Here is a 56,736-nt window from a genome sequence, read left to right as displayed (position 1 = left end):
AGGAAAGCCCCCGCCTGGCCTGCACTTCGTGTTCGTTCAACCGAAATACCGCCACCACCTGCTCCAGGTGTTGAGCCTGGCCCTCAAGAGAAGCGGCCGCGGCAGCCGCTTGCTTGACCAGTGCGGCGTTCCTCTGCGTAACCCCGTCCATCTGGCCCACTGCCTGATTGACCTGGTCGATGCCAGCGCTCTGCTCCTGAGACGCGGAGGAAATCTCATCCATGATGTCGGTGACACGTTTGACCGCCATGACGACCTCTCGCATGGTCTTGCCGGCGTCCTCCACCAGCGCGGAACCTCGACTGACCTGCCCGACGGAGTGTTCGATCAACTCCTTGATCTCATTGGCGGCCGTTGCCGAACGCCCGGCGAGGTTACGGACCTCTCCCGCCACCACGGCGAAGCCTCGCCCTTGTTCTCCGGCCCGGGCGGCTTCCACGGAAGCATTGAGCGCCAGGATGTTGGTTTGAAAGGCAATGGAGTCGATCAAGCCGGTGATGTCGGCAACTTTCCGCGAACCCTCGGAAATGTCGCGCATGGTGGTGATCACTTGCTGCACCACCTCGCCACCATGCTCGGCAGTGCTCGTGGCCTCCTGGGCCAGCCCACTGGCTTGCAGGGCATTGTCGGCATTCTGCTCCACGGTGGCGGTCAACTGCTCCATGCTCGCCGCCGTCTCCTCGAGCGCTGCCGCTTGCTGGTCGGTGCGAGAGGACAAGTCGGCATTGCCACTGGCGATTTCCTGACTCCCCACCAGGATCGCACCACTGCCCTCTCGCACCGTGCCGATCATGTCGACCAACCGCAGTCGCATCTGGCACAAGGCGTTGAGCAACTTGCCGATTTCGTTCTCGCTGGTGGTGACGATCTTGTGTGACAGTTCGCCTTCGGCCATGCGATTCACCACAGCGACCGCTTGGGCGACCGGCTGGATGACGACCCTTCTCAGTCCTACGTAGAATAGAGCCAATACCAGCGCCGCCAACAAGATCATGCCGAGGTCTATCCAGGCGTAAAGATCGCCCTCTGCATCGTATTGATCGATCATTATCTCGGACAACGAGTTCAAATATTCCGAGAAGTCTGTGGCGCTTACGGCAAGGGCATCCGTCACCCCAGTCAATTCGTTGCGCAAGACCCTGAAGGTTGGTATGTCACGCTGCTCCAGCGCTTCACGCATGCGCGGCATCAGCGACTGCGTTGCTGCATAATCAGCCGCCATCTCCTGCCTCAGGGACTCACCTCGTTCCGCCTCCAGGGGGGCGGCCATCAGGCCGTCCAAGAGTGTTTTTACCTGCTCCGCGGCGTTCGCGACGATCTCCAGTTGCCGGTCCGCCTCTACTGTGCGCCCCTGCTCGATGTAATCGGCAGCGATTTCGAGGCGCACCCGAGCATCCAGCCAGATGACCCCCGCCATGGAATTATCCGTTCGCAGCCGGTCGTAGAAGTGAGTACGCTCCAGCGCTGCATTGGCATGCCGGTCACTGATGGCTGCCAGGATGGAAATGGTGCCTACGAACAGGGCGAAACAGGCAAGAGCCGCGATCACGGCCGTGTGGAGACTTATTCGGCGCAACATGTAGCATGTCCCTATGTATGTGTGAATCGAACCACACATAGGTTGTCGGCCGTGGAGGATGCTTCTTTAGCGTTATAGAGAGAAGCCATCGCGGAATGGATAGTTTCACCCACCCCACAACGGAAATTGGATAGTGCTTTCACAAAGGCCTTGAGGCGGGGAGGTGTTCGGTTTGCAAGACAAGCCAGAACGTCATGCCCAAGCCGGTTGGGCACGACGCATCTGCGGATCGTCAATGCCTCCCGCAACCTGCTTCAACGTGCCGATGGCGCGGGATGATGCTCGGCCCAGTGGCGGGCGATGTCCACGCGACGCGTGACCCACACCCGGTCATGAGCCTCGATGTGATCGAGAAAGCGCTGCAAGGCACGGAAACGACCGGGGCGGCCGAGTAGCCGGCAGTGCATGCCCACCGAGAGCATCTTGGGTGTCTCTTCACCCTCCGCATAGAGCACGTCGAAGGCGTCGCGCAGGTAGTTGAAGAAATGGTCCGCGGTGTTGAAACCCTGAGGGGCGGCGAAGCGCATGTCGTTACTGTCCAGGGTATAGGGCACGATCAGGTGGTCGTGCAGTTCGCCCTGGCTGTCCGCCGCGCGAGTCCAGAACGGCAGGTCGTCGCCGTAATAGTCGCTGTCATAGAGGAAGGAACCCTCGTCGAGCACCAGCCGGCGGGTATTGGGACTGTCGCGACCCGTGTACCAGCCCAGCGGCTTTTCCCCGTAGAGGTTCTGGAAGATTTCCATGGCACGTCGCATGTGCTCGCGTTCGATGTGCTCCGGCACTTCCTGATAGTGGATCCAGCGGTAGCCATGACAGGCGATCTCGTGACCCAACTCCTTGAAGGCGTGGGCCACCTCGGGATGACGCTCTAGGGCCATGGCCACGCCGAATACCGTTAGTGGCAAGCCACGACGTTCGAACTCGCGCAGGATACGCCACACGCCGGCTCGGGAGCCGTACTCGTAGATCGACTCCATGCTCAAATGACGGTCGGGGTAGGAGGCTGCGCCGATGATCTCGGAGAGAAACTGCTCGGACCCGGCATCGCCATGCAACACGCAGTTCTCGCCGCCCTCTTCGTAGTTAAGGACGAACTGCACGGCGATACGCGCCTGACCCGGCCAGTTGGCCTGAGGAGGGGTACGGCTGTAACCGATCAGATCGCGAGGATAGGCATCATTGGATATCGAGCTCATGGCGGTTTCCTTCTTGTTTTCTTGTGGCTGAACAATCATCACTATGTATACAAAGAAAAGATAGGATGTATCCACTCCCCTTGCAAGCCGGGTTGGAGAAAACCAGGGCAGCCAGCGCCCCAACCTTTGCCATGACCTCACCACGACCCTCTCGGCCACGGGCTTGGGCCGTGATGATGAGGCTCAACCCCGCCAGCGCTTTCCGCTCAGAAAAGGCATGACACACAAACTGTATACAAAAATAAATATGAAATGGTGACAAAACTAGAGAAAAACTAGCGACAATTGGTTGGCACATAGGGGCAAATTCTACACGACACCTAAAAATATCGCATATCATCTTGATTTTATAGAACAAAACATAGATCTCACTAAACGCCACTTTCCCCTTGCACTGGTAAAAGCCATCGCCTATTTTGTGTACAAAGACAAATTCTTTTGTCCACAACAATGAATCGGCACATCAGGAGCACGACAGGCGATGCATATTCGCGTCATCAATCCCAATACCACCGCCGACATGACGGCGACGATCGGCGAGGCGGCTCGCGATATCGCCGCGCCCGGCACACGTATCACCGCCACACAACCAGCGCATGGCCCCGTTTCCATCGAGAGTCACTTCGACGAGGCCATCAGCGCCGTAGGCGTCCTGGAAGAAGTCTTGGCCGGAGAACGCGAGCGAGTCGATGCCTATGTCATCGCCTGCTTCGGTGATCCTGGGCTACAGGCGGCGCGTGAGCTGACGCGCGCGCCGGTAGTCGGTATCGCCGAAGCGGCCTTCCACATGGCCAGCCTGATCAGCACACGCTTTTCGATCGTTACGACCCTGGGGCGCACCGGGATCATCGCCGAGCACCTGCTGGACCAGTACGGTTTCCGCCATCACTGCCGGCGAGTACGTGCCGCGGAGATCCCGGTGCTCGATCTGGAGGAGAACGCCGATGCAGCGCTGGATCGCGTGATCGCCGAATGCCGTCGCGCCAAAGAGGAGGACAACATCGGCGCTATCGTGCTGGGTTGTGGCGGCATGGCCAAGCTGACCGGCCAGATTCGCGACGCCGTGGGACTGCCCGTGGTCGAGGGTGTCACCGCCGCCGTCAAGCTGGCCGAGGCGCTAGCTGGACTGGGCCTTGAGACCAGCAAGTATGGCGACCTGGCCTTTCCTCGACCGAAACCCTTCAGCGGACGTTACGAGCACCTGTCACACCTCGACCTCCAGGACGGGAGTAAAGGATAACGATACTCAGGAAACCAACGACACCAACAACACGAGCACGCCGCAAGAGCCACCTTCCGGCCATCAGGCCGGACAGACAACAACAATTCATTCAACCCTTGCGAGGAAAGCATCATGAGTCATGAGCCACTCCAGGCCCAAGCCACCCTGGCCGGCCAACCCGACAACACCATATCCAAGGCTCCCGGGGACGAATCCCTGGCGCCCCAGCAGACCCGCATCATGGGCCGGGCCTCCTACTTCCTGGCCTGGTTCGGCGGCTGCGTCTCGATCGGCACCTTCGCCATGGGCTCCAGCGTGGTCGGCACGCTGAACCTGATCCAGGCGACCCTGGCGATCGCCATCGGCTGCTTCGTGATCGGTATCGCGCTCGCCATCAATGGTGCCGCCGGCTACAAGTACGGCATCCCCTTCATGGTCCAGGCGCGCAGCGCCTTCGGCTTCGCAGGTACCCGCGTCCCGGGACTGGTACGCGCCGTGCCGGCCATCGTGTGGTACGGCTTCCAGAGTTGGATCGGTGCCGGCGCCCTGAACATGGTCTCGGCCACCCTGTTCGGCTTCGATAACCTGGTGTTCTACTTCATCACCTTCCAGTTCCTGCAGATCGGCCTGTCGGTGATGGGCTTCCAGGGCATCAAGTGGCTGGAGAACATCGGCAGCGCTTTCATCCTCGCCTCGCTGACCTACATGTTCTATGCCACGGTGCAGCGCTACGGCGACGAGCTGTCGGCCAGCCTGCTGACCATGGAAGGCTCCTGGGGCCTGCCCTTCTGGGGCGCCACCATGCTGTTCCTGGGTATCTACAGCACCATGATGCTCAACGTCAGCGACTACTCCCGTGAGCACAAGCACGGCACCGGACCGGGCATCCTGACCACCATCTACGCCATGTCGATCCTGCCCTGCACCCTGTTCATGGGCCTGATCGGTTTCATGGTCTCCGAGGCCACCGGCACCGCCGACCCCATCCAGGTATTCGCCAACGCCGTCGACAACACCCCGCTGCTGATGACCACCCTGCTGTTCATCGCCTTCGCCCAGGTCACCACCAACGTGCTCAACAACGTGGTACCGCCGACCTACGTGCTGATGGACGTGTTCAAGATGAAGTTCCCGATCGCCACCGTGATCGTCGGCCTGCTGGCCTTCGCCACCTTCCCCTGGAAGCTGGTCCAGCCCGAGTCCGCCGCCGGCCTGCAGCTCTTCGTGCAGACCTACTCGGCGTTCCTGGGTCCGATCTTCGCCATCCTGGTGGTCGACTACTACATCATTCGTCGCCGTACCCTGGACCTTGCCAAGCTGTATGACGAGCAAGGGCCCTACCGCGGCGTCAACTACGCCGCCTTGATCGCCACTGCCATCGGCATCGTCGCCGCACTGAGCTTCTCCGCGGTGTCCTGGTACGCCAGCCTGATCCCGGCCGGTGTCACCTACTATCTGCTGATGCAGCACTGGGCCCCCTGCCAGCGCTTCCGTAGCTGATCGACTCGGCCTGCCTGGTCTCGCCGGGCAGGCCAGGCCCACCACAACAAGCACAATGGTGAACCCGATGAAAGATAGCGACCTGGATATCCAGAGCATCGACACAACGCTCTATAATGAGGACCTGGCCCCGATACCGCACAGCAAGCGCTCCTGGGGCTGGTTCGAGATCTTCAACGTGTGGTCGAACGACATTCAAAGCCTGTTCGGCTATACCCTGGCAGCATCGCTGTTCCTGACCTACGGCCTGAACGGCTGGGCGGTGATGGCGGCCATCATCCTGGCCGGCGTCATCGTGATGTACCTGGTCAACCTGACCGGCAAGCCCAGCGTCAAGTACGGCATTCCCTTCCCGGTGATGATCCGCGCCAGCATGGGGGTGCGCGGCGCCAACTTTCCCGCCATGCTGCGCGCGATCATCGGCATCTTCTGGTACGGGGTGCAGACCTACTTCGCCTCCACCGCGGTCGCGCTATTGATCACGGCCTTGTTCGGCGCCGGCGACGGCAGCACGTTCCTGGGGCTGTCGGGCGTGGCCTGGGTATCGTTCGTGATCGTATGGGTGTTCCAGATCGCGATCTTCTGGCAAGGCATCGACCGCATCAAGCACTTCCTCAACTGGGCCGGCCCCTTGGTCTACCTGGTGATGGTGGCGTTGATGATTGTGGTGTGGGTCCAGGCCGGTGATGAGCTGCTGCCCGCCGTCGCCACCATATTCAGCGCCTCGGGCGAGCACTCCGGCAGTTCCATTGCCGCCTTCCTGGCCATCGTCGGTACCATGGTCGCCTACTTCGCCGCGGTGGTGATCAATTTCGGCGACTTCACCCGCTTCGTGCGCAGCGAACGCGAGATGAAGCTCGGCAACCTGCTCGGCCTGCCGCTCAACGTGGCCTTCTTCTCCTTTATCGCGCTGATCATTACCGCCGGCACTCTGGTGCTATTCGGCGAGGCTCTGACCAATCCGGCGGATATCGTCGAGCGCGTCGATTCACTGCCGCTGACCATCGTCGCGGCGCTGACCTTCTTCGCTGCCACCGTGGGCATCAACCTGGTCGCCAACTTCATTCCGCCGGCCTACGACTTGGCCAACCTCTTCCCCAGCAAGATCAGCTTCAAGATGGGGGGGCTGATCACGGCGATCATTGCCTTCTTCGTCGGCGCGCTGTGGGTCTCGGTGATCAGCCAGATCGGCGTGCCCGGCTTCGTCAATGCTCTGGGGGCCATCGTCGCGCCCTTCTACGGCATCATCGTGGTCGACTACTATCTGGTGAAGCGTCAACACCTGGACATGGAGCAGTTGTTCTCTTCCGATCCGGCTGGCGCCTACCACTATGTCAAAGGCTGGAATAGCAAGGCCCTGGCGGCTTTCGGCATGGCGGCGCTGTTCTCCATCTCCACCGTGCTGATCCCCACCCTCAGTGACCTGAATGGGTACGGCTGGCTGATCGGCGCCGGGCTTGGCGGCCTGTTCTACCATTTCCTGATGCGCAGCCATAAGGTGGCGATTGCCTCAACCCAGCCGTAGGACAATCCCCTCCATATCCTGAACACGATTCCCCGGGCCAATGGCCCGGGGAATCGTGTCGGTCGACATCTTTCGCGACACAATCTTCATCGCAGGCAGATTTACCCTAGCTATCTTATGCTGAAACAGCGGCACAACTTTTCAGCACAGGAAGCGCTTCAGTATGGACGGCGAACTGGAAATCAAGAGCATCGACACAACGCTCTATAACGAGGACCTGGCCCCGATACCGCACAGCAAGCGCTCCTGGGGCTGGTTCGAGATCTTCAACGTGTGGTCGAACGACATTCAAAGCCTGTTCGGCTATACCCTGGCGGCCTCGCTGTTCCTGACTTACGGCCTGAACGGCTGGGCGGTGATGGCCGCCATCATCCTGGCCGGCGTCATCGTGATGTACCTGGTCAACCTGACCGGCAAGCCCAGCGTCAAATATGGGGTTCCCTTTCCGGTGATGATCCGCGCCAGCATGGGGGTGCGCGGGGCCAACCTGCCGGCCATGCTGCGCGCGATCATCGGTATCTTCTGGTACGGCGTGCAGACCTACTTCGCCTCCACCGCGGTCGCGCTATTGATCACGGCCTTGTTCGGCGCCGGCGACGGCAGCACGTTCCTGGGGCTGTCGGGCGTGGCCTGGGTGTCCTTCGTGATCGTGTGGGTGTTCCAGATCGCGATCTTCTGGCAGGGCATCGACCGCATCAAGCACTTCCTCAACTGGGCCGGCCCCTTGGTCTATCTGGTGATGGTGGCCTTGATGATCGTCGTCTGGGTCCAGGCCGGCAGCGAGCTGATTCCCGCCGTCGCCACCATCTTCAGCGCCTCGGGCGAGCACTCCGGCAGTTCCATCGCCGCCTTCCTGGCCATTGTCGGCACCATGGTCGCCTACTTCGCCGCGGTGGTGATCAACTTCGGTGACTTCTCGCGCTTCGTGCGCAGCGAACGCGAGATGAAGCTCGGCAACCTGCTCGGCCTGCCGCTCAACGTGGCCTTCTTCTCCTTTATCGCGCTGATCATCACCGCCGGCACCCTGGTGCTGTTCGGCGATGCCCTGACCAATCCGGCGGATATCGTCGAGCGCGTCGATTCACTGCCGCTGACCATCGTCGCGGCGCTGACCTTCTTCGCCGCCACCGTGGGCATCAACCTGGTCGCCAATTTCATCCCACCCTCCTACGACCTGGCCAACCTGTTCCCCAGCAAGATCAGTTTCCGGATCGGCGGCCTGATCACGGCCATTGTCGCCTTCTTCATCGGTGCGCTGTGGGTCTCGGTGATCAGCCAGATCGGCGTGCCCGGCTTCGTCAATGCCTTGGGGGCCATCATTGCCCCCTTCTACGGCATCATCGTGGTCGACTATTACCTGGTGAGGCACCAGCGGCTGGATATCCAACAGATGTTTTCCTCGTCACCCGACAGTGCCTATTACTACGCCAAGGGCTGGAACCAGAAAGCCCTGATGGCGTTTGGATTGGCGGCGCTGTTCTCGATCTCCTCGGTGTGGGTCCCGACGCTGGCGGCGCTGACTGGCTATGCCTGGCTGATCGGCGCCGGGCTGGGCGGCCTGTTCTACTATTTCCTGATGCGCAACCATAAGGTGGCGGCGGTATCCACCCGCCCATGACACGATCGCTGATGTCCAAGAATGTTAGCGTTCAAGCGAGTTCAGAACCCGAAACGCACAGCGAGCATGCAGGCCAAGCAACACCCCGGCGGTCGGCAGGTAGACGAATAGCCAACCGGCATAACCCTGCAGATAAAGGATGATCGACGGAAACACCACCACCAGCAGATAGAAGACACCCCAAAACCCATTGGCCACAGGGGCATGATGGCGGCGAAACCAGTCCGGCCAACCGCCAGCGAGATGAAACAACTCACCCTCGCCGCCAGTGGCACGGTTGAGCACTCGCTCCAACTCGCGCATACGCTGCAGATGAAAGAAGAAGATCGACTGCTTGAGCAGGTCGAAGAACATTACCAGCACGATCACCAGCAGCAAGATCAGGAAACCGACGGGGGTCACTGGCTGCTGAAGGCGGGCGTCCAGTTCGAACAGCCGCGACAGGGGATCCCATGCCAGCAGGGCGCCAATGGAGCCGAACAGCCGGATATCGCCAAGCGACTTGTGGATATAGTCGTTGCACACCCCACTGATCCGCACGTACTCCTCGTAGACCCTATCCAGGGAAATCTCGTCTGGTGCGTTCTCTGGTGGTATCGACACTGGCAAATATCCACCCGCAAGGCCGACCGTTAGCCTTCAGTATGGCGTGCCTGGAGGGGGCTGCAATGTTCGCCCATGAGGGAAAGCCGGGCTTCCGGGGTCAGGCGGAAAAGATGCTATGCAGGTCCGGGACCTCGTCGGCTTCCTCGACGATCGACAGCGATGACTCGATGGTCTTGAGGTGACGACTCATGAAGGCCTTGGCACGTTCGCCGTTGCCCTCCTCGAGAAAACGGATCAACTCGTCGTGGTCATGCGACTCGCAGCCCAGATGGCCAGCACTGCCATAGACGGCCAGGATCAGCGAAGAGCGCGAACACAACCGAGCGACGAACTCAGCCAGCGTGGCGTTGCCTGAGAGCTTGGCCAGGCGCTCGTGAAAGGCCGCCGACAGCTTGATCGCGACACTCTGCTCGCCAGCGCGCAACGCCCGGCGTTCGCGGCTGGCCATATCGCGCAGCTCACGGACGTCGGCCGCGGTGATGCGCCGTGCCACCTCCGGCATCAAACCGCACTCCACCATCTGACGCGCCTCGAAGACATCCTTGGCTTCATCGGCGGTGGGCCGCGTCACGCTGGCGCCACGGCGTGGTGTCAACGTGACCAATTGCTCCAGCGCCAGACGCTGCAGGATCTTGCGAATCCCGGTGCGGCTGACGCCGAACACCTCGGATAGCGCGTCTTCGCGCAGGCGCGCACCGGGCTTCAGACGGTGTTCGATGATGGCATCGCTGATCGAGCGGTAGATCGCATCATGGCGCTCGGCGCCGTCGCCATTCTTGCCCCGCCGTGCGGGTCGGTCATGCGCCTTGTCGGCTTGAGCCGGCAATGGGGGCGACGCTGGTTTTCGCTCGGTCATGATCGGCACTGCTCCACGACTATCCATCAAGGAATATCCTCAGGAAACACTGAATAAATGCCTGCGCAGATCAATCGCTGCGTTGCGCGGTGCGCGGAAGCCTCACATATACCCCATATGCTCCGGTTCCTGTGCTCCGGGCGCCTTGCGCTTGACCATGCTCGTCGGTTTATTCAGCGCTTCCCTCATTGTATACGCTTTCCGCGTATCGATACGACCACGACCCGCCAGTCCCATCATTCCGACCATGCAGCGATGACATCACGCTCTTCATCGGTCATGTTGGTCATGTTGCCCAACGGCATGTAGCCACTATCCACTACCTGCTTGGTCTTGGTGATCTGCCGCAACAGTTGTTCCTGTGTGTCATACACCACACCGGCAGGCGCGGAAGAAAAGCCGGGCTGCGACGGTTGTTGTGAATGGCATGCCACACAGCGCTCGGTGACGATGGCATGCACGTCTCCCAGCGTCGGTCCTTCGGTGGCGGCCATGGCATCCGAGGCCGGCCTGCTGGAAGGTGCCGCCAGCCAGACGCTGAGCAGAATCAACGCCACCCCCGCGGCCGGGTATGCCGGTTGGATCTTGCCGGTGTGCATCACGACGAAGAACTGGCGGATCAACGCGCCGGCGAAGATGAACAGCGACATGATGACCCACGACAGTTCATGGCTGTACATGAACGAGTAGTGATTGCTCAGCATCAGCAACACCACCGGCAGGGTGAAGTAGGTGTTGTGCACGGAACGCTGCTTGCCGCGCTTGCCATCCAATGGATTGGGCTCTTCACCGGCTTCCATTGCCTTGACCATGCGCCGCTGGCCGGGAATGATCCAGAAGAACACGTTGGCCGACATGGCAGTGGCCATCACCGCGCCGGTGAGCAGGAAGGCGGCGCGCCCCGAGAAGAGCTGCGTACTCAAGAAGGCGACCACTACCATCAGCACCGCAACGGCCAGGCTCAGGATACCGTCACGATCCATGTTGGGGCTGATGCGCTTGCACAGCTCGTTGTAGACGACCCAGCCCAGCAGCAGGAACACCAGTGCCACGATGTTGGCTTGCCAGCCCGTCATGTTGGCGGCCCATTCCCAGCTACTGTTTGGATTGACCAGATAGACCTCGGGGCTGGTCATGTACAGCAGGGCGAACAGGGCGAAGCCCGACAGCCAGGTGGTGTATGACTTCCAGAACGACCAATGCAGATCGGCAGGCAGTTTTCCCGGGCTGGTGGCATATTTTTGATTGTGGTAGAAGCCGCCGCCATGCACGGCCCACATTTCACCGAACACACCCTTCTTACGGGCACTTTCGTCCTGGGGTGTTTTCAGGCTGTTATCCAGCATCACGAAATAGATCGACTCACCGATCCAGGCGATCGCTGCGATGACGTGCAGCCATCGCAGCAACATGTTGGTGAAATCGAGGAGGTAGGCTTCCATAACTGGGCTCTCGTCTTGTGCGGTTATTGTCTGTCGTCAAGGTGGCTAGGGCCGGAGATCACGTTTGAGAGCTCCTAGCTGCCCCGGTAGGTGGAATAGCCATAGGGCGAGAGCAGCAGCGGCACATGATAATGCTCGCTGGCATCAGCCACCCCGAAACGCAGTGGGATGCGGTCCAGGAAGCGCGGATCGTGCCCCGGCACCCCCAGGCGCCCCAGGTATTCGCCAACGTGGAACAGCAATTCATATTCGCCAGGGGCAAAGGCCTCTCCTTCGAGAATTGGTGCATCGCAGCGGCCATCCTCATTGGTCATGACCTCACCCAGGCGCGCACGGTGTTCGTCTTCCACGCGGAAGACCTCGATCCGAATGCCCTGGCCCGGGCACCCTCGGGCGGTATCCAGTACGTGTGTCGTCAAGCGTCCCATAGGGTCTCTCCTGTTGTTATGGTGTAGGCTATATCACATCCTATTGAAGACAGTTTTAGCTCGAAAAAGAGTACATTTCAAAATTTTTTTGTATACAGTTAGTGTGTCCATACATAGACATCTCAATCGATCACGCCAGGAGGCTCACGCCATGAACAACAAGATCCTGACTCCCCCACCGCGCACCCTGGACCGCGACGCCTTCGTCGCGTGCTTCGGCGATATCTACGAGCACTCCCCTTGGGTCGCCGAATACACCTGGTACGAGGGGCTGACGACTGCCCAGGACACCCCCGCAGGGCTCGCCGATGCCATGGGGCGGGTACTGGCCTCGGCGAGCCCCGAGCGACAGCTCGAGGTGATTCGTGCCCACCCCGACCTCGCGGGCAAGGCCGCCCTGGCCGGCAGTCTCACCGATGACTCCACTCGCGAGCAGGCGGGCGCAGGGCTCGACCAATGCACCCCCGAGGAACTGGCCCGTTTCGAACGATTGAACGAGGCTTACAAGGCCCGTTTCGGCTTTCCTTTCGTGATGGCGGTTAAGGGCAACGATCGCCATGCCATCCTGGCAGCCTTCGAACGACGTCTGAACAATTCACCGGACGAGGAGCGGCGCACCGCCATCGAGCAGATCAACCGTATCGCCCGTTTGCGGCTGGAGGAACGTGCCGAAACATAAAATGGAAGCGTTTTCCGTTACCACGACAGCGCGATCATGAGCGTGTATGCTATGGCCCTGAAAACGAACGCATGTTGGCATCATGAGCGTGACGGAGACGAAGGCGTGACGACGGAGACCAAACGCAAGCCGGTGGGGCGTCCCGCCGGGCCAGGCAAAAGCAGTGGCGGACACAGCCAATCGCTGGTTCGCGGGCTCAACATTCTCGAAGGACTGGCCGCGGCTCCCGGCGGTCTGGGCCTATCGGATATCGCCCAGATCGTCGGCTTGGCGCCTTCCACGACCCACCGCTTGTTGCAGGCCCTGCACAAGCAAGGGTTCATTTCCCAGGATGCCGAACTCGGCCTGTGGAAGATCGGTGTCAAGACGTTCCAGATCGGCAACACATTCCTGGAAGCGCGTGACTTCGTGGCCACTGCCCGGCCCTTCCTGCGCCGGCTGACCAATGAAACCGGCGAGTCGGCCAACCTCGGCATCCGCGACGATGGTATGGCGGTGTTCCTGGCCCAGAGCGAATCCCCACAAATGATGCGCATGATCACTAGGCTAGGCTCACGCGCCCCGATGCATGCCTCCGGCGTCGGCAAGGCTCTGCTGGCCTGGCTGCCGGACAAGGAGGTCGAACGTATCCTCCAGGCGCGCGGCCTGCCACGGGTCACCGACAACACCATCGACACCCCGGCACGCCTGCGCGAGGGGCTGGCCGAGATTCGCCGCCAGGGCTATGCCTGCGATCGCGAAGAGCATGCTGTGGGGCTGCACTGCGTAGCGGCCTCGATCCACGATGAACAGGGTCTCCCGCTGGCTGCGATTTCGGTCTCCGGCCCAGTGGCGCGGATTCCCGAATCACGCCTGGCCGAACTCGGCGGCCTGGTCGGCCGTGCGGCACGCGAGATCACCATTCAACTCGGTGGCCGGATGCCGTCCCTGGACGACTATTGAACCGTGGCGATTTGCCTATAGGGTCCGTGATGCGCAAGGCATTGGCGGTTACACTAACGCCAATTTCACTGCCGCACTACGAGGCCCTCGATGACTCCCCATCTGCTGTCCGTCGATTCGCTGTCCCGTGACCAGGTCGATCACCTGCTGCGCGTCGCTTCCCGCATGGAACCGATCGCCCAGCGACGCAAGGTCACGCGGGTGCTGGAAGGCGCCGTGCTCGGCAACCTGTTCTTCGAGGCCAGCACACGCACCCGGGTCAGCTTCAATGCCGCTTTCTGCCGACTGGGCGGCAGCGTCTGCGATACCACCGGCTTCACCTTTTCATCGATGGCCAAGGGCGAGTCGCTCTACGATACCAGCAGGGTGATGAGTGGCTACTGCGACGCCATCGTGATGCGCCATCCGGAGCAGGGGTCGGTGGCGGAATTCGCCGCCGCCACCCATGTGCCGGTGATCAACGGCGGCGATGGTCCCGGCGAGCACCCCAGCCAAGCCCTGCTCGACCTCTACACCATCGACAAGGAGTTCACCCGGCTCGGCAAGTCACTCGCCGGTGCCCACCTGCTGCTGACCGGGGATCTCAAGTACGGACGCACCGTGCACTCGCTGATCAAGCTGCTGTCGCTCTACGACCCTATGCGTATCACCCTGGTATCGCCCCCGGGACTGGAAATGCCCAGCCATTTGATCGACCTGGTCACCTCCCGAGGCCACCGTGTCGAGCAACGCGAAAGCCTGGCCAGTGATTTCTCGGACCTGGACGTGATCTATACCACACGCATCCAGAAGGAACGCTTCACCGACGAGATGAGCGAGAGCTTCAACGGCATTTCCCAAGACTTCAGTGTCGACCGCGCCTTCCTCGAAGCGCGCTGCAACGCCACCACCATCGTCATGCACCCACTGCCTCGCGATAGTCGCCCCGGTGCCAACGATCTCAATGTCGACCTCAACGGCGACCCGCGCCTGGCGATCTTCCGCCAGACCGACAACGGCATTCCCATGCGCATGGCGATCTTCGCCACCCTGCTGAAGGTGGAGGAACTGATCGAAAAGGACCTGCGCGAGGTGCGCTGGTTCGTGCCGAAACAGATTGGCGTCGACGATAGCCGGTTCTGACACCGCGCCGACGAGGAATAGACCTTTGGATGGGCTGTCGGCTTCCGGAGGATATGAGACACTGCCGCAAGCCACGTCATGGGCCGCGGCCGGCTTGCCCCGGTATGGGCGGCCCGCACCGATTCCTGATCCACCGTCGAATCGACCACTAATCAGTCAGGGGGCGTTGCGTCAATGAACATGAATCGAGCTTATTTCCTGCTGGGGGCTTTCTACAGCCTGCTTGTCCTGCTGGGCATCGTTGCGCTACTGATCGGGGCTGGCTCCCCGATGGCGCTGGTGCAGGTGGCGGTTGGCGCCCTGGCGGTGATCGGACTATGGGGTTACATCCTCGACAAGGGTTTTCTCAATCCGCGCCTATGGCGGCCACTCGCCTATCTGCTGGGCACCGGCGCCGTCCTGCAGCTGGTGGCGACGCTCACGGCTTCGCTGTCCCTCGTCGACATTACCTGGATGCTGATCAGCGCCATGTTCTCCGCGCTGATGATCTTCATCCTGCACCAATACGGTGATCGTGATCAGGACCTCTGGGCCACGCCCGAGGAGATCGAAGGCGGTCGGCTGCTGGGCGAGCTGCTGTCCCAACAGCCGGAACTCGTCATGGAAAAACAGGATCAGGACAGGCAGGCCACCGTCAATGTGTCGAAGGTGGGAGAGCGATATCGCGCCAGCGTGGTCAGGGCGCGGGGAGAAACCGAGGAACGCTTCGAAGAGCATTTCTCATGCCTCTCGACACTGGCCTTCTTCATCGAGAAGTACACCTGCATCACAGTGGGGGACTTCGGTCGCAAGTACGCTGACAGTCCTGCAAGCACTGCATGATCGCCCCGGGGTGAACTAGCCGGTATGCCGCCCGGCGCCCTCATGCGCGGTGCGGCAACCCTTCCCGGATTGCGAAAAAGCTCTCCAGAATCAACTGCGCGGCCAACCCATCCACTCCCTCGTCGCGGTAGTTGCCGCGATGACCACGCTCCCGGGCGATGGCCTTGGCCTCGCGGGTCGAACCTCGCTCGTCGACCATCTCGCATGGCTTGCCATAGCGACCGTACAAGCGCTTGCCGAACTTGCGCGCGCGGATGCTCATCTCGGATTCGCTGCCGTCCATGTTCAACGGCAAGCCGACCACGAACAGATCGGGCCGCCATTCATCGACCAGACGCGTTACCGCATCCCAGTCGGGAATGCCGTCGCGTGCCGGCAACGGCTCAAGTACCGAGGCATTGCCGAGCATCTCATTGCCCACCGCCACACCGATGCGCCGCACGCCGAAGTCGAAAGCCAGAATGAGGCGTTGGCCTGGTGTTGCCATCAAGAATGACCTGCGTCGCGACTCATCAGATTGAGATCGATCCCCAGGATGCCGGCGGCAGCATTCAAGCGCTGCTCGGGCGGTACCTCGAAGAGGATGTCGGCACGCCCCTCCACCGTCAGCCACGAGTTCTCCTTGAGCTCGTGTTCGAGCTGACCGGCCTCCCAGCCGGCACACCCCAGACAAACCAGGAACTCCTTCGGTCCCTGGCCGGCGGCGAGCGCCTTTAGCATGTCCATGGATGTGGTCAGGGCAATATCGTCGGCCACCTGTATGCTCGAGTCCCAGGATTCGCTGCTGCCGCGATGCAAGATGAAGCCACGATCCTTGTGCACTGGGCCGCCATAGTAGACCGGCGCATCACGGTGTGGGCTGTCGTCGCCCCCAAGATCGAGCTGGTCGAACAAGGCATCCAGCGTCAGGTCGAGCGGCCGGTTGACGATCACGCCCATCGTGCCGTTATCGTCATGGTCGCACAGATAGCTCAGGCTACCGGCAAAATGGGAATCCTCGAGATGAGGCATCGCCAGCAGAAAATGGTTTTTCAAGCTTTGCATGGGCCTCCCTGGGCGGCAGGGTCGAACTGCACCCTATTGCACGCCGAAATTGTTGCCTTTGCCGAAGCGCCAGACACGTGTGATGGTCAGGCTGTCCACACCGGCCATACCGCGATCGAAGGGCCGGTAGGGCGCTGCACCATGCACGGTGTTTAGTGCTGCCTGATCGAGTTCGGTATGTCCTGACGATTGTACCACTTCGGCCTGAAGTAGCTGACCCTTCCGGCCAATCACGACGCGAATCCGTAACTGGCCGTCGAGATGGGACGGTGCTGGATGAAAGCGATTGCCGTAATCCTCGACCCGCCGCGTCCAGTCGTCGATATAGCGCGCTTCGGCGGCCTGACGAGCGGCACTGTCGGCTCCTCCCTCCAGCCCTCCCGCCCGGCTGGCATCGAACCCCTGCTCTCGCACACTCGAGGTAGCCTGCGCCAGCAGATCGCGCCCACGCATGGAAGACGCCGCAGATGTCGCCCCGTTACCTTGGGTCGTTGGCGGCGAGGGCGACTCCTCTCTCGACTCAAGCGCACTTGGTGCCTCGTCTGGAACCGGCTGCGCCGATTCGGCTGCCGGCGGCTCAACCTTGGCCACCTGCTCAGCGGCCTCAGGGGGTGCCGTGACCTCCGATGTCTCGAGTCTTGCCGCACGCTCGGCGGACGTTTCGTCGGTCGTGTCGCCACTGGCCCGTTGGTTTGCCTCGGCGACGGTTTCGGCGGCCTGCGGCGCGACCGACGGCTGTGTTACCAGTATCACGTCGAGGCTGGAGCGCCGTTCTGGTGTCTCAGGTGCCAGCGACCAGCTCGCCACCGCCCCGAACAGGGCCAGATGCAGCAGCAACGATGCCACCCAGGCAAACCACTGCCGATGGGGCTGGGTGACCGTCAACACCATGGCGACACCCCGCTTCTAGGCCGACACACGCCGCGCGATGGCGTCCATCAGCAGGCCGGCGATATCGGTGCCCCGCTGGTCGTCGATCTCGCGCACGCAGGTGGGGCTGGTGACATTGATCTCGGTAATGTAGTCGCCGATCACGTCGAGGCCAACGAACATCAGGCCCTTCTCCTGGATCAACGGCTTGACCTGCTCGATCAGCCAGTGATCGCGTTCGGTCAGCTCACGGCTGACGCCACGTCCGCCAGCGGCCAGGTTGCCGCGCGTCTCGCCGGCCATCGGCACGCGTGCCAGACCATAGGGTACCGGCTCGCCCTCGATCAGCAGGATGCGGGTGTCGCCGTCGCGGATCTCGGGGAGATAGCGCTGGGCCATGATCTGGCGCTGCCCGCGCTCGGTGAGGGTCTCGATGACCGCGCCCAGGTTGCGCCCGTCGGGGCCCACGTGGAAGATGCCGCTGCCGCCCATGCCGTCCAGGGGCTTGTAGATCACATCGCCGTGCTCGGCGTGAAAGGCGCGCAGCACTTTCTCGTTGCACGACACCAGGGTCGGCGCGCTGCACTGGGGGAACTGCTGGGCAAAGAGCTTCTCGTTGCATTCCAGCAGCGCCCGGGTGGGGTTGACCACCAGCACGCCCTCGCGCTCGGCGAAACCCAGCAGATGCACGGCGTTGAGAAAGTGGCTATCCACCGGAGGGTCCTTGCGCATCAGGATCACGTCGAGCTCGGCCAACGGCCGGCTCTGTGGTTCGCCCAAGGCATACCAACGCTCGGGGTCGCGAAACGCCTCGAGTTCGCACATCCGGCTCCAGGCGCGACCGTTCTGTAGGAACAGGTCCTCCTGCTCCATGTAGTACAGCGACCAGCCACGGGCCTGGGCGGCCCATAGCATGGCCATGGTGGTGTCCTTCTTGTAGGCGATGCCGGCGATGGTATCCATCACCACGCCGACCCGGAGGGCACGTTCGCTCATCAGCTTGCTCATTGGATCCGGAGCTTCCACGAAAGAGGCATTGATGAACGCAGTATGCCGCAGGGCGAAGGAGAAGACCAAGGCGGACGCTCAGTCATCTCCCTCCGCAAGCAACCGAATGCCCTCGTCCTCGATGACAATCAAACGCTTCTTGTAGAGCCGACCGATGGCCTGCTTGAAGGCGCTTTTGCTCACCCCCAGGCGGGCCTTGATCTCGTCGGCCGGGCTCTTGTCGCAGAGCGCCAGATAACCGTGGTTACTACGCAGCGTCTCGAGCACCTTGTCGCCAACCGAGTCGAGCCGTGCCGCTCCCGGCGGCAGCAGCGACAGGTCCAGACGACCATCGTCACGCACGCGCTTCACATAACCGGTCAACCGCTGGCCACGGCGCGGCGTCTGGGGCAGGTCATCGTGATAGAGCAGCCCCCAGAAACGGTGGTCGACCACCGCCTTGACCCCGAGGTCGGTGCGCTCGGCGATCATCAGCTCGACCTTGTCTCCCAGTGCCAGGCCGTAAGCTTCGTCCGTGATGAAACGGTCGAGTCGCTGCGATGCCACCGGTCGGCCGCGATCGTCCTCGTAGATCATTACCAGCACTCGTTTGCCGGGCTCGGGCCGAAAGCGCTGCTCACCATAGGGCAGCAACAGATCCTTGGGCTGCCCCCAGTCGAGGAAGGCGCCGGTATCGTTGACCGTCACCACCTGGAGGTAGGCCACTTCGCCATAACGCGCCGGGGGTAAGCGATCGGCACCGTCTCGACTGCCAGCAGAAGACGGGGCGCGAGGACGTGAAGCAGTGGGGTGATCCTTGAATGACCGGGACATGGTGGTTTCCTGCGAAGATGTCGGCCCATTATGCGACCGTGAAGTCGTCACGGGCAAAGCCTCAAGTCAGCCCCAGATAGTCGTCCTGCGACCCGATAGGCCCATAGCCCATCTCACCGGTAGGCGTTGCGATCAGGAGGAGGATGCTGACTGACGTCTCGCCGCCTGAAGGGTGTTATGCATCAGCATGGCGATGGTCATCGGACCGACCCCGCCCGGTACCGGGGTGATGGCCGACGCCAGCGGTGCGACGGCTTCGAAATCGACGTCCCCCACCAGCCGCGCCTTGCCGTCTTCGCCCTCGACGCGGTTGATGCCGACGTCGATTACCACCGCGCCCGGTTTGACCCATTCCGCGGTCACCAATCCGGGCACGCCCACCGCCGCGACCACGATGTCAGCCTGGCGACAGATCTCCGCCGGCGACGGCGTACGGCTGTGTATCACGGTCACGGTGGCGTTGCGCGCCAGCAGCAGGCTGGCCATCGGCTTGCCGACGATATTGGAGCGGCCGATGACCACTGCTCGCTGGCCGCTGAGATCGGGCCCCAACACCTGTTCGATCAAGTGCATGGCACCCTTGGGCGTGCAGGGCAGTAGTGCGGCATCGATGGCGCCGGTGGCCAGACGGCCCACGTTGATGTAGTGGAAGCCATCGACGTCCTTGTTGGGCGCGATGGCCTGAATCACGCGGTCGGCATCGATCTGCGCCGGCAATGGCAACTGCACGAGGATGCCGTGAATGTCGGCATCGGCATTGAGCGATTCGATCAATTCCAGAAGTTCCGCTTGGGTGGTCGTGGCCGGAAGATCGTACTGGCGCGAGAGGAAGCCGCACGCCTCGGCACGCCGCCCCTTGTTGCGCACATAGACGGCGCTTGCCGGATCGTCGCCAACCAGCACTACCGCCAGCCCCGGAGTAAGCCCTTCGCGTTCGACGGTCTCGCGCACCTCGTCGACGAGGGCTATCGCTGTCCGCTTGCCATCGAGGATGCGTGGCTTGTCAGAAGAGGATGGTGCGGTCGTCATTAAGCTGAACCCAGTATTCGAGGTGGAGTTTCACGGCCTTAGCCGCATCGTCGGCAGGCTGCACATCCTGCTCGATGATCGGCCCTTCGTCCAGATGGACCATCTCGACTCGAGGATACCGCACGAAACCCGACAGGGCTCAAACCCACTGCCCGATGGAGCATCTATGCTTGTTCCATGGACAAGCATCACCAGGGAAATGCTGAACAAATCGACGAGCGAGATGAAGCGCAAGGCGCACGGAGCACAGGAACCGGAGCATATGGGGTATATGTGAGGATCCGCCGGTCCGACGCTTCGGCACCGCGCAACGCAGCGATTCACTCGCGCAGGCATTTGGCCAGTGTTTCCCTAGCGGGCACGGAGGCTGATCCCGTCCTGATCCGACAAGGTTAAGGCTCTTCATACGCATGAACCGGGGAAATGGGAGGTACCCACTATGGCCACGTACCTGATTCTCACCCGCCTGGAACCGACGGCGGTGTCGGACCCCGCCGAATTGAAAACGATCGCGAAGACCGTTAAGGAAAAGATCAAGGAGCGTTGCCCAGGTGTCGATTGGAAGGACAGCTACGCCACGCTGGGACAGTTCGACGTCATCGATGTAGTGGAAAGCAATGATCCCAAGGAAGTGGAGCGGGCGGCCATGATCATTCGTTCGTATGGCCACGGCAGCACGGAAACGCTGCTTGCGACGCCGTGGAAGGAGTTCCTTGAGGCAATGTGAATGCCATGAAGCCACACAGGGCCGGGGCGGGAGACGTTCCTGTCCCGGCCTTGAGCGACAAGACCATTTCGAAGATGGTGAGCATCAGCGCCGGCTCAGGTCGCCGAAGTGATACTGCAGCAGAGTCAAAGCCACCACGGGAGCGGTTTCGGTGCGCAGGATGCGCGGACCGAGGGATAGACGAGAAAAGCCCGCCGCATGCGCGGCTTCGACTTCCCGAGCGGAGAAGCCTCCTTCAGGACCGATCAGCAGAGCGGCGGCGGAGGGCGAGGCGTGTCGGTCGAGACCGCCTTCGGTGGCGGGATGCAACACCAGGCGCAGGGGCTCGTCACGGCCGGCGAGCCAATCAAGGAGAAGCTGGGGAGGATGGATGGTCGGCACGCTGGCACGACCGCACTGTTCGCAGGCACTGGCCGCGACCGCCTGCCAGTGGGCATGCTTCTTCGCTTCGCGCTCACCCTTGAGGCGTACATCACCATGTTCGGTATACAGGGGAGTGATGTCGGCGACGCCCAACTCGACGGACTTCTGGATGGCATAGTCCATGCGATCACCCTTGGAGACCGCCTGACCGAGGTGCACCGCCAATGGCGACTCGGCCATCCCGGGCTCGGTCGCGTCAACGCGAACCACCACGCGCTTGCGGCCAGCTTCGACCAGAACGGCCCGGGCTTCCTGACCGCGACCGTCGAACAGGGTCAGTTCGGCGCCCTCGCGCAGGCGCAGCACCAAGGCGACGTGGCGTGCCGCGCCTTCGGGTAGAACGAGGTCGCCGCCAACGGCGAAGTCGGCGGCGACATGGATACGCGGGGCACTCATCGGTGCTTTGTGCCTTGCTTACTGGGTGGTATCGGCGCCCTCCGCCTCGCGCTTCTTCTGGGCGTACATCGCCTCGAAGTTGACCGGCGCCAGCATCAGCGGCGGGAAACCACCCCGGTTGACCAGGTTGTCGATGCATTCGCGGGCATAGGGGAACAGCACGTTGGGGCAGAAGGCGCCCAGGGTGTGCTCTAGTTGCTCGCCTTCGATACCGGCGATGCGGAACATTCCCGCCTGCTCAATCTCGACCAGGAAGGAGGTATTGCCGGTCTCGCTATGCGACACCTGGGCGGTGACCTTGACCACCACTTCGTAGAGTCCGTCACCAACCTGGCTGCTGGTGGTGTTCAGGTCGAGGCCGACCTTGGGCTTGAACGGCTGTTGAAATACCTGGGGCGAATTAGGCGACTCGAAGGAGATGTCCTTGACGTAGATGCGCTGCAGGGAAAACTGCAGTTGCGGTTTCTGCTGGTCCGATGCCGCTCCCTGCGTGCCGCCTGCGCCTTGGTTATTGTCTTCCGCCATGTTGTAGATCCTTGAAGTCGTGAATGGAATGAGTGTCGGGGGCGATCATTTCTTGACCAGCGGCAAGCCGTCCGCCTGCCATTGGGTCATGCCGCCCTTGAGTTTGAACACGCGCTCGAAACCGGCCTTGGTGAGCTTGCCCAGGGCGATGCCCGAGGCCTGGCCATGCTTGCAGACCACGATCAGCGGCTTGTCCTTGAGCTTTTCCAGCTCGTTCAGGCGAGTGTCGAGACGACTCTGGGGGATGTTCCGGGCTCCGGCAATGTGCCCAGCCTTGAAGTCGCCCGCGTCACGAATATCGACGACGACAGCGTCTTCGCGATTGATCAATTGGGTGGCCTCACTAGAGGTCACGCCACTGCGGCTACTGCCTATCACTTCATAGGCGATCCAAGCGGCCAGCACCAACAGGAAAGCCCCCACCAGCAACGGGTGGTTCATTACGAATTCGAGCAACTGATCGATCATGGGTCCGGATAACTCTCGTTGGAAAACTCCACATGGGGTCAACCGCGCGGGTCACCCTTTGGGCTCTGTCCTGGCAACGGTTGCGTCGGGCGGCGCATAGTATACACGATGCACGAGCACTCGGGCCGCATCCGATCGGCCCCCCGGCTGACGCCCGGTGCTGCTGTGCGATATGATGCCGCAAGGAGCCGTGAGTCGCGACCCCGGTGGCCATTTTTCTCTGGGTGCCGGGTCCTGTCGATGCTTAACCATGAGGCCAAGCAGCATGTCCGATGCCCAAAGCACCGCCCCCCGCCCGGTGGCGTTGATCATTCTCGATGGCTACGGCCATAACGAAGACACCGAGTCCAACGCCATCGCCGCCGCCAACACTCCGGTGATGGACCGGCTGACCCGCGACTTTCCCAGTAGTCTGATCCATACCGACGGCAAGTATGTCGGCCTGCCCGACGGCCAGATGGGTAACTCCGAGGTCGGCCACATGAACCTCGGCGCCGGTCGCGTCGTCTACCAGGATTTCACCCGTATCACCAAGGCAGTCGAGGATGGCGAACTGGCCACCAACGAGGTGCTGACCGCGCCCATCGATGCTGCCGTGGCTGCGAGCAAGGCTGTACATCTGCTGGGGCTGCTGTCACCCGGTGGCGTGCACAGTCATGAGGACCACATCCTGGCCATGGCTGAGCTAGCAGCCCAGCGAGGGGCCAAGCGTATCTATGTGCACGGCTTCCTCGACGGTCGCGACACCGCGCCCAAGAGCGCCCAAGCCTCGATCGAACGCGCCAATGCCAAGCTCGCCGAACTGGTCGGTGAGGGCAACGGCTTCGTTGCCTCGTTGATCGGGCGCTACTACGCCATGGACCGCGATAACCGCTGGGATCGCGTGGAAAAAGCCTACCGCCTGGTCACCCAGGGCGAGGGTGAGCATGTGGCCGGTGACGCCGTGGCCGGACTTGCCGCCGCCTACGAACGCGACGAAACCGACGAGTTCGTTGCCGCGACCAGCGTGCGCCCCGACAGCCAACCGGTGACCATGGAGGACGGCGATGCCGCCATCTTCATGAACTTCCGCGCCGACCGTGCTCGCGAGCTGACTCGCGCCTTCGTCGAGGACGATTTCTCCGGCTTCGCGCGCCAGGCACGCCCCCGACTGGCCGTTGACGGGCTGGTGATGCTGACCCAGTACGCCGCCGACATCCCGGCACCCGCCGCCTTCCCACCCGAGGACCTGCACAATACGATCGGCGAAGTCATGGAAAAGCGCGGCAAGACCCAGTTGCGCATTGCCGAGACCGAGAAATACGCCCACGTGACCTTTTTCTTCTCGGGCGGTCGCGAGACGGAGTTCGACGGCGAGACTCGCGAACTGATTCCCTCGCCCCAGGACGTCAAGACCTACGACGAGAAGCCCGAGATGAGCGCCTACGAGGTCACCGACAAGCTGGTAGCGGCGATCGATTCCGGCAAGTACGACTTGATCGTATGCAACTACGCCAATGGCGACATGGTCGGCCACACCGGCAAGTTCGATGCCGCAGTCAAGGCCATCGAGACCGTCGACGAGTGTGTCGGCCGAGTGGTGGAGGCCATCGAGCGTGCCGGCGGCGAATGCCTGATCACCGCCGACCACGGCAACGCCGAGCAGATGGTCAACCCCGACACCGGCGCTCCCCAGACGGCGCATACGACCTGTGAGGTGCCGCTGATCTATGTCAGCAAGCGCGCGGCCAAGTTGCGCGATGACGGGCGCCTGTGCGACATCGCGCCGACCCTGTTGACCATGATGAGCGAAACGATACCGCAGGAAATGACCGGGCAGGTACTGATCGACTACTCGTGAGCAGGCGCCCGGAGAGCATCCTTGAATAGACGGCTGTGGCTGGGGGTAGCGTTGGGCATGCTAGTGCTCGCGGCGCCGCCCCTGGCGGCCCAGCCGAGCGAGCGCGAGGCTCGTGCACGCCTCGATGCCATCGGCAGCGATATCGAGGCGTTGTCGAAGCGCTTGAGCGTGACCCGTGATGCCCGCGACGATGCCCAGGAAGCCCTGCGCGAGGTAGAAACCTCGCTGGCCGACACACACCAGCGGCTTGACGAACTGCAAGCCGAACGGCGGCGGCTCGACGACGAGGTCCACGAGTTGGAGCAGGTCCGCAAGTCGCTGGAGGAGGAGCGTCGTGACCAGATCGAGGCGATCAAGGTCCAGCTCGACGCTCTCTATCGCCTGGGCTTGACTCCACAGCTCAAGCTGCTGCTCAACCAGGACGATCCCTCCCGTCTGGATCGCCTGCAGACCTACCTCAACCACCTCTCGCGGGCACGCAATGCGCGTCTGGACGAGCTTGCCCGGCTCGACGAACGCCTGGCTGCCAATCGCACGGCTCTCGACGAACGTGCCGAGCGCCTGGCTGCCCTGGCCGAGGAACTGCAACGCCGCAGCCGTGAGCTGGCCGAGCGGATGGCCGAACGACAGGCCTTGGTCGCCGACCTGGAGTCCCGCTATGTCAGCGAACAGGCACGCCTGGAGGATCTCAACCAGGATCGCGCACATGCCGAGCGCATCCTGCGCCAGGTGCGTGAAGAACTGGCCCGCCTCGAGCGGCCACCACCCTCCACTGCCATCGAACGTACCCAAGGCGAGCTTCCCTGGCCGGTACAAGGTCGCGTGAGCTCGACCTTCGGTCGTGGTTCAGGAGTCAATCGCAACGGCATGGTGATCGATGCCGCAGAGGGCAGCCCGGTCAAGGCCGTGCACGACGGCCGCGTGGTGTTCGCCGATTGGATGCGCGGTTTCGGCAACCTGCTGATCATCGATCACGGCGACGGCATCATGACCCTGCACGCCCACCTGCAGCACTTCGCGGTGAGTGTTGGCGCGGCCGTGGCAAAGGGAGAGACGATCGCCGCGGTGGGCATCAGCGGAGGACGCGACACGCCGGCGCTGTATTTCGAGGTCCGTCGCGATGGCGACCCCATCGATCCGCAACGCTGGATCGCACGACGCTGAGCCTGCGAGGTCATAATTCGGCAGACTATGGATTATCGCCCAACCCAGCGGCTATGCTGGGACCCTCAACACCGCGCTTTGCCGACCGGAGTCCGCATGCCCGTCACCGTAATCAAGCATTTTCTGATCCGACTTCTGCCGTTGGCGCTTTTGGCGCTGCCCGTTCAGGCTCAACCCGAAGGGGAACTGCCATCACAGAGCCCTTCATCCGCCAATGAACTGCCGGTGGAAGACATTCAGACCTTCGTCGAGGTATTCGAGCGTATCAAGCGCGCCTATGTCGAGGAAGTCGACGACAGCACGCTGCTGCGCAACGCCATGCGCGGCATGCTGGGCGAACTCGACCCTCACTCGACCTACCTCGGCCAGGAAGAGTTCGACAGTCTGCGGGAATCCACCGAGGGGCAGTTCGGCGGTATCGGCATCGAAGTCGGCATGGAGGATGGCCAGCTCACGGTGATCTCGCCCATCGATGACACCCCGGCGGCACGTGCTGGCCTGCAATCGCGGGATGTCATCCTGCGTGTCGACGGCACGGCCACCGATCGCCTGTCGCTTCAGGAGGCGGTCACGCTGATGCGCGGAGAGCCAGGCAGCAAAGTGGAAATCACCATTCTGCGCAGTGGCGAGTCGGCTCCCCGTACGATCACCCTGACACGTGAGATCATTCGCACCGAGAGCGTCAGGAGCGAGCTGCTCGAGCCGCGCTACGGCTACCTGCGCGTCAGCCAGTTCCAGAGCCGCACTGGCGAGCAGGTTCGCAATGCCATTTCCCGCCTGCAACGCGATGAGCCACTCAATGGCCTGGTGCTCGATCTGCGCAACAACCCCGGCGGCGTGCTGCAAGCGGCCGTGGACGTGGCCGATGCCTTCCTTGACGAGGGCCTGATCGTGTATACCGAAGGGCGCCTGCCCGACAGCGACATGCGCTTCTCCGCGAGTGCCGACACTGTGGCTCCGGACGTCCCCATGGTGGTACTGATCAACAGTGGCAGCGCCTCGGCGGCGGAAATCGTCGCCGGCGCCCTGCAGGACCAGCAGCGCGCCGTGGTGATGGGCACCGACAGCTTCGGCAAGGGATCGGTACAACAGGTCATGCCATTGGGCAATGGCGATGGGCTCAAGTTGACCACAGCGTTGTACTACACGCCCAACGGCCGCTCGATCCAGGCCCAAGGCATCGAACCCGACGTTGAAGTGGTGCGAGGGCGCCTCGAAATTGCCGAGAGCAGCGGCATCCAGCTGCGCGAGTCCGACCTGGAAGGCCACCTGATCGGCAATGGTGAGACCCGCACGCGCAGCGAGGTCTCGCAGCGGCTGCGCGAGGATTACCAGCTCGGCGAGGCACTCAATCTGTTGAAGGCGCTGAATGTCCTGGGCAAACGCTGACAGCGCTACGCCACGCCCCACGCTCGAGCCATCTGTAAAATAATACCGCAAGCCGAGCGTGGATCACGTTTCAGCGGCAGGAGGCGGGCAACCGCCCCCGCTCGCCGATTGCCTGGCGTATCATCAACCGTTTGAGCGGCGTCAACCGATCGACGCCGGACAGCCCCAGATTGCGCGCCAGTTGCCATGCCGGGTGGCGCACGCCGAACAGCAAGCGAAAACCGTCCATCAATGCCAGCATGGCGGCGTTGTCGCCACGCCGACGCCGGGCATAACGCGACAGAACCCGCATGTCACCCTGGCAACCACCACGTGAGCGAGCACTCACCAACTCCTCAGCCAGAACCGCGGCATCCATCAGTCCCAGATTGACCCCTTGCCCCGCCAGCGGATGAATGCTGTGCGCTGCGTCGCCGATCAGTGCCAGCCCTGGCGCCACATAGCGTGCAGCATGGCGCTGGGCAAGCGGGAAATCGACCGCCTTGTCGATGACCTCTACGCTCCCTAGCCGGCCTTCGAAAGCCGCTTCCAGCTCCGCGGCCAGTCCCTCTGCAGACAGCCTCGTGAGGCGCTCGGCCTCATGAGGAGAGGTCGACCATACGATCGAGCAGTAGCGATCCTCTCCGTCGACCGTCAAAGGCAGGAATGCCAGCGGACCGCTGGGCAGAAACACTTGGCGCGCCACGCCGGCGTGGGAATGCCCCACACGAACCGTGGTCACCACTGCCTGGTGTCCAGTGTCACGTGGTGCGGCCTCGATGCCGGCCAACTCGCGCAGCCGGGAATTGGCACCGTCCGCCGCCACCACCAACGGCGCCGAAAGAGTGCGACCATCCTCGAGCGTCAGTCGCTGGCCGTCGCCCGTGCCATGCAACTCGGCGACTCGGGCATCGAATACCTGCTCCACCGTAGGCAGCTCGGACAACCGCGTTTCCAAAGCGGCCAGGATAACGTCGTTCTCGACGATATGACCAAGCGTCGGCACCCCGGCCTGTTCGGCGGCAAAACGAATTTCACCGTTGCCCTGGCCATCCCACACCAGCATCCCGGTATAGGGAGTGACACGCCTGGCCACCATCGCCGGCCAGACCGTCAAGTGCGCGAACAGCCGGCGCGACACCTCGGTCACGGCACTGACGCGCAGCGCCGGTCGTCCCTGCCCAGCAGCGTGGCCCACGGCTCGGGGCCGGGCATCCAGCACCTGTACCGCCACCCCCGCTTCGCCCAGCAGGGCGGCCAGCGTCGCCCCTACCATGCCGCCCCCCACTACGATCACCTCGGCCTGCATGCCGTCTCCTCCGCCTTTCCGACTGGCTTCTCATCGTGCCTCATTGTCGCACGTCGGGGCGTTCCCTGGCCCCATTGACCACTGTTATCAGCGAATCCTGATACCCGTTATCAGGAGGGTTTTCATGGAAATGCTTTCCATCAGAGACTAGCTTATGTACACAATGAAAAGATCACGTGTCATCAAAAACAAATATTTCTGTATACAAAAATAACGCGCGAGGTAGTTACATGTCCGAGCCCACACCGACGGCAAGACCGTCCCGTACCATCAACCAAGACCCCGATGCCATGCCGCCCCTGGGCAAGGCCGTGCCCTTGGGTCTGCAGCACATCATGGCGATGTTCGCCGGCAACGTGACTCCCCCGATCATCATCGCCGGGGTGATCGGCGCCACCACCGGCGAACAGATCTTCCTGATCCAGGTTGCCCTGTTCGTGGCGGGCGTATCGACGCTGGTCCAAACCATGGGCATGGGGCCCTTCGGGGCGCGCCTGCCGATCGTGCAGGGCACCAGTTTCGGCTTCTTGCCAGTGGCTCTGCCGTTGGCCAAGGCCTTTGGGCTGCCAGCGGTGCTCGGCGCCTCCTTGGTCGCCGGCTTGCTTCAGATTCTGCTCGGCGCTTGCCTGAAGAGGATACGCCACTGGTTTTCGCCAGTGGTCACCGGCATCGTGGTATTGCTGATCGGCATCACCCTGATGCCGGTGGGCCTCAAGTATGCCGCCGGTGGCGTCGGCAGCGACGACTTCGCCTCGCCGACCAACCTTGGCCTGGCACTGTTCGTACTGACGGTGACTATCACAGCTCACCAGTTCGGACGCGGCTTCCTCAAGGCCGCCTCGGTTCTAGTCGGCCTGGTCAGCGGCTATCTGGTGGCCATCGCGCTGGGCATGGTCGACTTCGACTTGGTGACCGACTCGACTTGGTTCGCCCTCCCTCGGCCGTTCGCCTACGGCATGGAATTCTCCTTCACCGCCATTCTCGGCATGGCATTGATCATGTTCGTGGTCGGTCTCGAGACCATCGGCAACATCTCGGCTATCACCATGGGCGGAGCAGGGCGTCACGCCAAGGACAAGGAACTCTCGGGCGGCGTAATGGCCGACGGCCTAGCGACGTCTTTCGCCGCGCTCTTCAACACTCTGCCCAACACAGCCTATGCGCAGAACGTCGGTTTGGTCACCCTGACCGGTGTGGTCAGTCGTCATGTGGTGACCATCGGCGGCCTGCTGTTGATCGCCATGGGATTGTTCCCCAAGTTGGGAGGGCTGGTGGCAGCCATGCCACATGCGGTGCTCGGCGGCGCCGGGATAGTGATGTTCGGCATGATCGCCTCGGCGGGGGTGAAGATCATCAAGGAGTGCGAACTCGACCAGCGCGCCATGCTGATCATCGCCGTATCGCTGAGCCTGGGCATCGGCCTACCGGCGGTCGACGAGATTGCAAACACCATGCCCGGCCAGCTTGGCCTGCTGCTCAAGTCCGGCCTCGTGCCTGCCGCCGTCGCCGCACTGGTGCTGGACGCCATACTCCCTGGAAAACCGGGGCGACAGGCAACTCAAGAGCACACCATGGCAGCGAATGCCGAATCTGCCAAGGCTAACCCGTAACTCACGTCACTGCTCCATTACGTAACAAGGCCTCGGCGGCACAGCCGCCGAGGATTCCTAGCGTTCCATGCCCATGGCGCGCCGAGCCAAGGTACGTCGCAGTGGTCCAACCAGATTGAGCCCGACCAGCCCCGCGGCCCGGGCATGCGACAACAGCGGATGGTCGATACCAAACAACCGAATCAGGCCATCGCTGAAGCGGATCACGTTGTGCCGATCGCCCTCACGGCGGCGCTCGAAGTCGCCGAGCACAGCCATGTCACCCGGCGACTGGCCGTTCGGTAGCCCAGCTTCGAGCGCCGCGACCAGGTCCATGACCCCACGTAGCGCCAGATTGAAGCCCTGTCCGGCCACCGGGTGCAAGGCATGAGCGGCGTTGCCCAATACCGCCAGTCCCGGACGCACCTGCTCTTCGGCCGTGATCAGCGATAATGGGTAAGCGTGCCGCTCACCGACGCGTCGAAAACGCCCCGCGCGGTCACCAAAGGCACGCTGCAACTCGTCCAGGAAGTCGCCATCATCGAGCGCCAATCGAGCCCGTTCTTCACCGGCGTGGTGGGTCCAGATCAGCGCCATTCGATTGCCGGTCAACGGCAGCAGGGCAATGGGCCCCTCGTCGGTGAAGCGCTCGTAAGCCATACCACGGTGTGGCCGACTGACTTCCAGGTTGGCGATCAGCGCCACTTGGGAATAGGACGCCTCACGGCTGGCGATTCCCAGACGTTCCTTGAGCCCCGAGCGTCCACCATCAGCCAGCACCGTCAGCCCCGCCTCCAGCCGGTTGCCGTCGGAAAGCTGCAAGTGGTATCCGCCAGGCATGGCGGCAATGTCTTCCACCTTGGCGGGACAGTGCCAGTGCAAGGGCAGGGCAGAGAGCCGTTCGTGCAATACGCGCCCCATCCAGGCATTGGGGATCACATAGCCCAGAGCCTCGACATGCAACTCGTCGGCGGACAAGCGTGTGACGCCGAGACGCCCACGCTCACTGACGTGGATGCGACGGATCGGTTCCGCTTCCCGGGCTATGGCCGACCATACGCCCAGGTGCTCGAAGTGTTGCCGTGAGCCCTGAGCAATGGCACTAGCCCGCGCATCGAAGCTGGGTTGATAGTCGACGGAAGCGGGCTCGACGGACAGTGGCGCCGCCTCGATCACCGCCACTTCAAGACCGTGGCGCGCGGCCGCTGGTGCCAGGGCGACCCCGAGGCTAGCCCCAACCAGCCCACCACCGATGATCGCGATATCCACCCGTCGTGACTGCATCTCTTGTCTTTCCTTGTGATTCATGGCCCTGGGTTCCGGGACCTGGCTACACTATGCAACACTCATTACGTATTTTACGTAATGAGTGTTGGTTCACATCGGCAGTAGGTTATTTCTGCGCATCAGCGCCTCGATATCTTCAACTTGCTTGGGCACCCCCTGCGACAGCACGTCGTGCCCATCCACGGTAACGGCGACATCGTCCTCTATACGGATGCCGATACCGCGAAGCGACTCGGGAATGTCCTCCTCATCGGGGATATACAGTCCCGGCTCCACGGTCACTACCATCCCCGGCGCCAGGCGTCGGGGCTCGCCTTTAAGGCGGTAGTTGCCCACATCATGTACATCCAGTCCCAACCAATGGGATGTGGAATGCAAGTAGAAGCGGCGATAGCGCTCTTCGGCGATGCAGTTTTCCAGCTCGCCTTCCAGCAATCCCAACTCGATCAATCCGCGAGTCAGATCACGCACCACGCCGTCATGGATTTCAACCAGGGTGGCTCCGGGGGCGACAGCGGCCACGGCACGCTCCTGAGCGGCCAGGACCACCTCGTAGAGCGCGCTCTGGGCAGCGCTGAAGCGGCCATTGACCGGAAACGTCCGGGTGATATCACCGGCATAGAGATCGAACTCGGCGCCAGCGTCGATCAATACCAATTCGCCATCGCGCATGACATCGCGATTTTCGATGTAGTGCAGCACACAGGCATTGGCACCGCTGCCGACGATACTGGCATAGGCTGGACCACTGGCACCGTGCCAGAGGAATTCATGCTCCAGCTCGGCCTGCAGGTGATACTCGCGGAGGCCAGGGTGTACGGTCTGCATGGCGCGACGGTGGGCACGCGCTGAAATCTCGCAGGCATGGCGCATCAAGGCCAGTTCGGTCTCGCTCTTGATCAGGCGCTGCTCGTGAACGAGGCCGCTGACGTCGGCGAAACGAGAGGGCGCTACGGCACCTTGGCGCCGCTTGGCCATCAGCTCACTGCGCACGCGCTTGGCCAGCGTTAGGGTCTCCTCGTCATCGATGGGCAAATACAGCGACTCACGTCCGTCCAGCAATCCGGCCAGTCGCTCGTCGCGCTGGACATTTTCGAAAGCTTCGTCGAAACCGTATTGCTCCACGGCACCGGTTGCGCCCAACCGGATACCCGTCCAGGCCTCCATGGCCGGGTCCTTGTCCTGGCAGAACAGGACCGTCTCGCCGGCCTCGCGCCCAGGCAGCAGCAAAAGCAGGGCGTCCGGCTCGGGAAACCCGGTCAGGTAGTGGAAATCGCTATCCTGGCGGAAAGGGTGGTCGCTATCGCGAGAGCGAGTCACCAGCGATGCCGAGGGCAACAGCACGGCACTGTCGGGCGGAAGAGTGGCCATCAACGCTTGGCGTCGCGCACGATACTCGTCCAGCGCGATCGCCGCGGGACGTGGCAGGATGTCACGAGACATCGGGGCTCCTTACTCTTGTGGCTGTTCGACCTGGGGCTTGCCGGGATGCTGCTCGGTATAAAGCAGCATGGCGGCCATCCGCGCGTGCTCGGTCAAGGCGAACAAGTCGTTTTCGTTGTCGCTGCTCTCGTCGAGGTCGACGTCGATCGACGCCACGGCGTCAAGGTCCTCCAGCGCCTCGCGCAGGTTGGCCGACCAAGCCTGACGGATGTCGTCTCCGACTTCCGTCAGCACCTCGAGAAAGCCCTGGGTCCACTCCTGCAAGCCTCTCGCACGTTCGGGCAGAGAGAACAGCTCGTCAGGCAGCAACGGTTCATAGTTGAGCTCGGCCGCTCCCAGCGCCTCCAGCGTCTGGCGCCTCCAGCCGAGCAGTACCTCGGCACTGGCAGGATCGCGGGGCTGTTCGACGCCCAGCGCAGCGCACACTTCTTCCAGCCAGGCCTCGGCGCTGATATCCCGGAGGGCAAGCTCGGCGGCGAGACGGCCGTCGAGAAAAGCCGGGGATTGCAGGCTGCCATGCACCAGGAAGGCATCGGCGATGGTGGAAAAATCGAAACGTTCGTTGATCAATGACATGCTGCTTTCCGTGGGTTCGATGGGGTGCCCGGCGGACAGTCGCACCTGACGCGACCTGCTCCCTACGACGCGATGCCGCGGGTACCGGGTGCGTTGACCGCTCGTGAACGGCCCTCGTATAGTGGTTCGATACCCCGACATTCTAGGCGTTGGGCGAGTCGTCGGCGAGCGTCGACCACTCGTGCAACGTCTCGCTCAACGCAAGGGGTCAAGCGGAGGATGCCCCTTGGCCCGCCAGGAGCCCGTCATGACCGACGACTCACGACCGACGACCACTGAAATCATGCTGCTGGGGCAAGGCTATGTCATCGCTTGCCCCCCGGAAGAGCAGGAGCAACTCAATCGTGCCGCGCATTACCTTGACCGCGCCATGCACGGTATTCATGCCCGCGGCAAGGTATTGGGCGCCGAGAAGATCGCCATCATGGCGGCGCTCAACATTACCCATGAACTGCTGCGAACCCTGGAAGAGCGCAAGGAGTGCGAAGCTACCCTGGCACGCTTGAGCGAGCGCCTCGAGCAGGCCCTGACCAATGCCCCGTCGCGCTGACAATCAGCGCTTTGGCCAGCGGGCCCGCTCTGTTACGATGTCTCTGTTCCCTGGAGTGTGCGCCAGTCGTTATCGTCCCTCGAGCCTATGCGCAGTACCCAGGGGGCCAAATGCTAGACGGGCCCGTGTGCATGTCCGTGCGACGGAAAGCCTGACGGTTCGTCTGCGGCCACCCACCTTGAACCAATGGGTTCAAGGGCCAGAACGACAGCGGCACTCTGGGGAACTCTTTACCTACCGCGACGAGTCATGCCTGATTCCATTCCTTTCGACATTCCCGCCGAATGGGCGGACATGCCCGAAGCAGCCCAACGCCGGGCACTACGCCGTGCTCTGCGCCAGCGCCGGCGCCAGCTTGGACCGACCCATCAACGCCAGGCATCGCACCGCTTGTGTCGTCGGTTGCGACAGTTGCCCGACGTTCGTCGCGCAAGCCGCATCGCCCTCTACCTGCCCAACGACGGGGAAATCGATGCGACGCCACTGATCGCCTGGTTGCGCCAGCGCGGTGCAAAGGTTTATCTACCGGTGCTGCAGCCGCTGACTCATAACCGCTTGTGGTTCGTGCGCTATCAAGCCTCGACACCGATGGTTCGCAACCGTTTCGGCATCTCCGAACCCGACACCCGTCACGCGGCGCATCGTGCCCGGCGCCTGCCGGCATGGGCGTTGGATCTAGTCTTGCTACCCTTGGTAGGGTTCGATGACCAAGGCCGTCGCATAGGCATGGGAGGCGGTTTCTATGACCGCAGCTTTGCGTTCACCCGGCGGCCCGGGCCACGCCCACGCCTGATCGGCGTGGCACATGCGGTTCAGCAAGTCAGGGAACTGCCCACTGCCTCATGGGACGTGCCCCTGGATGCTATCGTCAGCGACGTAGGCGTCATTCGCCCATGAAAAACCGGCAGATGACGATGCATCTGCCGGCTGAGGGGGAGTCTGGTCATGGCACTGCCGAGTAACGGCAGGCTCCTAGCTGCCCACCAGGGCCTGCGCATAGCCGGTTGCCACCACGCCGATGCCGAAGACCAGCACCAGTGCCATGACCAGATCGGGCTTGCGTTTCATTACCTGACTCCGTGCAACTTGTTATTACCGGATTACGATGAGTGTCGCCTTATGACGACTCGGCCGACTATAGGCCTAAGTCGATGGAATGACAACATCATACAGGTAGTGTTTACATAATGAAACGCTTGTCATCACCCGGCTGTGGAGTAAGTCTGCACTTACTCCACAAGAGATCGGCTTACGCCATGAACAGCCTATAGGCCGGGTTATCCGACTCCTTCCAATAGCGATAGCCGATCTTGTCGAAATACTCCTCGACATGGGTACGATCGCCGTTGGGTACTTGCATGCCAACTAGTACCCGGCCGTACGCTGCACCATGATTGCGATAATGGAATAGCGAGATATTCCAGTTGGCCGGCAAACGCGTGAGGAAGTTCATCAAGGCCCCGGGACGTTCAGGAAACTCGAAACGATAGACCTCTTCGTCGAAGAGCTGCTTGGGGCGTCCACCACCGAGATGGCGGATATGCAGCTTGGCCAGTTCGTCGTCGGTCAGATCTACTACCGGATAGCCCCCTTCTGTCAGCTTTTCAATCACTGATCGACGGTCCTCACCACCGGGCTTGACCTGCACACCGACGAAGATATGCGCGTGCTCTGGATCGGCGTAGCGGTAGTTGAACTCGGTGACCATGCGCCTGCCGATGGTCTTGCAGAACTTCTTGAAGCTGCCCGGGCGTTCAGGAATGGTCACTGCCAAAATCGCCTCGCGCTGTTCGCCCAGTTCGGTACGCTCAGCGATGTGCTGAAGACGGTCGAAATTGGTGTTGGCCCCGGAGTTGATGCACAACAGGGTTTCACCCTCGGCACCAGTCTGCTGGATGTACTTCTTCAACCCGGCCAGGGCCAGGGCGCCCGAGGTCTCCGCTACCGCTCGGGTGTCCTCGAAGATGTCCTTGACCGCTGCACACATCTCGTCGGTATTGACGGTGATCACATCATCCACCAGATCGCGGGCCAGGGCGAAGGGAACTTCACCGACTTGTGCCACGGCAACCCCTTCGGCAAAGACGCCGACCTGGTCGAGCACCACTCGCTCCCCGGCTTCAAGCGCCGCCTTGAAGCAGGCGCTATCCTCCGACTCGACACCAATCACTTTGATGTCTGGACGCAGATACTTGATGTAGGCAGCCACCCCGGCAATCAGGCCGCCGCCACCCACCGGCACGAAGACGGCATCCAGGCGCCCACTGTGCTGGCGCAGGATCTCGACCCCGATGGTGCCCTGACCGGCGATCACGTCGATATCGTCGAAGGGAGGAATGTAGGTATAGCCATGCTCGGCGATCAGCTCCTGGGCGTGTGCCGCCGCTGCGGAAAAGGCATCGCCCTTGAGCACCACCTTGGCACCCCGGGCGCGGACCGCCTGGACCTTGATATCCGGCGTGATGCGCGGCATGACGATCACCGCCTTGAGCCCCATCAGCCTGGCCGCCATGGCCACGCCCTGGGCGTGATTGCCCGCCGAGGCAGTAATCACACCCTTGGCCTTCTGATCATCGCTCAGTTGCGCCATCTTGTTATAGGCACCGCGAATCTTGAACGAATAGACCGGCTGCAAGTCCTCGCGCTTGATCAGAATCCGGTTATTGAGGCGACGGGACAGGAAGGATGCCGATGAAATCGGCGTTTCCCGGGCCGCATCATAGACCCGGGCCTGGAGTATCTTCTTGACAGTATCTTCGAGCATCCTGATATCCCAAGGGCAGAGCACGGCCTGAGGCCGTGCGGACAACGTTAGGAAACGCCGAATAAATGCCTGCGCGACTCAATCACTGCGTTGCGCGGTGCGCAGAATCCTCACCTATACCCCATAGGCTCCGGTTCCTGTGCTCCGGGCGCCTTGTGCTTGAGGCCGCTCGTCGATTTCTTCAGCGCTTCCTTAAAGTAGAAACTTCAACCAACAGTTGAAAAAACCCCTATTGGTAACAGACCGACAGCAACTTCGTCCAGCGCCATCGCGGCTCTCCCGGAGTCGCACCATCTACAGATGGCTGTCCCTGGCTTATAATGAGCGTCTTGACGATTACCGACCACCATCAGGACCCTGCCATGACCCAAGACGAACTCAAGGACGCCGTCGCCGCTGCCGCCATCGACGAAATTCGCCCCCGGCTCGAACGCGATACCATCCTGGGTGTCGGCACCGGTTCCACCGCCAACCTGTTCATCGACCGTCTGGCTGAGTTGCGCCACGAATTCCAAGGTGCGGTGGCCAGCTCCGAGGCAACCGCCAAACGCCTCCGACAGCATGGCATCGAGGTCTTCGAGCTCAACAGCACCGGTACGCTACCGTTCTATATAGACGGTGCCGACGAGATCGACCTCGAACTGCGCATGATCAAGGGTGGTGGAGCGGCACTGACGCGCGAGAAAATCGTTGCCGCCTGCGCCGAGCGCTTCATCTGCATTGCCGATGCCTCCAAGCGCGTCGCCACCTTGGGCGGGTTTCCGCTGCCAGTGGAGGTAATTCCCATGGCCCGCTCCTATGTGGCCCGTGAACTGGTCAAACTAGGGGCGGATCCGGTCTACCGCGAAGGGGTGGTCACCGACAACGGCAACCAGATCATCGACTGCTACGAGCTCATGATCGAGGACCCGCTAGCCATGGAGGCCCGGATCAACGCCATCGTAGGTGTTGTCACCAATGGCCTGTTCGCTGCTCGCGGTGCGGACGTGCTGTTACTGGGCACCGAAGACGGCGTCAAACGCTTCTAGAAGTGAGCACTCACTTCGGCTAGAGATAGCACTCCAAGCCCTTCAGCGTTCGGGTCAGCGCTCCTCGGTTGGCGCTCATCACCGCCTGTCCCGCACGGGTCAGGCGCTGGCGTTCCGATTCATCGCCGAACAACCGCACGAGTTGCCCTGCCAGTGTTTCACTATCCGTGACCTCGACCAGGGCATCGGCCTCGCGCAGCGTTTCAGCCACGTCACTGAAATTGGCAAGCTCGGGGCCGGTAACCACCGGCACCCCCATCGCCGCCGGCTCGAGTAGGTTGTGACCGCCCACTGGCACCAGACTGCCGCCAACGAAGGCCACATCGGCCGCTCCATAGAAGCTCAACAGCTCACCCATGGTGTCGCCCAGGTAAATCGCCGTATGGGGCTCGGGAAGCTCGTCACGGGAACGCCGCGCCACGCTCATGCCACGATCCTGGCAGAGTCGCGCCACGACATCGAATCGCTGTGGGTGGCGGGGTACCAAGAGCAACAAGGCATCCGGTAGGGTCTCGCGCAACCGGGCATGGGCTTCGAGAAGCTGTTCGTCCTCGCCGGGGTGAGTCGAGCCGGCGACCCACACCGGACGCTCCCCACACGCAGAATGTAAGTGCTCACTTCGCTTCAAGGACTCGTCGTCCGGCGTCATATCATACTTCAGGGATCCAACGACCGAGATCCTGTCAGGTGCCATACCCAATGCCTGGAAGCGCTCGGCATCGGCCGGCGACTTGGCAGCCAGCCACTCGACCCGAGACAGGGCGTCACTCAATAGGGGACGAATCTTGCAATAGCCCTCGAAAGCGCGCGGTGACAACCGCCCGTTGACCACTACTGCCGGCACGCCGTGTCGTTCACAGGCGCGTAGCAGATTGGGCCATAGCTCGGTCTCGAAGAAGATCGCCAGACTGGGACGTAGCCGTGCCACGAAACGCCGCGCGGCAGCGGGAAAGTCCAGTGGCACGAAGTAATGGCTCACTTCGCCTGGAATACCCTTCTTTTCCAGGCTTTCGGCCATCACTTGGACCCGCTCGGCCCCAGTGGCGGTCATGGTGGTAAGCACCAGAGGCCGGTCGGGATAACGCGCCACCAATGCTTCGATCAGCGGTCGTGCCGCCTGGACTTCGCCCACCGAGGCACAGTGCAGCCAGATCACCTTGCGCCCGGCAGGCGTGTCGGGCACCCAGCCCAACCGCTGCCATCGTGAGTGAGTAAGTGCTTGCTCACGCCATACACGTCGCCAGACCAGCGGCGACAAGGCATAGAGTGCCAGCGAATAGAGCCAGCGTGCCCATCCCTGCCGCGACGCTTGTTGCCGGCTCGCCATCAGAGTTCGCGATCAAGGATGGTGGCGATCATCGCCGTGGTCGACACGCCATCTTCGAAGCCCAGTACCTTGACCTCGCCACCATGGGCGATGACCGCTTCGCCACCGGCGATTTCCTCGGGTCGGTAATCACCGCCCTTGACCAGTACATCAGGCAACACCGCCTCGATCAGCCGTGCCGGCGTATCTTCGGAAAAGGGCACCACCCAATCCACAGCGCCGAGACCGGAGAGCACCTGCATGCGGCGATTGAGAGGGTTGATCGGTCGCTTGGGCCCCTTGAGACGAGCAATGGAAGCATCGTCGTTGACTGCCACTATCAGTCGATCGCCTAGCTGCCGGGCATGCTCGAGATAGGCGACATGGCCGGCATGCAGGATGTCGAAGCAACCATTGGTCATCACCACCCGCTCGCCGCGCGCCTGAGCGGCCCGAACCGCCTCCACCAGAGAGTCCTCCTCGATCACCCCGAATTCGGCCAGCTTGTCGCCGTGCAGGGCAGTGTAGAGTTCGGCAATGGATAGCGTCGCGGTGCCGGGCTTGGCGACCACCAGGCCGGCGGCGAGGTTGGCCAAGGTCATCGCCTCGGGGAAACCATGGCCGGCAGCCAGCCCCAACCCCAGTACACCGATCACGGTATCGCCTGCACCGGTGACATCGAACACCTCACGGGCACGGGTCGGCAGATGCAGGGGGGCATGGCCTTCGCGGATCAGGGTCATGCCCTTTTCGCTTCGGGTGATCAGCAGCGCCTCCAGTTCCAGTTCGGCACGCAATGCCTCGCCCTTGACGGCAAGTTCTTCGTCATTGCGGCAGGGGCCCATCACGGCTTCGAACTCGGAAAAGTTGGGCGTGATCACACTGGCGCCGCGATACTTGCCGAAGTCCCCCCCCTTGGGATCGATCAGCACTCGCTTGCCAGCGGCGCGAATCATGGCGATCAATGCCTCGACCCGATTCAGGGTGCCTTTGCCGTAATCGGACAGGATCACAAGATCCGCCGCCGGCAAGGCCCGCTCGACGTTCGCCAGCAGATCGCGGGTATCCACCTCACCGAGCCCCTCTTCGAAATCGAGACGAATCAGTTGTTGATTGCGACTCATGACTCGCAATTTGGTAATGGTGGGTATCGCGGCGCTGCGCTGGAAGTGAGTCTTCACATTGGCATCTTCGAGGCGAGCGAAGAGTAGGTCGGCATTGGTGTCGTCACCGACCAACCCCGCCAGGGCGGCATTGGCTCCCAATGCGGCGATGTTCAACGCCACGTTGGCGGCACCGCCGGGGCGGTCCTCGGCCTCGCCGACCTTGACCACCGGCACCGGTGCCTCGGGCGAGATTCGCCAAGTGCCCCCATGCCAGTAGCGGTCGAGCATCACATCGCCCACCACCAGCAGGCGGGCCTGTTCCAGGGCGGTAAGATCAAGCTTCATTGACAGACTCCGACAGCAAGATATCCAGACGTGCGATGACGTCCTCGGCATGAATCAATGACATGGCATCGGGATGACGCACACGTTGTCCCCAAGGGAGTTCATCGACCTCCTTGTGCAGATAAGTGCGCACCGCTTCGGGATAGCAATCCACCACCATGTGGCGCCACAGGTAGGGGCCCGCGCGCTCGACATTGGTTGTCGCATAGAGACCGATGGTGGGAGTATCCAGGGCATTGGCCATGTGTACCGGCCCGGAATCCGGGGCGATCACCAGCCGCGCGCGGTCGATCAGTGCCAGCAAGGTCTTTAACGATATGCCGCCGATGGTATCGATGACGGCCTCCGGCGGTGCCAAGGCAACAATGCGAGCTCCCATCTCGCGCTCCTTGGTGGAGCCACCGCCAGTCAGCAGGGCCTTCAGCCCATATTGGGTCCAGGCGTGTTCGATTACCGCGGCGTAGCCTTCGGCCGACCAGTTGCGAAAGTTGCGTAACCGTGGGTTGGCACAGGGACTGATCAACAGATAGGGCGATTCTCCGCTCAGACGCCGGGCCTCCTCATAGGCCTCTTCGGGAATCGGTAGTCCCCACTCGGGGCGTCTCGAGGTGATCGCGGGATCTACGCCCAGCCGCCGGGCAAAGTCCATGAACGATTCCAGCACATGGGCGCGCGGATGCGGCTCGAGGTGGTAGCGGGTGAAACAGTGCTGCCAATCCTTGGAGCGCGCCTTGTCGAAGCCGATCCGCGTTCGGGCCTTGAGCCCCAGAGACAACACGCTGGCTCGCAGCGACTGCTGCATGTGCAGCAGCACATCGAAACGGGTGTTGCCGAGTCGTCGCCACAGTTCGCGCATCCCGGCCAATCCCGTTTGCTTGTCGTAGACCACGAACTCGACCCCGGACAGGCCGGACAGTAGACTGTGCTCGCCCTTACCGATGATCCAGGTGATACGCGCCTGGGGCCACTGGTGCTGAAGGGCCCGCACGGTGGGCACCAGATTGCAGACATCGCCCAACGCGGAGAGTCGCAGCACGCAGATGTGCTCGGGATGGGCGGGCAGAGGATGCTTCATGCGATTGACAAGGTTCCAAAGGGGAAAGGTTTTCATTCTATATGATGCGCACAGTGTATGTGACGCCACTAGTGGCCCACAAATCGGGCCGGAAACCTTCACTCCCGAGTACTGGCGAGCACATCAAGCTGTCACCGGTGAGGCCCCGGGGCGTGGCGCTAGCCTGTTCATCGAGACCGGCAACGAGCATTGGGTACTGCGCCCCTATCGGCGCGGTGGCCTGGTGGCGCGTTTCTGTGAGTCGCGCTACCTGTGGCTGGGCGCCGAACGTAGTCGTGCCTTTCGCGAGCTGCGCCTGACCGCTTATCTGCATGAAAGGGGCCTGCCGGTACCTCGGCCCATCGGCGCTTGTGTGTGGCGTCATGGCCTGGCCTATGAAGCGGCCCTGATTACAGTGCGCCTGCCAGGCGCCCAGGCCTTGGCCGAACGTCTTCCGCATGCCGATGACAGCTTGCTGGTAAAGGTCGGAACCACGGTGCGCCGTTTCCACGATGCCGGGCTCGACCATGTCGACCTCAATGCCCGCAACCTGCTCGTCGATACCCACGACCGCCTGTGGCTGATCGACCTGGACCGTTGCCGCCTGCGCCGGCCCGGAGCCTGGCGCGAGGCCAACCTCGAGCGTCTCGAACGTTCACTGGTGAAATTCGGCGCCCCCCAGGCCATGGCAGCGATTCGACAGGGCTATGATGGGGTGTCGGCGTCAAACTGAGCCATATTCGGCAACCAACCCCTCGACATGGGCGGCAAGGGAGAAATCGTTGCAAGCCACGTTGCAAGCCTCTCGTCCCAAGCGTTCGCGCAAGGCGCTATCCGCAGCCAGCTCAGCCATGGCCTTGGCCCAGGCGCCAGCATCATCGGGCGGAGCCAGACGACCACAATGGATATCGAGCAGCTCCGGAATGGCACCGCTATCGGCGCCGATCACCGCCTTGCCGGCGGCCATGGCCTCGATCACCGTCAGCCCGAAGGCTTCGTTTCGCGAAGGGATACAGACAATGTCCAAGGCCTCGAACACCCGTGGCAAGTCGCGGCGAAAGCCAGCAAAGCTCACGTGACTAGCCAATCCCAACGTCGCTATTCGCTTCTCGAGTGCTTCGACATAGGATACATCGGCTCCCTCGTCAGCACTGGTTCCGCCGATCATCACGCCATGGAAATGTATGTCGGAATGACGATCGTGAAGCGCGCCGAGAGCCTCGAGCCACAGCTGCTGCCCCTTGCCCGGTGTCAGACGGCCGGGCAGGCCGATGGCGACTACCGCCTGCGGAATGCCCAGTTCGGCGCGCAGGGCCTGACGCGCGGCCTCATCGAGCACTGGCAGATAGGGGGCGGGATCGATTCCCAGATAGAGGCGACGGATCCGTTCGGCGGGCATGGGAAAGGCCCTGAGGTTGCGTTCGCGGGTCGCTTCACTGATCGCAAACAACCGTGAGAGTTTGCCGTATGCCCAGCGGTGGTAGAGGTCCTTCTTGGGGCGCGTCACGCCCATGTGGTCGGTGAAGAACAGTCGGATCTCGGGCCATAGCGTCTTGAGCAGGGCTCCCAGGCGTAAATCGCTGGACTTGTGGCAATGCACCACGCGGATGTCGTGGCGCTTGAGGTAACGCAGGATCCGTGCCGTCTCGGTCAGCGCACGCCCCCGGGAGACAACCGTCAGGGGTTCGATGCCCGCTTCCCGCAGGCTAGCATCGACTTTCGAGCCACACAGTGCCAAGCCATGTACTTGCCACCCCTGTCGACTCAGCTCAGGTATAATTCGTGACGGATACATTTCTAGACCGCCCCAGCCGCTCGAGAGACAGATATGTAAAACCTTGGAAGGCAAGGGAACTCCTTTTCATGACTCAATCCAAGATACGACCCCGTGCACGACGCATCCTGGTGGTTCGAAACGACAAGCTGGGCGATTTCATGCTCGCATGGCCGGCCCTGGCTTGTCTCAAGCAGGCCCAGCCCGACAACCATATCGGCGTGCTGGTGCCGTCCTATACCGCTCCGCTGGCCCATGCTTGTCCCTGGGTCGATGAGGTGATCCTCGACCCCGGCCCACAAGCCGACCGCACCGCTCAACGCCAATTACTCGCCCGCATGCGCGAGGGAGGCTTCGACGCCCTGCTGACCCTGTTCTCGACACCACGTATCGGCTGGCTGGGCTGGCGGGCGGGCATCGCCCGCCGGATGGCACCGGCCACCAAGTGGGCGCAGGTATTCTACAATCATCGCATCATGCAACGCAGGTCGCGATCACGAAAACCCGAATACCAGTACAACCTGGAGCTGGCCGAAGCCCTGCTGGAGCAGCTGGGACAGACACGCCCCGAGTCGCTCGCCCCGCCTTACTGGCCCTTGCCCGCCACGGCACGAGACATACAACGAAACCGCCTGGCCGAGGAACTCGCCCTGGACAACTCCCGCCCTTGGGTCTTCCTGCATGCCGGTAACGGCGGGTCGGCAGCCAATCTGGCGCCGGCCCAGTATGCGGCCCTGGCCGCGACCATCGACCGACAGGCAAGCTCCGATCGTCGCCCGTTCTGGCTACTGACCGCCGGTCCGGGAGAGGAGGCTGTCACCCAGCGGCTTCGAACCACCCTCCACGAGCAAGGAGTCGACGCAGCCTTGGTCCCCAGATGCCAGAATCTGGAAGATTTCGCCTTGAGCCTGATCGCGGCCGACCTGTTCATCGCCGGCTCCACTGGCCCGTTGCATATCGCCGGCTGTCTCAACATACCAACCGCCGGCTTCTATCCCGCCAAGCGCTCCTCGACGCCGCTCCGCTGGCAGACTTGCAATGCCGCCGAACGACGCCTGGCATTCTGCCCGCCGTCGGGCGCCGACAGCGAAACCGACATGTCGCGCATCGATCTTAGCGCAGCGGCATATGCCATCCACGAACTTCTGGCTCAGCAAGGATAAAGAACATTCTAATGAATGCTATCACTGGTATTGTCATTACTCTGAACGAAGAACACAGCATTGCGGACTGTGTGCGTTCTCTCTTCCACGTATGCCAAGAAGTGATCGTCGTAGACTCGCTGAGCAAGGATGATACCGTTCGGGTTGCCTCGTCCGAAGGAGCTAGAGTCATAGAACAAGCGTACCTTGGTGATGGTCCCCAAAAGGCCTTTGGCGTCCCTTATGCCGAGAATGACTGGATACTAGCGCTTGATGCTGATGAACGACTCGACCCTGATGCCATTGAACTTATCAAATCGCTCGACCTAAGTGATCCAAGCCAGGCGTTCAGCTTCCGACGCAAGAATTTCGTTGGCCGGCACTGGATTCGCGCCGCAGGCTTTTATCCCGATCAAGTCGTACGCCTATATAACCGCACCCAGGCAAGTTATGAGCCAAAAAAGGCGCATGCTGCAGTAAAAGCGCCTCGTGTCTGTCACACAAAGGCACATATTCGACACTTCACATATGAAAGCCTGAGCCACTGGATTCAACGAATCGATCAGTTATCCACCCGTGACGCTTGGGCAATGAAGGATCGCGGGGTGACGCCTTCCCCCTGGCGTCCTCCCCTCCACGCTCTATCTGCCACCCTCCGTAAATTAATATTCAAGGGCGGCCTGTTGCAGGGAAGCGATGGAATGACTGTCGCTATTACTACTGCGTTTCATGCTTATATGAAATATGCAAAGCTTAATGAGCTTTACGAAAACGAACAAAGAGTGAAGGGCCCCAGTAGCTAAGGAAGCGCTGTATGAATCGATGAGCAGTCTCAAGCACAATGCGCCCGGAGCGCAGCAACCGGAGCATATCGGTATATCCTTGTAACGCAGTGATCGATCTGCGTGGGCATTTATGCAGTGTTTCCCCAAAGGCAGTGCTAAACCGCACCTACGCTTGCTAAGCTAGCTATCGATTCCCTCAAATGATGCCGGCATGCGATCGTTCCCGATTCTCCCGTTACTACGCCAACCGCGCTGGTGGGCTCTTGTCTTTCTCGGACTCTGCCTGGGCTATGCCGTCGTCGCTCTGACGACACTGCCCCTGAGCGTGTCACTGGTGGTATTGGCCACCTGGCTGCTCCTGGCATACAGGTTCCGCTGGGGCGAGCCACGCCAGGCGCATCCGCCCAAGCGTGTCTGGCCTTGGTCGCTATTTCCGTTGTCCCTTTGGTGGTTCTACCTCTACCTGGCCGACAGCTTCGGCGAAGTCGACCTGGGCGCCATCTTCTATCACCTACAAGCCGGTATCACCGACCATGGCGGCGTCAGCCGCATCAGTGCGGCCGTGCTCTTCACGCTATCGGCCTTTTTCAGTTTGGTAGCCTTTACCTGGCTGGTTCGCCACGACCACCGTTGGCGCCTGCTCGAGCGTGTGCTGGTGCTGTTCCTGCTGGCAACCAATCCTCTGCTGTTCGGCATCACTCAGCGGGGGGCCGCCATCGTCACCGAAGATGGCGAGTGGTTCGACCGCCGCTTCGTCGAGCCGCGTATCGTCGAACGACCCGATGAGCTACCTAACCTGCTGGTGCTCTATCTGGAGAGCATCGAACGGACCTATGCCGATCAAGAACGATTCGGTAATGCCTATGCCGACCTGAAAGCCATCGGCAATAAGGGAATCGTCTTCGAGGGCGTGCGCCAGATCGACAATACCGGCTGGACCATGGCCGGCATGATCGCCAGCCAATGCGGAACGCCCCTGATGCCTGCCGGGCTGCTGCATGACCGCCAGTTCGAGCCGCTCGACGAGGTGGTCCCCGGCGTCGAGTGCATGGGCGACCTGCTTAGCAAACAGGGCTATAACCTGCTCTACATGGGCGGCGCCAGCACCGACTTCGCCGGAAAAGGGATCTTCTATCGAGGGCACGGCTTCGATCGTGTCTACGGTCGCGAGGAGCTGGAGCCTCGCCTGGAAGATCCCGAGTACGTCAATAGCTGGGGCTTGTACGACGATAGCCTGCTGAACATGGCGATCGAGGAGATACAGCGGCTCGATACGCATTCCGCCCCCTGGGGCCTGTTCGCCCTGACGCTGGCCGGCCATGCCCCCACTGGCTACCCGGCACGCAGCTGTGAAAAGCGCCAGGGCGAGTTCGATGGGACGGACATCCTCTACTCGGTGAAGTGCAGCGCCTGGCTGGCGCGAGACTTCCTGAACCGGCTCGAAGCGCAGGGTTTGCTCGACAACACCTTGGTGGTGATCGCCAGCGATCACCTGACCATGAAGGTCTCGGCCTGGGAGCAACTGATCGCCGGTCCTCGCGCCAATACCTTCATCCTGATCGGCAATGGCCTGGCGCCGGCGCATATCCAACGCGAAGCGTCGACGCTCGACCTCTACCCGACGATACTGGAGGCCATGGGCTTTACCATCGATCAGCATCGCGCCGGGCTGGGCGTGTCACTGCTGTCGACAGCACAGACCCTGGTCGAGCGCAACGGCATCGAGGAAATCAACCGTCGGCTGCGTGAGGAGAACGCCCTGCAAGTGCGCCTCTGGGATGGCTTGCAGCCACAACGCAGGGAAGAGCCTTCGGCCTCACCGCCACAGATCACCGAAACTCCCGCCGATGAGGTGACGAACGACGATCCCCCCACGGTCCCCTAACTGGTGGCGAGAATGGCCTCCAGCACGCGCTGTGGCATCAAGGTGTTGAGACAGTTGGTGTGTCCCAAGGGACAAGTGCGTTCGAAACAGGGTGAACAATCGAGGCGCAGATAGTGGATTCGCGCATTGGCGGTGAGCGGCGGCGTATAGTCGGGCGACGAGGATCCATAGATCGCATGCACGCGGGTCCCCACCGCCGCGGCGACATGCATCAGTCCCGAATCGTTGGTGATCACTTGCTGGCAATCGGATAACAGGTCCACGGCATCCGCCAGGCGTGTCTTGCCACACAGATTCACCGCGTGTGAGACACCCTGGCAGATGGCTTCGCCCGCAGCCACATCCTTGTTTCCTCCCAGCACCCGCACCTCGTACCCTTCGCTTGCCAGTGCCTCTGCCAGTTCATGGAAATATGCCAGGGGCCACTGTTTGGCCGGCCCATATTCGGCGCCTGGCATCATGCCGATCGCCGGACGCGACGACAACTCATGCGTCAGGCGCAATTCGATAAGGTTATTCGGGTCCACCCGTAGCCGCGGACGGGGAATGGCGAATCCTCCCGTTGACGCTTCCTCCTTGGGCAACCCCAGGGATACGAACCGCTTCACCGTCTGGTCGAGTACGGACTTGTCGAGTCGCCGGCGTTCGTTGAGCAATACTAGTCGTTGCTCGCCGACGAACCCCAAACGGTACGGGATACGGGCCATGAACGGGACCAGGGCCGACTTCCAGGAACGCGGCAAGACGATCGCCCGGTCATAGCGGCCACGCAGGCTACGCGCCGTCGCCTGCCGCACTCCCCACCCCATCTGACCGTGCCCCACGTCCAGCGCAACCACGTCATCGACTTCGTCCATGCGTTCGAGGATCGGCTGCGACCAGGCGGGAGCGACAACGCCGATATGGCAACCGGGATGGCGCTGTTTCAGGGTCATCAGCAGGCTCTGAGCCATGACCATGTCGCCGACCCATGATGGCCCGACCACCAGGATCCGCTCGCCTGTGCGGTTCGATCCACAAGGATCAGCCATTCAGCCACTCCAGGTACTCGCGTACGCCATCGGCCACAGTCTTGAACTCTGCGTGGTAACCGACTTCACGAAGCCGTGAGATATCGGCCCGGGTATAGCTCTGATAGCGTCCCTTGAGCTCGTCAGGAAACTCGATGAAGTCGATGTCGCCCTTACCGTAGAAATCGATCACGGTATCGGCGATGGCCTTGAATGGCTCGGCGCGCCCGGTACCCAGGTTGAAGATACCTGAATGTTCGGGGTGGTCGAGGAACCACAGGTTGACGTCGACCACATCGCCGACATAGACGAAATCCCGGCTCTGCATGCCGGCATCGAAACCATCCCAGGCACCGAATAGCTTGGGATTCTCGCCGACATTCACCTGAGTGTGGTGGTGATAAGCCACGCTGGCCATCTTGCCCTTATGCTGTTCGCGCGGGCCATAGACGTTGAAGTAGCGAAACCCCACCACCTGGCTGGTAAAATCGTTCCAACGCGCTCGCACGTACTGATCGAACAACAGCTTGGAATAACCGTAGACGTTGAGCGGTTTCTCATGTTCCGGCGCCTCGACGAACACCTCGCTACCGCCATAGGTCGCCGCGGAGGAAGCATAAAGGAAGGGTATCCCCTTGCGCTGGCAATAATGCAGCAGCACCTTGGAGTACTCGAAGTTGTTGTCGAGCATGAAGCGGCCGTCCCACTCGGTGGTGTCGGAGCAAGCCCCTTCGTGGAAGATCGCCTCGATCGGCGGCAGGCCAGCTTGCTCGCCACGCAGCTCGGCTTCGACGCGTCTGCGGAAGTCGTCCTTATCCAGATAGTCACCCAAGGTACAGTCCACCAGGTTGACGAACTTGGTACCATCGCTCAGGTCGTCAACTACCAGCACGTCCTGATGGCCACGGGCGTTGAGCGCCTTGACCAGATTCGCACCGATGAAGCCGGCACCGCCTGTCACTACGATCATGTCTGTTCCTCTTGTGTCTCCGCACCCCACGAGCTCGGCTGTTACTGTTTGCGGAATGTCTTCACACATTCCCACTCGTGCCTATAACCGATTAACGGGTAATTGTATACTTGGCGGTTCTTGAATTCATGGGCCAACGGTGCTTCTCCAATGACACAGTCGACGCCTGACGTGACAACCTTCCAGGGCCTGATCCTCGCCCTGCAGCAATACTGGGCCGAAAAGGGTTGCGTGATCATGCAACCTCTGGACATGGAAGTCGGGGCCGGCACCTTCCACCCCGCCACCTTTCTGCGTGCCATCGGCCCGGAAACCTGGAATTCGGCATATGTGCAACCATCGCGCCGTCCTACCGATGGGCGCTACGGCGAGAATCCCAACCGCCTGCAGCACTATTACCAGTTCCAGGTAGTGATGAAACCCTCGCCCGCCAACTTGCAGGATCTGTATCTGGGATCGCTGGAACGTCTGGGAATCGACCCACTGGTCCATGATATCCGGTTTGTCGAGGATAATTGGGAATCACCGACCCTAGGTGCCTGGGGGCTGGGTTGGGAAGTCTGGCTCAACGGCATGGAAGTGACCCAGTTCACTTACTTCCAGCAGGCCGGTGGCATCGAGTGCTTCCCCGTCACTGGCGAGCTGACCTACGGCCTGGAGCGTATCGCCATGTATCTGCAGGACGTCGACAGCGTCTACGACCTGATCTGGACCCAGGCTCCCGACGGTAGCCAGGTCACCTATGGCGATGTCTACCTGCAGAACGAGCGTGAGCAGTCCACCTACAATTTCGAACATGCCGATGTGCCGGCCCTGTTCGCTGCCTTCGATCATCAGGAGCGCGAGTGCACCAAACTGCTCAGGGTCGGCTTACCGCTGCCCGCCTACGAGATGGTGCTCAAGGCCTCGCACACCTTCAACCTGCTGGATGCCCGTCATGCCATCTCGGTCACCGAACGCCAGCGCTATATCCTGCGCGTGCGGACCATGGCTCGTGACGTGGCTCACGCCTACTACGACTCGCGCAAGGCCGCCGGTTTCCCCATGGCCCCGGAAGCCCTGCGACGTGAACTGCTAGCCGAACAGGGGGACGCTTGAGCATGGCATCTACCACTTTTCTGCTCGAACTCGGTGTCGAGGAACTCCCCCCCGCCGCCATCGACTCGCTTTCCGATGCACTGGCGCGCGGTATCGCCGACGGCCTGCGCGAGGCTGAAGTCTCCTTTGATGACGTACAGGCCTATGCGACTCCGCGTCGCCTCGCCGTGCACGTTACTCAACTGGCTGACAAGCAACCCGATCGCGAGGTCGAACGCCGCGGTCCAGCCCTAGCGGCCGCCTTCAACGACGGCAAACCGACCAAGGCCGCCGAAGGCTTCGCTCGTTCTTGCGGCGTCGGTGTGGACGAGTTGATTCACCTCGAAACCGATAAGGGCACCTGGCTTGGCTATCGAGAACTACAACGCGGCGAGGCCACCGAGCAACTGCTGCCAGATATTGTTTCCAAGGCTATCGCTGCTCTCCCAGTGCCCAAGAACATGCGCTGGGGCGCCTCGCGCATCGAGTTCTCACGCCCCGTACACTGGCTGGTCATGCTCTATGGCGACCGGGTAGTCGAAGCGGAAATCCTGGGACTGACGGCGGGTCGTACCACTTATGGCCATCGCTTTCACGCTCCTTCGGCCATCGAGCTGGGTCATGTGGACGACTACCTGACCACTCTGGAAGAAGCCTATGTGCTGGCCGACCGCGACCGTCGCCGTGAACGCATTCGCGAACAGGTGTTGGCCGAGGCCGAATGCCAGGAGGCCCTGGCGGTGATCGACGAAGAGCTGCTGACAGAAGTCAGTGGCCTGGTGGAGTGGCCGGTGGCTCTGACCGGCAGCTTCGACGAACGCTTCCTCGAGGTACCGCCGGAATGCCTGATCTCATCGATGAAGGCCAACCAGAAGTACTTCCACCTGCTCGACGATGAGGGCCGATTGAAGCCCCTGTTCATCACCGTTTCCAACATCGAAAGCCATAACCCCCAGCTGGTCATCGAAGGCAACGAGAAGGTCATTCGCCCACGCCTGGCCGATGCCGCCTTCTTCTACGATACCGACCGCAAGACACCGTTGGATTCGCGCCGCAAAGGCCTGGCTAGCGTAGTCTTCCAGCAACAGCTCGGCACCTTGGCCGACAAGGCCAGCCGCAGCGCCGTGGTGGCCTGCCATATCGCCGAGCAAATCGGTGGCGATGTCACCCATGCGGAGCGGGCCGCGCAACTCGCCAAGTGTGACCTGGTCACCGAGATGGTGCTGGAGTTCCCCGAACTGCAAGGCATCATGGGCTGCTACTATGCGCGCCACGACGGTGAAGCCGAGGACGTCGCCCAGGCACTTTACGAACAGTACCTGCCACGCTTCGCCGGTGACACCATTCCTCAAAGCCGTACCGGCCTGGCCCTTGCGCTGGCCGACCGCCTCGACACCCTTGTGGGTATCTTCGGTATCGGCCAACGCCCTACCGGCACCAAGGATCCCTTCGCCCTGCGGCGAGCTGCCATTGGCGTACTCAATATCATGATCAAGGGCGAGCTGGATCTCGACCTGCGTGAGTTACTTGAGTTGGCTGCCGCTCAACACAAGGACCTTCCCAAGGCGAAGGGGCTGGTCGACGATGTCCTCGACTACATGCTCGAACGGTTTCGTGCCTGGACTCAAGATGAGGATATCCCCGTCGAGGTCTACCTCGCCGTGCGCGCTCGCCCAGTCACCAAGCCATTGGACTTCGCACGACGCATTCGTGCCGTGCATGCCTTCAGCCAACGCGAAGAAGCTGCCGCACTTGCCGCTGCAAACAAGCGAGTCTCGAACATCCTGGCCAAGCAGGAGCACGACGGTTCGACTGGTGTAGCCGCCGATCTGCTTCGCGAAGATGCCGAGCGCGCTCTAGCCAGTGCCCTGGCATCGCAACGCGCCGAAGTAGAACCGCTCATTCGCAGTGCCCGCTATACCGAAGCGCTGGATATCCTGGCAGGCCTGCGGGAGCCGGTCGATCGCTTCTTCGACGACGTCATGGTCGTGGTCGATGACCTGGAGGTACGCCGTAATCGCTTGGCCCTGCTGGCCAGCTTGCAAGCGCTGTTCCTCGAGGTGGCGGATATCGCCGAGCTACAGCAGTAATTCCCACACAGCTACCGTCCTTGCGAAAGGGCCAGGGGTTTTCATATACCCCGGCCCTTTTTTATCGATAAGTGTTTCACGTGAAGCACTTCGTGCTTCCCCGGTGTGCACCGAACCTCGCCATCTTTTGTACGCATCAACAGTGCCAAGAGGTAAGGAGGTCATTGCGGTTTTACCATCCAGTCGAATTGGGTCATTCTTTTCCTTACATATGCTTGGAAAGGAGATCTCCAACATGGGTGACGTTATCGCTCTGGTTGACTTTCGTGACAGCCTGAAGCACTCCTCCCCACCCTCCGACCTTTCTCCGCTTCTCACCGCTCTCTGGTGGGCCGGAAAGGGGGAGTGGGAACACGCCCATGATTGCGTCGCCGTGTTATCGGGAGCCAACGCAGCATGGGTACACGCCTACCTGCATCGCTGGGAAGGAGACCTGAGCAATGCCGCCTATTGGTACCGGAGTGCTGGAAAAGAGATGCCGCGCGAGGAGTTCGACCTCGATGCCGAATGGCTAACCATAGCCCAAGCACTGCTCGAACCACAGGGATGAAGGAGCAATTCATTGTTTCACGTGAAACACTGGCCTAGACTCTTCCGCCAATCAATCACTCCCGTCCATTGAATCCAATAGGATGTTATCTTCATGCTCTCACCCCCAAAGCTGGTGATTCTCGATAGGGATGGTGTCATCAACCAAGACTCGGATGCCTATATCAAGTCTCTCGACGAATGGATCCCCTATCCGAGTGCGATCCAAGCCATCGCCAAATTGACCCAATCTGGCTGGACGGTTGCCGTGGCCACCAACCAGTCAGGAATCGCTCGCGGCTACTACAACGAAGATACTCTTGGCCAGATGCACGCGCGTCTGAATGACCTAGTTGCGTCTGTCGGTGGGAACATTGCTCATATCGCCTATTGTCCCCATGGACCCGACGACAACTGCGAATGTCGCAAACCCAGAATTGGTCTTATTCGTCAAATTCAGCAGCACTTGCAGATGGAAAGCCTGGAAGGAGCCTGGGTGGTCGGCGATAGCCTGCGTGATCTTCAGGCAGGCTCGTCCGCAGGATGCCATGTCGCGCTGGTGCGCACCGGTAAAGGCCACAAGACTGAGGCCAAGGGTTCCGGCCTGGACAATGCACTCGTTTTCGATGACTTGGCAGCGTTTGTCGATTGGCTGCTATCACAGTAGGTTGAAGATTAAAGCCCGCGCCTAGCTAACACTGCAGAAAGCTTGGGGATAGATACGACAAGGCCGGCATTATGCCGGCCTTGTCGCTAGCCCGTAGCCCGTAGCCCGTAGCCCGTAGCCCGTAGCCCGTAGCCCGTAGCCCGTAGCCCGTAGCCCGTAGCCCGTAGCCCGTAGCCCGTAGCCCGTAGCCCGTAGCCCGTAGCCCGTAGCCCGTAGCCCGTAGCCCGTAGCCCGTAGCCCGTAGCCCGTAGCCCGTAGCCCGTAGCCCGTAGCCCGTAGCCCGTAGCCCGTAGCCCGTAGCCCGTAGCCCGTAGCCCGTAGCCCGTAGCCCGTAGCCCGTAGCCCGTAGCCCGTAGCCCGTAGCCCGTAGCCCGTAGCCCGTAGCCCGTAGCCCGTAGCCCGTAGCCCGTAGCCCGTAGCCCGTAGCCCGTAGCCCGTAGCCCGTAGCCCGTAGCCCGTAGCCCGTAGCCCGTAGCCCGTAGCCCGTAGCCCGTAGCCCGTAGCCCGTAGCCCGTAGCCCGTAGCCCGTAGCCCGTAGCCCGTAGCCCGTAGCCCGTAGCCCGTAGCCCGTAGCCCGTAGCCCGTAGCCCGTAGCCCGTAGCCCGTAGCCCGTAGCCCGTAGCCCGTAGCCCGTAGCCCGTAGCCCGTAGCCCGTAGCCCGTAGCCCGTAGCCCGTAGCCCGTAGCCCGTAGCCCGTAGCCCGTAGCCCGTAGCCCGTAGCCCGTAGCCCGTAGCCCGTAGCCCGTAGCCCGTAGCCCGTAGCCCGTAGCCCGTAGCCCGTAGCCCGTAGCCCGTAGCCCGTAGCCAAAAGTGTTCCACGTGAAACATCACACGTCCAGGTTGGCCACCAGGGCAAAGCGCTCGATGAAGTCCCGCCGCGGCTCTACTTCGTCTCCCATCAGGGTATTGAACATCATGTCGGCGGCAACCGCGTCTTCGATCGACACGCGTAGCATACGGCGGGTTTCCGGATTCATGGTGGTATCCCACAACTGATCCGGGTTCATCTCACCCAACCCCTTGTAGCGCTGGATAGAGAATCCACGCTGTGCCTCCTTCATCAGCCATTCCAGCGCATCGTAGAAGCTGGAAATCGGCTGTTGTCGTTCGCCACGGGCAATATAGGCACCCTCTTCCAACAGGCCATCAAGGGTCTCGCCCAGCTTGGCCATGCCGCGATAGTCCGCGCTACGGAAGAAATCCATGCCCCACACATAGTCCGTGGTCACGCCGTGGGCCGTCAGCGAGACTCCCGGCAGGAACAAGCCACGCTCGCTATCCTCATGAAGCTGGAAGGTATAGCGCGGCCCACCTTCGTAAGCAACCTGAGCATCCATCTCGCCCTGCAGGTAGTCGATCCAGTTCTGCATGGTGACACGGTCCTTGAGACTCTGCTCACCCTCGAGCTGCGCCGCATGGACGATTTTGCGCAACACCTCCTCCGGGTAGACACGAGACAGTCGTGCAATGCGATTCATCACATCGCGATACTGATTGACCAGTGCCTCCAACTGCTCCCCACCAATGCCCGGCGCATCCGCATTGACATAAAGCCGTGCTCCGTCTAGAGCCGTGGTAGTCAGGTAATCGACCAAGGCCTGCTCATCCTTTAGATAGCTTTCCTGCTTGCCCCGTTTGATCTTGTAGAGAGGAGGCTGGGCGATATACACATGACCCCGTTCGATCAACTGCGACATTTGCCGGAAAAAGAAGGTCAACAGCAACGTACGGATATGCGACCCATCGACATCGGCGTCAGTCATGATGATGATCGAGTGATAACGCAGCTTGTCGGGGTTGAACTCCTCGCGCCCGATGCCACAGCCCAAAGCGGTAATCAGAGTGCCTACCTCTGCGGAAGAGAGCATCTTGTCGAAACGCGCTTTTTCGACGTTGAGGATCTTCCCCTTGAGTGGCAAGATCGCCTGGGTACGCCGATCGCGACCTTGTTTGGCGCTCCCGCCGGCCGAGTCACCCTCCACCAGATAGAGCTCGGAGAGACTGGGGTCTTTCTCCTGACAATCCGCGAGTTTGCCCGGCAGCCCTGCGATGTCCAAAGCACCCTTGCGACGCGTCATATCGCGCGCCTTGCGTGCGGCTTCACGGGCCCGCGCCGCGTCGAGCATCTTGTTGACGATCGCCTTCGCTTCGTTGGGATGCTCTACCAGGTATTCGGAGAACATCCGTCCCATCTCCTGCTCCACGGCCGTCTTGACCTCGGACGACACCAGCTTGTCCTTGGTCTGAGAGGAGAACTTGGGATCAGGAACCTTCACCGAGATGATCGCAGTCAGTCCTTCGCGGGCATCGTCGCCCGAGGTATTGACCTTGGCTTTCTTGAGTAAGCCCTCGGTTTCGATATAGGTGTTCAGCGTGCGTGTCAGAGACGCACGGAATCCGGCCAAATGAGTGCCGCCATCATGTTGCGGAATGTTATTGGTATAGCAGAAGATATTCTCGGCGAAGGTATCGTTCCACTGCATCGCCACTTCTACGCCGACCCCATCCTCACGCTGAACGTCGAAATGGAACACCGAGTTCAGCGTAGACTTGTTGGTGTTGAGGTGATCTACAAACGCTTTGAGGCCCCCTTCGTAATGAAAGAGCTCTTCCTTGCCGCTGCGTTCATCGAGCAGACGAATCGCCACCCCGGAATTCAGGAATGACAGCTCGCGCAGGCGTTTGGCGAGAATATCGTAGTGAAACTCGATATTGCCGAAGGTCAGGGGCGAAGGCTTGAAATGAACCCGGGTACCGCTCTTCTCGGTCTTTCCGACCACCCCCAACGGCGCTTCTGGCACCCCATGGTGATAGATCTGCTCATATACCTGGCCAGCTCGCCAGATAGTCAGCTTTAGCTCCTCGGACAGGGCATTGACCACCGAGACACCCACGCCATGAAGCCCTCCGGAAACCTTGTAGGAGTTGTCATCGAACTTGCCACCGGCGTGCAGTACCGTCATGATCACTTCCGCGGCCGACACCCCCTCTCCCTCGTGGAGGTCGGTGGGAATGCCACGACCATTGTCGCTGACAGTGATCGATTCATCGGGATGAATGATCACGCGGATTTCGCTGCAATGCCCCGCCAGGGCTTCATCGATGGAGTTGTCCACCAACTCGAATACCATATGGTGCAAGCCAGTGCCATCATCGGTATCACCGATGTACATGCCGGGACGCTTGCGTACCGCATCCAGGCCCTTGAGAACCTTGATACTCGATGAGTCGTAAGCTTG

Annotated in this window: 52 protein-coding genes and 1 other RNA gene (2 of these 53 running past the window's edge); 25 read left to right on the top strand and 28 right to left on the bottom strand. The window is 61.6% G+C overall.

Going from position 1 to position 56,736, the window contains the following annotated elements; all coding sequences use genetic code 11:
- Positions 1-1,579: the 5' portion of a methyl-accepting chemotaxis protein gene (locus IE093_RS22745; protein ID WP_189466682.1), read on the bottom strand. 137 nt of this gene lie to the left of the window's left edge; 1,579 of the gene's 1,716 nt are visible here — the first part of the coding sequence; the start codon lies at positions 1,577-1,579; its stop codon lies beyond the left edge, outside the window.
- A 254-nt stretch (positions 1,580-1,833) separates the two neighbouring features.
- Entirely contained in the window at positions 1,834-2,775 is a 942-nt protein-coding gene (gene puuE, locus IE093_RS04675) for an allantoinase PuuE (RefSeq protein WP_189466680.1), read from the bottom strand.
- Between the two features lie 481 nt (positions 2,776-3,256).
- Between puuE and IE093_RS04670 the strand changes: the two genes are divergently transcribed.
- From IE093_RS04670 to IE093_RS04655, 4 genes are all read left to right on the top strand, one after another.
- On the top strand, positions 3,257-4,015 hold the full coding sequence (locus IE093_RS04670) for an aspartate/glutamate racemase family protein (protein WP_189466678.1): 759 nt from the start codon (positions 3,257-3,259) through the stop codon (positions 4,013-4,015).
- Between the two features lie 114 nt (positions 4,016-4,129).
- The gene (locus IE093_RS04665; protein WP_189466676.1) at positions 4,130-5,497 is read left to right on the top strand and encodes an NCS1 family transporter; all 1,368 of its coding nucleotides are present in this window, start codon (positions 4,130-4,132) and stop codon (positions 5,495-5,497) included.
- Between the two features lie 67 nt (positions 5,498-5,564).
- A complete protein-coding gene (locus IE093_RS04660; RefSeq protein WP_189466674.1) occupies positions 5,565-7,022 on the top strand; it encodes an NCS1 family nucleobase:cation symporter-1 in 1,458 nt (485 codons plus the stop codon).
- A gap of 163 nt (positions 7,023-7,185) precedes the next feature.
- Entirely contained in the window at positions 7,186-8,640 is a 1,455-nt protein-coding gene (locus tag IE093_RS04655) for an NCS1 family nucleobase:cation symporter-1 (protein ID WP_189466672.1), read from the top strand.
- A gap of 24 nt (positions 8,641-8,664) precedes the next feature.
- Here IE093_RS04655 and IE093_RS04650 read toward each other — a convergent pair whose 3' ends face one another.
- From IE093_RS04650 to uraH, 4 genes are all read right to left on the bottom strand, one after another.
- Positions 8,665-9,243 (bottom strand): hypothetical protein, encoded by a 579-nt coding sequence (locus tag IE093_RS04650; protein ID WP_189466670.1) that lies wholly within the window; start codon positions 9,241-9,243, stop codon positions 8,665-8,667.
- A gap of 100 nt (positions 9,244-9,343) precedes the next feature.
- Complete coding sequence (locus tag IE093_RS04645) at positions 9,344-10,102, bottom strand: GntR family transcriptional regulator (RefSeq protein ID WP_189466998.1); 759 nt, start codon at positions 10,100-10,102, stop codon at positions 9,344-9,346.
- 236 nt (positions 10,103-10,338) lie between these two features.
- Complete coding sequence (locus IE093_RS04640) at positions 10,339-11,544, bottom strand: urate hydroxylase PuuD (protein WP_189466668.1); 1,206 nt, start codon at positions 11,542-11,544, stop codon at positions 10,339-10,341.
- A 74-nt stretch (positions 11,545-11,618) separates the two neighbouring features.
- The gene (gene uraH, locus IE093_RS04635) at positions 11,619-11,972 is read right to left on the bottom strand and encodes a hydroxyisourate hydrolase (RefSeq protein WP_189466666.1); all 354 of its coding nucleotides are present in this window, start codon (positions 11,970-11,972) and stop codon (positions 11,619-11,621) included.
- A gap of 151 nt (positions 11,973-12,123) precedes the next feature.
- On the opposite strand from uraH, the gene uraD reads away from it, so the two are divergent.
- The 4 genes from uraD to IE093_RS04615 all read left to right on the top strand — a co-directional run bounded on the left by uraD (position 12,124) and on the right by IE093_RS04615 (position 15,537).
- Positions 12,124-12,651 (top strand): 2-oxo-4-hydroxy-4-carboxy-5-ureidoimidazoline decarboxylase, encoded by a 528-nt coding sequence (gene uraD, locus IE093_RS04630; RefSeq protein ID WP_189466664.1) that lies wholly within the window; start codon positions 12,124-12,126, stop codon positions 12,649-12,651.
- A 105-nt stretch (positions 12,652-12,756) separates the two neighbouring features.
- The gene (locus IE093_RS04625; RefSeq protein WP_229803237.1) at positions 12,757-13,593 is read left to right on the top strand and encodes an IclR family transcriptional regulator; all 837 of its coding nucleotides are present in this window, start codon (positions 12,757-12,759) and stop codon (positions 13,591-13,593) included.
- Between the two features lie 90 nt (positions 13,594-13,683).
- Positions 13,684-14,715, top strand: a complete 1,032-nt coding sequence (locus IE093_RS04620) for an aspartate carbamoyltransferase (protein ID WP_189466662.1) — start codon at positions 13,684-13,686, stop codon at positions 14,713-14,715.
- 174 nt (positions 14,716-14,889) lie between these two features.
- Positions 14,890-15,537, top strand: a complete 648-nt coding sequence (locus IE093_RS04615) for a hypothetical protein (RefSeq protein ID WP_189466660.1) — start codon at positions 14,890-14,892, stop codon at positions 15,535-15,537.
- 40 nt (positions 15,538-15,577) lie between these two features.
- On the opposite strand, the gene ruvX is transcribed toward IE093_RS04615, so the two are convergent.
- The 7 genes from ruvX to IE093_RS22620 all read right to left on the bottom strand — a co-directional run bounded on the left by ruvX (position 15,578) and on the right by IE093_RS22620 (position 20,404).
- Positions 15,578-16,024, bottom strand: a complete 447-nt coding sequence (gene ruvX, locus IE093_RS04610; protein WP_189466658.1) for a Holliday junction resolvase RuvX — start codon at positions 16,022-16,024, stop codon at positions 15,578-15,580.
- A complete protein-coding gene (locus tag IE093_RS04605) occupies positions 16,024-16,581 on the bottom strand; it encodes a YqgE/AlgH family protein (RefSeq protein WP_189466656.1) in 558 nt (185 codons plus the stop codon). The genes ruvX and IE093_RS04605 overlap by 1 nt, the downstream gene beginning before the upstream one ends.
- Positions 16,582-16,614: 33 nt before the next feature.
- Positions 16,615-17,472: an energy transducer TonB gene (locus tag IE093_RS04600; protein WP_189466654.1), complete on the bottom strand. Its 858-nt coding sequence runs from the start codon at positions 17,470-17,472 to the stop codon at positions 16,615-16,617.
- Between the two features lie 15 nt (positions 17,473-17,487).
- Positions 17,488-18,447, bottom strand: coding sequence for a glutathione synthase (gshB, locus tag IE093_RS04595; RefSeq protein ID WP_189466652.1), 960 nt, complete (start codon positions 18,445-18,447; stop codon positions 17,488-17,490).
- 90 nt (positions 18,448-18,537) lie between these two features.
- Entirely contained in the window at positions 18,538-19,272 is a 735-nt protein-coding gene (locus IE093_RS04590) for a CvfB family protein (RefSeq protein ID WP_189466650.1), read from the bottom strand.
- A gap of 132 nt (positions 19,273-19,404) precedes the next feature.
- Positions 19,405-20,301, bottom strand: a complete 897-nt coding sequence (gene folD / locus IE093_RS04585; protein WP_189466648.1) for a bifunctional methylenetetrahydrofolate dehydrogenase/methenyltetrahydrofolate cyclohydrolase FolD — start codon at positions 20,299-20,301, stop codon at positions 19,405-19,407.
- On the bottom strand, positions 20,276-20,404 hold the full coding sequence (locus IE093_RS22620; protein ID WP_268247385.1) for a hypothetical protein: 129 nt from the start codon (positions 20,402-20,404) through the stop codon (positions 20,276-20,278). Before IE093_RS22620 ends, folD begins: the two co-directional genes overlap by 26 nt.
- A 336-nt stretch (positions 20,405-20,740) precedes the next feature.
- On the opposite strand from IE093_RS22620, the gene IE093_RS04580 reads away from it, so the two are divergent.
- The gene (locus IE093_RS04580; protein WP_189466646.1) at positions 20,741-21,028 is read left to right on the top strand and encodes a GYD domain-containing protein; all 288 of its coding nucleotides are present in this window, start codon (positions 20,741-20,743) and stop codon (positions 21,026-21,028) included.
- 84 nt (positions 21,029-21,112) lie between these two features.
- Here IE093_RS04580 and IE093_RS04575 read toward each other — a convergent pair whose 3' ends face one another.
- Genes IE093_RS04575 through IE093_RS04565 form a run of 3 tightly spaced genes read right to left on the bottom strand, consistent with a single transcriptional unit; the run spans position 21,113 to position 22,840 of the window.
- Positions 21,113-21,847, bottom strand: a complete 735-nt coding sequence (locus IE093_RS04575; RefSeq protein ID WP_189466644.1) for a 16S rRNA (uracil(1498)-N(3))-methyltransferase — start codon at positions 21,845-21,847, stop codon at positions 21,113-21,115.
- 18 nt (positions 21,848-21,865) lie between these two features.
- Positions 21,866-22,372, bottom strand: coding sequence for a protein-export chaperone SecB (secB, locus tag IE093_RS04570; protein WP_189466642.1), 507 nt, complete (start codon positions 22,370-22,372; stop codon positions 21,866-21,868).
- A gap of 45 nt (positions 22,373-22,417) precedes the next feature.
- Positions 22,418-22,840, bottom strand: a complete 423-nt coding sequence (locus tag IE093_RS04565; RefSeq protein WP_189466641.1) for a rhodanese-like domain-containing protein — start codon at positions 22,838-22,840, stop codon at positions 22,418-22,420.
- A gap of 265 nt (positions 22,841-23,105) precedes the next feature.
- Between IE093_RS04565 and gpmI the strand changes: the two genes are divergently transcribed.
- The 3 genes from gpmI to IE093_RS04550 all read left to right on the top strand — a co-directional run bounded on the left by gpmI (position 23,106) and on the right by IE093_RS04550 (position 27,233).
- The gene (gene gpmI / locus IE093_RS04560) at positions 23,106-24,680 is read left to right on the top strand and encodes a 2,3-bisphosphoglycerate-independent phosphoglycerate mutase (RefSeq protein WP_189466640.1); all 1,575 of its coding nucleotides are present in this window, start codon (positions 23,106-23,108) and stop codon (positions 24,678-24,680) included.
- 57 nt (positions 24,681-24,737) lie between these two features.
- The gene (locus IE093_RS04555; RefSeq protein WP_189466995.1) at positions 24,738-25,844 is read left to right on the top strand and encodes a murein hydrolase activator EnvC family protein; all 1,107 of its coding nucleotides are present in this window, start codon (positions 24,738-24,740) and stop codon (positions 25,842-25,844) included.
- Positions 25,845-25,940: 96 nt separating this feature from the next.
- Positions 25,941-27,233 (top strand): S41 family peptidase, encoded by a 1,293-nt coding sequence (locus IE093_RS04550; protein WP_189466639.1) that lies wholly within the window; start codon positions 25,941-25,943, stop codon positions 27,231-27,233.
- Positions 27,234-27,303: 70 nt separating this feature from the next.
- Here the strand turns inward: IE093_RS04550 and IE093_RS04545 are convergent, their stop codons facing one another.
- Entirely contained in the window at positions 27,304-28,521 is a 1,218-nt protein-coding gene (locus IE093_RS04545) for a UbiH/UbiF/VisC/COQ6 family ubiquinone biosynthesis hydroxylase (protein ID WP_189466638.1), read from the bottom strand.
- Positions 28,522-28,751: 230 nt separating this feature from the next.
- Between IE093_RS04545 and IE093_RS04540 the strand changes: the two genes are divergently transcribed.
- Positions 28,752-30,131 carry a uracil-xanthine permease family protein gene (locus IE093_RS04540; RefSeq protein ID WP_189466637.1) on the top strand — a complete coding sequence of 460 codons (1,380 nt, stop codon included), beginning with the start codon at positions 28,752-28,754 and terminating at the stop codon, positions 30,129-30,131.
- A 57-nt stretch (positions 30,132-30,188) separates the two neighbouring features.
- On the opposite strand, the gene ubiH is transcribed toward IE093_RS04540, so the two are convergent.
- The 3 genes from ubiH to IE093_RS04525 all read right to left on the bottom strand — a co-directional run bounded on the left by ubiH (position 30,189) and on the right by IE093_RS04525 (position 33,416).
- A complete protein-coding gene (gene ubiH / locus IE093_RS04535) occupies positions 30,189-31,394 on the bottom strand; it encodes a 2-octaprenyl-6-methoxyphenyl hydroxylase (RefSeq protein WP_189466636.1) in 1,206 nt (401 codons plus the stop codon).
- Between the two features lie 93 nt (positions 31,395-31,487).
- Positions 31,488-32,840, bottom strand: coding sequence for a Xaa-Pro aminopeptidase (pepP, locus tag IE093_RS04530; protein WP_189466634.1), 1,353 nt, complete (start codon positions 32,838-32,840; stop codon positions 31,488-31,490).
- Between the two features lie 9 nt (positions 32,841-32,849).
- Positions 32,850-33,416 (bottom strand): UPF0149 family protein, encoded by a 567-nt coding sequence (locus IE093_RS04525; protein ID WP_189466632.1) that lies wholly within the window; start codon positions 33,414-33,416, stop codon positions 32,850-32,852.
- Between the two features lie 247 nt (positions 33,417-33,663).
- Here IE093_RS04525 and IE093_RS04520 point away from each other — a divergent pair, with 247 nt between their 5' ends.
- The 3 genes from IE093_RS04520 (at position 33,664) to IE093_RS04510 (ending at position 34,863) form a co-directional block, all read left to right on the top strand.
- Positions 33,664-33,966, top strand: a complete 303-nt coding sequence (locus IE093_RS04520; RefSeq protein WP_189466630.1) for a cell division protein ZapA — start codon at positions 33,664-33,666, stop codon at positions 33,964-33,966.
- A 44-nt stretch (positions 33,967-34,010) separates the two neighbouring features.
- Positions 34,011-34,195: non-coding RNA, 6S RNA (ssrS, locus tag IE093_RS04515), on the top strand.
- A gap of 65 nt (positions 34,196-34,260) precedes the next feature.
- On the top strand, positions 34,261-34,863 hold the full coding sequence (locus IE093_RS04510; RefSeq protein WP_229803266.1) for a 5-formyltetrahydrofolate cyclo-ligase: 603 nt from the start codon (positions 34,261-34,263) through the stop codon (positions 34,861-34,863).
- 352 nt (positions 34,864-35,215) lie between these two features.
- Here the strand turns inward: IE093_RS04510 and ilvA are convergent, their stop codons facing one another.
- Entirely contained in the window at positions 35,216-36,730 is a 1,515-nt protein-coding gene (gene ilvA / locus IE093_RS04505) for a threonine ammonia-lyase, biosynthetic (RefSeq protein ID WP_189466627.1), read from the bottom strand.
- A gap of 362 nt (positions 36,731-37,092) precedes the next feature.
- On the opposite strand from ilvA, the gene rpiA reads away from it, so the two are divergent.
- Positions 37,093-37,758: a ribose-5-phosphate isomerase RpiA gene (rpiA, locus tag IE093_RS04500; protein ID WP_189466624.1), complete on the top strand. Its 666-nt coding sequence runs from the start codon at positions 37,093-37,095 to the stop codon at positions 37,756-37,758.
- A gap of 19 nt (positions 37,759-37,777) precedes the next feature.
- On the opposite strand, the gene waaA is transcribed toward rpiA, so the two are convergent.
- Genes waaA through IE093_RS04485 form a run of 3 tightly spaced genes read right to left on the bottom strand, consistent with a single transcriptional unit; the run spans position 37,778 to position 41,590 of the window.
- On the bottom strand, positions 37,778-39,085 hold the full coding sequence (gene waaA / locus IE093_RS04495; protein WP_189466622.1) for a lipid IV(A) 3-deoxy-D-manno-octulosonic acid transferase: 1,308 nt from the start codon (positions 39,083-39,085) through the stop codon (positions 37,778-37,780).
- Positions 39,085-40,515 (bottom strand): bifunctional D-glycero-beta-D-manno-heptose-7-phosphate kinase/D-glycero-beta-D-manno-heptose 1-phosphate adenylyltransferase HldE, encoded by a 1,431-nt coding sequence (hldE, locus tag IE093_RS04490; protein WP_189466620.1) that lies wholly within the window; start codon positions 40,513-40,515, stop codon positions 39,085-39,087. The genes waaA and hldE overlap by 1 nt, the downstream gene beginning before the upstream one ends.
- Positions 40,505-41,590: a glycosyltransferase family 9 protein gene (locus tag IE093_RS04485; protein WP_189466618.1), complete on the bottom strand. Its 1,086-nt coding sequence runs from the start codon at positions 41,588-41,590 to the stop codon at positions 40,505-40,507. The genes hldE and IE093_RS04485 overlap by 11 nt, the downstream gene beginning before the upstream one ends.
- Between IE093_RS04485 and IE093_RS04480 the strand changes: the two genes are divergently transcribed.
- Positions 41,589-42,302 (top strand): 3-deoxy-D-manno-octulosonic acid kinase, encoded by a 714-nt coding sequence (locus IE093_RS04480; protein WP_189466616.1) that lies wholly within the window; start codon positions 41,589-41,591, stop codon positions 42,300-42,302. The two genes, IE093_RS04485 and IE093_RS04480, sit on opposite strands and share 2 nt — an antisense overlap.
- On the opposite strand, the gene IE093_RS04475 is transcribed toward IE093_RS04480, so the two are convergent.
- Positions 42,294-43,418, bottom strand: a complete 1,125-nt coding sequence (locus tag IE093_RS04475) for a glycosyltransferase family 4 protein (RefSeq protein ID WP_268247384.1) — start codon at positions 43,416-43,418, stop codon at positions 42,294-42,296. The genes IE093_RS04480 and IE093_RS04475 overlap by 9 nt on opposite strands.
- 14 nt (positions 43,419-43,432) lie before the next feature.
- Here IE093_RS04475 and IE093_RS04470 point away from each other — a divergent pair, with 14 nt between their 5' ends.
- The 3 genes from IE093_RS04470 (at position 43,433) to IE093_RS04460 (ending at position 47,155) form a co-directional block, all read left to right on the top strand.
- Positions 43,433-44,506 carry a glycosyltransferase family 9 protein gene (locus IE093_RS04470; RefSeq protein ID WP_189466612.1) on the top strand — a complete coding sequence of 358 codons (1,074 nt, stop codon included), beginning with the start codon at positions 43,433-43,435 and terminating at the stop codon, positions 44,504-44,506.
- Positions 44,507-44,517: 11 nt separating this feature from the next.
- A complete protein-coding gene (locus IE093_RS04465) occupies positions 44,518-45,288 on the top strand; it encodes a glycosyltransferase family 2 protein (protein WP_189466610.1) in 771 nt (256 codons plus the stop codon).
- Positions 45,289-45,481: 193 nt separating this feature from the next.
- Entirely contained in the window at positions 45,482-47,155 is a 1,674-nt protein-coding gene (locus tag IE093_RS04460) for a sulfatase-like hydrolase/transferase (RefSeq protein WP_189466608.1), read from the top strand.
- On the opposite strand, the gene waaF is transcribed toward IE093_RS04460, so the two are convergent.
- Both waaF and rfaD read right to left on the bottom strand, forming a co-directional pair.
- Positions 47,152-48,186, bottom strand: a complete 1,035-nt coding sequence (gene waaF / locus IE093_RS04455; RefSeq protein ID WP_189466606.1) for a lipopolysaccharide heptosyltransferase II — start codon at positions 48,184-48,186, stop codon at positions 47,152-47,154. The two genes, IE093_RS04460 and waaF, sit on opposite strands and share 4 nt — an antisense overlap.
- Positions 48,179-49,135 carry an ADP-glyceromanno-heptose 6-epimerase gene (gene rfaD / locus IE093_RS04450; protein WP_189466604.1) on the bottom strand — a complete coding sequence of 319 codons (957 nt, stop codon included), beginning with the start codon at positions 49,133-49,135 and terminating at the stop codon, positions 48,179-48,181. Before rfaD ends, waaF begins: the two co-directional genes overlap by 8 nt.
- 150 nt (positions 49,136-49,285) lie before the next feature.
- Here rfaD and glyQ point away from each other — a divergent pair, with 150 nt between their 5' ends.
- From glyQ to gmhB, 4 genes are all read left to right on the top strand, one after another.
- Positions 49,286-50,233 (top strand): glycine--tRNA ligase subunit alpha, encoded by a 948-nt coding sequence (glyQ, locus tag IE093_RS04445; RefSeq protein ID WP_189466603.1) that lies wholly within the window; start codon positions 49,286-49,288, stop codon positions 50,231-50,233.
- A gap of 2 nt (positions 50,234-50,235) precedes the next feature.
- Entirely contained in the window at positions 50,236-52,302 is a 2,067-nt protein-coding gene (gene glyS / locus IE093_RS04440) for a glycine--tRNA ligase subunit beta (protein ID WP_189466601.1), read from the top strand.
- A gap of 235 nt (positions 52,303-52,537) precedes the next feature.
- A complete protein-coding gene (locus IE093_RS04435) occupies positions 52,538-52,852 on the top strand; it encodes a hypothetical protein (RefSeq protein ID WP_189466599.1) in 315 nt (104 codons plus the stop codon).
- 93 nt (positions 52,853-52,945) lie between these two features.
- Entirely contained in the window at positions 52,946-53,497 is a 552-nt protein-coding gene (gene gmhB / locus IE093_RS04430) for a D-glycero-beta-D-manno-heptose 1,7-bisphosphate 7-phosphatase (RefSeq protein ID WP_189466597.1), read from the top strand.
- Between the two features lie 827 nt (positions 53,498-54,324).
- On the opposite strand, the gene gyrB is transcribed toward gmhB, so the two are convergent.
- On the bottom strand, positions 54,325-56,736 hold the 3' portion of the coding sequence (gyrB, locus tag IE093_RS04425; protein WP_189466595.1) for a DNA topoisomerase (ATP-hydrolyzing) subunit B. The gene runs 9 nt beyond the window's last position; the window shows 2,412 of its 2,421 coding nt (coding positions 10-2,421); its start codon lies off the right edge, out of view; the stop codon is at positions 54,325-54,327.

Source organism: Litchfieldella qijiaojingensis (assembly GCF_014651875.1).
Lineage (GTDB): Bacteria > Pseudomonadota > Gammaproteobacteria > Pseudomonadales > Halomonadaceae > Litchfieldella > Litchfieldella qijiaojingensis.
The sequence above is the reverse complement of the archived record's forward strand: the minus strand, read 5'-3'. Positions and strand labels throughout refer to the sequence as shown.

Excerpts from the sequence above, each read along its gene's own strand:
- puuE (WP_189466680.1), bottom strand. The coding sequence starts at position 2,775 with ATGAGCTCGATATCCAATGATGCCTATCCTCGCGATCTGATCGGTTAC.
- IE093_RS04670 (WP_189466678.1), top strand. The coding sequence starts at position 3,257 with ATGCATATTCGCGTCATCAATCCCAATACCACCGCCGACATGACGGCG.
- IE093_RS04665 (WP_189466676.1), top strand. The coding sequence starts at position 4,130 with ATGAGTCATGAGCCACTCCAGGCCCAAGCCACCCTGGCCGGCCAACCC.
- IE093_RS04660 (WP_189466674.1), top strand. The coding sequence starts at position 5,565 with ATGAAAGATAGCGACCTGGATATCCAGAGCATCGACACAACGCTCTAT.
- IE093_RS04655 (WP_189466672.1), top strand. The coding sequence starts at position 7,186 with ATGGACGGCGAACTGGAAATCAAGAGCATCGACACAACGCTCTATAAC.
- IE093_RS04645 (WP_189466998.1), bottom strand. The coding sequence starts at position 10,102 with ATGACCGAGCGAAAACCAGCGTCGCCCCCATTGCCGGCTCAAGCCGAC.
- IE093_RS04640 (WP_189466668.1), bottom strand. The coding sequence starts at position 11,544 with ATGGAAGCCTACCTCCTCGATTTCACCAACATGTTGCTGCGATGGCTG.
- uraH (WP_189466666.1), bottom strand. The coding sequence starts at position 11,972 with ATGGGACGCTTGACGACACACGTACTGGATACCGCCCGAGGGTGCCCG.
- uraD (WP_189466664.1), top strand. The coding sequence starts at position 12,124 with ATGAACAACAAGATCCTGACTCCCCCACCGCGCACCCTGGACCGCGAC.
- IE093_RS04620 (WP_189466662.1), top strand. The coding sequence starts at position 13,684 with ATGACTCCCCATCTGCTGTCCGTCGATTCGCTGTCCCGTGACCAGGTC.
- IE093_RS04615 (WP_189466660.1), top strand. The coding sequence starts at position 14,890 with ATGAACATGAATCGAGCTTATTTCCTGCTGGGGGCTTTCTACAGCCTG.
- ruvX (WP_189466658.1), bottom strand. The coding sequence starts at position 16,024 with ATGGCAACACCAGGCCAACGCCTCATTCTGGCTTTCGACTTCGGCGTG.
- IE093_RS04605 (WP_189466656.1), bottom strand. The coding sequence starts at position 16,581 with ATGCAAAGCTTGAAAAACCATTTTCTGCTGGCGATGCCTCATCTCGAG.
- IE093_RS04600 (WP_189466654.1), bottom strand. The coding sequence starts at position 17,472 with ATGGTGTTGACGGTCACCCAGCCCCATCGGCAGTGGTTTGCCTGGGTG.
- gshB (WP_189466652.1), bottom strand. The coding sequence starts at position 18,447 with ATGAGCGAACGTGCCCTCCGGGTCGGCGTGGTGATGGATACCATCGCC.
- IE093_RS04590 (WP_189466650.1), bottom strand. The coding sequence starts at position 19,272 with ATGTCCCGGTCATTCAAGGATCACCCCACTGCTTCACGTCCTCGCGCC.
- folD (WP_189466648.1), bottom strand. The coding sequence starts at position 20,301 with ATGACGACCGCACCATCCTCTTCTGACAAGCCACGCATCCTCGATGGC.
- IE093_RS22620 (WP_268247385.1), bottom strand. The coding sequence starts at position 20,404 with ATGGTCCATCTGGACGAAGGGCCGATCATCGAGCAGGATGTGCAGCCT.
- IE093_RS04580 (WP_189466646.1), top strand. The coding sequence starts at position 20,741 with ATGGCCACGTACCTGATTCTCACCCGCCTGGAACCGACGGCGGTGTCG.
- IE093_RS04575 (WP_189466644.1), bottom strand. The coding sequence starts at position 21,847 with ATGAGTGCCCCGCGTATCCATGTCGCCGCCGACTTCGCCGTTGGCGGC.
- secB (WP_189466642.1), bottom strand. The coding sequence starts at position 22,372 with ATGGCGGAAGACAATAACCAAGGCGCAGGCGGCACGCAGGGAGCGGCA.
- IE093_RS04565 (WP_189466641.1), bottom strand. The coding sequence starts at position 22,840 with ATGATCGATCAGTTGCTCGAATTCGTAATGAACCACCCGTTGCTGGTG.
- gpmI (WP_189466640.1), top strand. The coding sequence starts at position 23,106 with ATGTCCGATGCCCAAAGCACCGCCCCCCGCCCGGTGGCGTTGATCATT.
- IE093_RS04555 (WP_189466995.1), top strand. The coding sequence starts at position 24,738 with ATGCTAGTGCTCGCGGCGCCGCCCCTGGCGGCCCAGCCGAGCGAGCGC.
- IE093_RS04550 (WP_189466639.1), top strand. The coding sequence starts at position 25,941 with ATGCCCGTCACCGTAATCAAGCATTTTCTGATCCGACTTCTGCCGTTG.
- IE093_RS04545 (WP_189466638.1), bottom strand. The coding sequence starts at position 28,521 with ATGCAGGCCGAGGTGATCGTAGTGGGGGGCGGCATGGTAGGGGCGACG.
- IE093_RS04540 (WP_189466637.1), top strand. The coding sequence starts at position 28,752 with ATGTCCGAGCCCACACCGACGGCAAGACCGTCCCGTACCATCAACCAA.
- ubiH (WP_189466636.1), bottom strand. The coding sequence starts at position 31,394 with ATGCAGTCACGACGGGTGGATATCGCGATCATCGGTGGTGGGCTGGTT.
- pepP (WP_189466634.1), bottom strand. The coding sequence starts at position 32,840 with ATGTCTCGTGACATCCTGCCACGTCCCGCGGCGATCGCGCTGGACGAG.
- IE093_RS04525 (WP_189466632.1), bottom strand. The coding sequence starts at position 33,416 with ATGTCATTGATCAACGAACGTTTCGATTTTTCCACCATCGCCGATGCC.
- IE093_RS04520 (WP_189466630.1), top strand. The coding sequence starts at position 33,664 with ATGACCGACGACTCACGACCGACGACCACTGAAATCATGCTGCTGGGG.
- IE093_RS04510 (WP_229803266.1), top strand. The coding sequence starts at position 34,261 with ATGCCCGAAGCAGCCCAACGCCGGGCACTACGCCGTGCTCTGCGCCAG.
- ilvA (WP_189466627.1), bottom strand. The coding sequence starts at position 36,730 with ATGCTCGAAGATACTGTCAAGAAGATACTCCAGGCCCGGGTCTATGAT.
- rpiA (WP_189466624.1), top strand. The coding sequence starts at position 37,093 with ATGACCCAAGACGAACTCAAGGACGCCGTCGCCGCTGCCGCCATCGAC.
- waaA (WP_189466622.1), bottom strand. The coding sequence starts at position 39,085 with ATGGCGAGCCGGCAACAAGCGTCGCGGCAGGGATGGGCACGCTGGCTC.
- hldE (WP_189466620.1), bottom strand. The coding sequence starts at position 40,515 with ATGAAGCTTGATCTTACCGCCCTGGAACAGGCCCGCCTGCTGGTGGTG.
- IE093_RS04480 (WP_189466616.1), top strand. The coding sequence starts at position 41,589 with ATGCGATTGACAAGGTTCCAAAGGGGAAAGGTTTTCATTCTATATGAT.
- IE093_RS04485 (WP_189466618.1), bottom strand. The coding sequence starts at position 41,590 with ATGAAGCATCCTCTGCCCGCCCATCCCGAGCACATCTGCGTGCTGCGA.
- IE093_RS04470 (WP_189466612.1), top strand. The coding sequence starts at position 43,433 with ATGACTCAATCCAAGATACGACCCCGTGCACGACGCATCCTGGTGGTT.
- IE093_RS04465 (WP_189466610.1), top strand. The coding sequence starts at position 44,518 with ATGAATGCTATCACTGGTATTGTCATTACTCTGAACGAAGAACACAGC.
- IE093_RS04460 (WP_189466608.1), top strand. The coding sequence starts at position 45,482 with ATGCGATCGTTCCCGATTCTCCCGTTACTACGCCAACCGCGCTGGTGG.
- waaF (WP_189466606.1), bottom strand. The coding sequence starts at position 48,186 with ATGGCTGATCCTTGTGGATCGAACCGCACAGGCGAGCGGATCCTGGTG.
- rfaD (WP_189466604.1), bottom strand. The coding sequence starts at position 49,135 with ATGATCGTAGTGACAGGCGGTGCCGGCTTCATCGGTGCGAATCTGGTC.
- glyQ (WP_189466603.1), top strand. The coding sequence starts at position 49,286 with ATGACACAGTCGACGCCTGACGTGACAACCTTCCAGGGCCTGATCCTC.
- glyS (WP_189466601.1), top strand. The coding sequence starts at position 50,236 with ATGGCATCTACCACTTTTCTGCTCGAACTCGGTGTCGAGGAACTCCCC.
- IE093_RS04435 (WP_189466599.1), top strand. The coding sequence starts at position 52,538 with ATGGGTGACGTTATCGCTCTGGTTGACTTTCGTGACAGCCTGAAGCAC.
- gmhB (WP_189466597.1), top strand. The coding sequence starts at position 52,946 with ATGCTCTCACCCCCAAAGCTGGTGATTCTCGATAGGGATGGTGTCATC.